This is a genomic window from Pseudomonas sp. GW821-FHT03C07 (assembly GCF_059420925.1).
This window is the reverse complement of record NZ_JBWKUQ010000024.1, coordinates 1-43027: the sequence shown is the minus strand read 5'-3', so window position 1 is coordinate 43027 and position 43027 is coordinate 1. Positions and strand designations below refer to the sequence as shown.

The 43027-nt window shown below is 62.4% G+C and carries 37 protein-coding genes and 1 pseudogene; 14 read left to right on the top strand and 24 right to left on the bottom strand.

Annotation, left to right across the window (positions count from 1 at the left end):
* Positions 1-106: 106 nt before the first annotated feature.
* Positions 107-1057: a homoserine kinase gene (locus AC07VG_RS29695; protein WP_495004649.1), complete on the bottom strand. Its 951-nt coding sequence runs from the start codon at positions 1055-1057 to the stop codon at positions 107-109.
* Between the two features lie 56 nt (positions 1058-1113).
* Positions 1114-1404, bottom strand: coding sequence for a DUF2782 domain-containing protein (locus AC07VG_RS29690; protein ID WP_495004648.1), 291 nt, complete (start codon positions 1402-1404; stop codon positions 1114-1116).
* A gap of 74 nt (positions 1405-1478) precedes the next feature.
* Here AC07VG_RS29690 and polA point away from each other — a divergent pair, with 74 nt between their 5' ends.
* A complete protein-coding gene (gene polA, locus AC07VG_RS29685; RefSeq protein WP_495004647.1) occupies positions 1479-4298 on the top strand; it encodes a DNA polymerase I in 2820 nt (939 codons plus the stop codon).
* Between the two features lie 447 nt (positions 4299-4745).
* On the opposite strand, the gene yihA is transcribed toward polA, so the two are convergent.
* Positions 4746-5390, bottom strand: a complete 645-nt coding sequence (gene yihA / locus AC07VG_RS29680) for a ribosome biogenesis GTP-binding protein YihA/YsxC (protein WP_495004646.1) — start codon at positions 5388-5390, stop codon at positions 4746-4748.
* A 189-nt stretch (positions 5391-5579) separates the two neighbouring features.
* Here yihA and AC07VG_RS29675 point away from each other — a divergent pair, with 189 nt between their 5' ends.
* From AC07VG_RS29675 to AC07VG_RS29645, 7 genes are all read left to right on the top strand, one after another.
* Positions 5580-5870 carry a c-type cytochrome gene (locus AC07VG_RS29675; RefSeq protein ID WP_495004645.1) on the top strand — a complete coding sequence of 97 codons (291 nt, stop codon included), beginning with the start codon at positions 5580-5582 and terminating at the stop codon, positions 5868-5870.
* Positions 5871-5915: 45 nt separating this feature from the next.
* Complete coding sequence (locus AC07VG_RS29670) at positions 5916-6521, top strand: c-type cytochrome (RefSeq protein WP_495004644.1); 606 nt, start codon at positions 5916-5918, stop codon at positions 6519-6521.
* A gap of 207 nt (positions 6522-6728) precedes the next feature.
* Positions 6729-7373 carry a thiol:disulfide interchange protein DsbA/DsbL gene (locus tag AC07VG_RS29665; protein WP_495004643.1) on the top strand — a complete coding sequence of 215 codons (645 nt, stop codon included), beginning with the start codon at positions 6729-6731 and terminating at the stop codon, positions 7371-7373.
* 10 nt (positions 7374-7383) lie between these two features.
* Positions 7384-8244, top strand: a complete 861-nt coding sequence (locus AC07VG_RS29660; protein ID WP_495004642.1) for an endonuclease/exonuclease/phosphatase family protein — start codon at positions 7384-7386, stop codon at positions 8242-8244.
* A 17-nt stretch (positions 8245-8261) separates the two neighbouring features.
* Complete coding sequence (locus tag AC07VG_RS29655; protein WP_495004641.1) at positions 8262-10454, top strand: GGDEF domain-containing protein; 2193 nt, start codon at positions 8262-8264, stop codon at positions 10452-10454.
* Positions 10455-10694: 240 nt separating this feature from the next.
* Complete coding sequence (locus AC07VG_RS29650; RefSeq protein ID WP_495004640.1) at positions 10695-11474, top strand: N-acetylmuramoyl-L-alanine amidase; 780 nt, start codon at positions 10695-10697, stop codon at positions 11472-11474.
* A gap of 76 nt (positions 11475-11550) precedes the next feature.
* Positions 11551-13164, top strand: coding sequence for an EAL domain-containing protein (locus tag AC07VG_RS29645; protein WP_495004639.1), 1614 nt, complete (start codon positions 11551-11553; stop codon positions 13162-13164).
* Between the two features lie 12 nt (positions 13165-13176).
* Here the strand turns inward: AC07VG_RS29645 and AC07VG_RS29640 are convergent, their stop codons facing one another.
* Both AC07VG_RS29640 and algB read right to left on the bottom strand, forming a co-directional pair.
* Entirely contained in the window at positions 13177-14955 is a 1779-nt protein-coding gene (locus AC07VG_RS29640) for an ATP-binding protein (RefSeq protein ID WP_495004638.1), read from the bottom strand.
* Between the two features lie 10 nt (positions 14956-14965).
* Positions 14966-16312, bottom strand: a complete 1347-nt coding sequence (gene algB / locus AC07VG_RS29635; RefSeq protein ID WP_495004637.1) for a sigma-54-dependent response regulator transcription factor AlgB — start codon at positions 16310-16312, stop codon at positions 14966-14968.
* A 449-nt stretch (positions 16313-16761) separates the two neighbouring features.
* Here algB and AC07VG_RS29630 point away from each other — a divergent pair, with 449 nt between their 5' ends.
* From AC07VG_RS29630 to AC07VG_RS29615, 4 genes are all read left to right on the top strand, one after another.
* Positions 16762-17043, top strand: coding sequence for a hypothetical protein (locus tag AC07VG_RS29630; protein WP_495022359.1), 282 nt, complete (start codon positions 16762-16764; stop codon positions 17041-17043).
* A gap of 89 nt (positions 17044-17132) precedes the next feature.
* Positions 17133-17297, top strand: coding sequence for a DUF1328 domain-containing protein (locus AC07VG_RS29625; RefSeq protein WP_100940022.1), 165 nt, complete (start codon positions 17133-17135; stop codon positions 17295-17297).
* 529 nt (positions 17298-17826) lie between these two features.
* The gene (gene gltP, locus AC07VG_RS29620; protein ID WP_495004635.1) at positions 17827-19158 is read left to right on the top strand and encodes a glutamate/aspartate:proton symporter GltP; all 1332 of its coding nucleotides are present in this window, start codon (positions 17827-17829) and stop codon (positions 19156-19158) included.
* 214 nt (positions 19159-19372) lie between these two features.
* Positions 19373-20602, top strand: a complete 1230-nt coding sequence (locus AC07VG_RS29615; RefSeq protein WP_495004634.1) for a nucleoside recognition domain-containing protein — start codon at positions 19373-19375, stop codon at positions 20600-20602.
* Between the two features lie 139 nt (positions 20603-20741).
* On the opposite strand, the gene AC07VG_RS29610 is transcribed toward AC07VG_RS29615, so the two are convergent.
* The 19 genes and pseudogenes from AC07VG_RS29610 to AC07VG_RS29520 all read right to left on the bottom strand — a co-directional run bounded on the left by AC07VG_RS29610 (position 20742) and on the right by AC07VG_RS29520 (position 40278).
* Positions 20742-21374 (bottom strand): ABC-type transport auxiliary lipoprotein family protein, encoded by a 633-nt coding sequence (locus AC07VG_RS29610; protein ID WP_495022358.1) that lies wholly within the window; start codon positions 21372-21374, stop codon positions 20742-20744.
* Entirely contained in the window at positions 21371-22309 is a 939-nt protein-coding gene (locus AC07VG_RS29605) for an MlaD family protein (protein ID WP_495022357.1), read from the bottom strand. The genes AC07VG_RS29610 and AC07VG_RS29605 overlap by 4 nt, the downstream gene beginning before the upstream one ends.
* Before the next feature lies 1 nt (position 22310).
* Positions 22311-23114 (bottom strand): ABC transporter ATP-binding protein, encoded by an 804-nt coding sequence (locus tag AC07VG_RS29600; RefSeq protein WP_495004631.1) that lies wholly within the window; start codon positions 23112-23114, stop codon positions 22311-22313.
* Complete coding sequence (locus AC07VG_RS29595) at positions 23111-24244, bottom strand: ABC transporter permease (RefSeq protein ID WP_495004630.1); 1134 nt, start codon at positions 24242-24244, stop codon at positions 23111-23113. The genes AC07VG_RS29600 and AC07VG_RS29595 overlap by 4 nt, the downstream gene beginning before the upstream one ends.
* Before the next feature lie 78 nt (positions 24245-24322).
* Positions 24323-25339: a DUF5924 family protein gene (locus tag AC07VG_RS29590; RefSeq protein WP_495022356.1), complete on the bottom strand. Its 1017-nt coding sequence runs from the start codon at positions 25337-25339 to the stop codon at positions 24323-24325.
* A gap of 89 nt (positions 25340-25428) precedes the next feature.
* Positions 25429-26808, bottom strand: coding sequence for a M16 family metallopeptidase (locus tag AC07VG_RS29585; RefSeq protein WP_495004628.1), 1380 nt, complete (start codon positions 26806-26808; stop codon positions 25429-25431).
* 56 nt (positions 26809-26864) lie between these two features.
* Entirely contained in the window at positions 26865-28523 is a 1659-nt protein-coding gene (locus tag AC07VG_RS29580; protein ID WP_495004627.1) for a Na/Pi cotransporter family protein, read from the bottom strand.
* 357 nt (positions 28524-28880) lie between these two features.
* Positions 28881-29648, bottom strand: a complete 768-nt coding sequence (locus tag AC07VG_RS29575; protein WP_495004626.1) for a TerC family protein — start codon at positions 29646-29648, stop codon at positions 28881-28883.
* 90 nt (positions 29649-29738) lie between these two features.
* Positions 29739-29984 (bottom strand): annotated as a pseudogene (locus AC07VG_RS29570) (citrate transporter); the annotation flags it as partial.
* 483 nt (positions 29985-30467) lie between these two features.
* Complete coding sequence (locus AC07VG_RS29565) at positions 30468-32435, bottom strand: DUF7844 domain-containing protein (RefSeq protein WP_495004625.1); 1968 nt, start codon at positions 32433-32435, stop codon at positions 30468-30470.
* Positions 32432-32752: a DUF2388 domain-containing protein gene (locus AC07VG_RS29560; protein ID WP_495004624.1), complete on the bottom strand. Its 321-nt coding sequence runs from the start codon at positions 32750-32752 to the stop codon at positions 32432-32434. Before AC07VG_RS29560 ends, AC07VG_RS29565 begins: the two co-directional genes overlap by 4 nt.
* Positions 32753-32778: 26 nt before the next feature.
* Complete coding sequence (locus AC07VG_RS29555) at positions 32779-33072, bottom strand: DUF2388 domain-containing protein (protein WP_495004623.1); 294 nt, start codon at positions 33070-33072, stop codon at positions 32779-32781.
* A gap of 65 nt (positions 33073-33137) precedes the next feature.
* The gene (locus tag AC07VG_RS29550) at positions 33138-33455 is read right to left on the bottom strand and encodes a DUF2388 domain-containing protein (protein ID WP_103496299.1); all 318 of its coding nucleotides are present in this window, start codon (positions 33453-33455) and stop codon (positions 33138-33140) included.
* Positions 33456-33835: 380 nt separating this feature from the next.
* Positions 33836-34051 (bottom strand): DUF1127 domain-containing protein, encoded by a 216-nt coding sequence (locus tag AC07VG_RS29545; protein ID WP_100940038.1) that lies wholly within the window; start codon positions 34049-34051, stop codon positions 33836-33838.
* Positions 34052-34370: 319 nt separating this feature from the next.
* Positions 34371-35864 (bottom strand): succinyl-CoA:acetate CoA-transferase ScpC, encoded by a 1494-nt coding sequence (gene scpC, locus AC07VG_RS29540; RefSeq protein ID WP_495004620.1) that lies wholly within the window; start codon positions 35862-35864, stop codon positions 34371-34373.
* Between the two features lie 182 nt (positions 35865-36046).
* Positions 36047-37483, bottom strand: coding sequence for an NAD(P)(+) transhydrogenase (Re/Si-specific) subunit beta (locus AC07VG_RS29535; protein ID WP_495004619.1), 1437 nt, complete (start codon positions 37481-37483; stop codon positions 36047-36049).
* Entirely contained in the window at positions 37483-37803 is a 321-nt protein-coding gene (locus AC07VG_RS29530; protein WP_057432530.1) for an NAD(P) transhydrogenase subunit alpha part 2, read from the bottom strand. Before AC07VG_RS29530 ends, AC07VG_RS29535 begins: the two co-directional genes overlap by 1 nt.
* A 15-nt stretch (positions 37804-37818) precedes the next feature.
* Positions 37819-38940, bottom strand: coding sequence for a Re/Si-specific NAD(P)(+) transhydrogenase subunit alpha (locus tag AC07VG_RS29525; protein ID WP_495004618.1), 1122 nt, complete (start codon positions 38938-38940; stop codon positions 37819-37821).
* A 438-nt stretch (positions 38941-39378) separates the two neighbouring features.
* Positions 39379-40278, bottom strand: coding sequence for a LysR family transcriptional regulator (locus AC07VG_RS29520; RefSeq protein ID WP_495004617.1), 900 nt, complete (start codon positions 40276-40278; stop codon positions 39379-39381).
* 157 nt (positions 40279-40435) lie between these two features.
* Here AC07VG_RS29520 and AC07VG_RS29515 point away from each other — a divergent pair, with 157 nt between their 5' ends.
* Positions 40436-41617: an acyl-CoA dehydrogenase gene (locus tag AC07VG_RS29515; protein ID WP_495004616.1), complete on the top strand. Its 1182-nt coding sequence runs from the start codon at positions 40436-40438 to the stop codon at positions 41615-41617.
* Between the two features lie 17 nt (positions 41618-41634).
* Positions 41635-42855, top strand: coding sequence for a CaiB/BaiF CoA transferase family protein (locus tag AC07VG_RS29510; protein WP_495022355.1), 1221 nt, complete (start codon positions 41635-41637; stop codon positions 42853-42855).
* The last annotated feature ends 172 nt before the right edge of the window (positions 42856-43027 follow it).

The following is a 43027-nucleotide window of genomic DNA, read 5'->3' as shown; positions in this document are numbered from 1 at the left end:
CTCCCCCCCCCGCCCCCCCCCCCCCCCCCCCCCCCCCCCCCCCCCCCCCCCCCCCCCCGCTCCCACACAAGCACCGCCCCCACAAGGTTATCTTGCGCTCTTCAGGTCAGAGGGCGAACGGCAACGAGGTGTTGACCTGCTGGCGCTGCGCCAGGCGCAGCTGGAACTCCATCGGGTCGTGAATCAGCACGTCCTGCCCGGCAAAGGATTCGGCGGCAATCAGGCGCGACAGCCAGAAACGTACGCAGCCCACCCGCAACATGGTCGGCCACAACTCGGCCTCGCCAGCGGTGAACGGCCGCAAGCCGGCATACGCACCCAACAGGGCCCGGGCCCGTTGCCCGTCGAGCACCCCGGCGTCATCCGAACACCAGTCGTTCAAGGCGATCGCCACGTCGTACAGCATCGGTCCGGAACAGGCATTGTAGAAGTCGATCAACCCGGTCAGGTGGGTGCCTTCGAACATCGCGTTGTCGCGGAACAGGTCGGCGTGCAGGTTGGCCCGTGGCAGCGCGAGGATCTGCGCCTTGTACTGGCCAATCTCCTCCAGCGCCGCTTGCAGCAGGCCGCGTGCCTCGTCGTCCAGGTGCGACTGCAACTTCTCGCCCTCTTCGAGCATCCAGTCCAGGCCACGATCGGTCTTGCGCTCGAGAATATGGTTGCGGGTCGCCAGGTGCAGGTGGCCGAGCAACTCGCCGACCTGGGCGCAGTGCTGGGCATTGGCTACCTTGATGTGCTTGCCGGCCAGCCGCGGTTGCAGCAACGCCGGCTTGCCGGCCAGCTCGCGCAGGGCCTGGCCGTCGGTGGTGCGCAAGGCATAGGGCACCGGCAGGTCGGCGTCATGCAGCACGTCGAGCAGTTCGATGAAGAACGGCATTTCCTGCACCGGTCCGCGCTCAACCAGGGTCAGGACGTATTCACCCTTCTCCAGGCTGATGAAGAAATTGGTGTTTTCACTGCCGGCGGCAATTCCCTGGAAGTCGAGCAGACGACCGAGCCCGTAAGGGGCGAGAAAGGTTTCCAGCTCAGGCCGAGCCAGGGGGGTGAACACAGACATGGTTAAAACTGCCAGTACGGGCGCCGCCCAAGGCGGCGCCGATTAAAGTTAGGGGCTTACTTCCACTCGAAGATCTTCCACGCGGGAATCAGCATATCCGGTTGGTCCGAGCGGATATAGTTTGCATCAGTACCATCGGCACGGACCAGAAAGTAGGGTTTGCCACCCTTGGGGGTGACCTTGATGGCGTACAGAAAGCCATTTACCCGGTATTCCTGGATCGTTTTGTCACCTTCCGTGTGAATCGTCACTTCTGGTTCGGCCGAAGGCGCATCCGACGCGGCCATGGCGGCCAACGGCGTGAGCGCGAGCAGGCCGCCCAATAACAGGCGATTGAGTTTACGCATGATAACCTTGTCCCTTTGTCGTCAACGGTCCGGCTATTCTAGCGCCGCACCCGCCGAAAAGGTTGATCGTACTCATGAGCCAAGCTCCTCTCGTCCTGGTGGACGGTTCTTCCTACCTGTATCGCGCCTTCCACGCGATGCCGCCGCTCACCACGTCCAAGGGCTTGCCCACCGGAGCGGTCAAGGGCGTGCTGAACATGCTCAGAAGCCTGCGCAAACAGTATCCGCAAAGCCCGTTCGCAGTGGTCTTCGACGCCAAGGGCGGAACCTTTCGCGATGAAATGTATGCCCACTACAAGGCCAATCGCCCGAGCATGCCCGATGATATGCGCGTGCAGATCGAGCCGCTGCATGCCAGCGTGCGTGCCCTGGGGTTCCCGTTGCTGTGCGTGGAAGGCGTGGAAGCCGACGATGTAATCGGTACCCTGGCCCGCAGCAGTGCGGCGGCCGACCGCCCGGTGGTGATTTCCACCGGTGACAAGGACATGGCGCAGTTGGTCGACGGGCACATTACCCTGGTCAATACCATGAACGAAACCTCGATGGACGTGGAAGGCGTGAAGGCTAAGTTTGGCGTCGCTCCCGAGCAGATCATCGATCTGCTGGCGCTGATGGGCGACTCTTCCGACAACATTCCCGGGGTCAAGGGCGTTGGTGAGAAAACCGCCGTGGCCCTGCTGGTGGGGGTCAACGGCGGCTTGAAAGAGCTCTACGAGCAGCTCGACCAGGTGCCGAACCTGCCGATTCGCGGAGCCAAGACCTTGCCGGCCAAGTTGCTCGAGCACAAGGACATGGCGTTCCTGTCCTACCAGTTGGCGACCATCAAGGTCGATGTGCCGCTGGAGATCGGCCTCGACGACCTGCACCTGGGCGAGCCGGATCGGGAAAAACTCGCCGAGCTGTACGCCGAGCTGGAGTTCAAGAGCTGGATCGACGAGTTGCAGCGCGAAGCCAAGCGCATCGAGCTGGCGGTGGTTGCGGCACCCGTGGCGGACAGCGCCGGGCTCTTCGACGCCGAATCGGCGCCCGCGACCCTGCCGGTGGTCGAGGCTCCCAGCGAGCCACAGTACGAAACTATCCTCGACCAGGCCCGCTTCGATGTCTGGCTGAAGAAGCTCAAGGAGGCGAAACTCTTCGCCTTCGACACCGAAACCACCGGGATCGATGCGCAACAGGCGCAACTGGTCGGTGTTTCCTTTGCCGTGCAGGCCAATGAAGCCGCCTATGTGCCGCTGACCCACTGCTATCTCGATGTGCCGCAGCAACTGGATCGCGACAGCGTGCTGCGGGCCTTGCAGCCGCTGTTGGAAGACCCGGAAAAGCTCAAGGTCGGCCAGCACGCCAAGTTCGACATGAATATCCTCGCCAACTGCGCCATCGGCGGCGATCCGGCGTGCGGCATCAGCGTGCGCGGCATTGCCTTCGACACCATGCTCGAGTCCTATGTGCTCAATGCCACGGCAACGCGGCACGATATGGACAGCCTGGCGAAGAAGTACCTCGACTACGACACCGTCAGCTTCCAGGACATCGCCGGCAAGGGCGCCAAGCAACTGACCTTCGACCAGATCGCCCTGGAGCAGGCCGGGCCTTATGCCGCCGAAGACGCCGACGTAACCTTGCGCCTGCACCTGGCCTTGCACGAGCAACTGGCCGCTGTGCCGAGCCTGCTCAGCGTGCTGACCGATATCGAAATGCCGCTGGTGCCGGTGCTGGCGCGGATCGAACGCCAGGGCGCGCTGGTGGATGCCGCGTTGCTCGGGGTGCAGAGCCTCGAGCTGGGCAAGAAGATGGTGGAGCTGGAGCGCGAAGCGTTCGCGATCGCCGGCGAGGAGTTCAATCTCGGTTCACCCAAGCAATTGGGGGCGATCCTCTACGAAAAACTTGGCCTGCCGGTGCTGAAGAAAACCGGCAAGGGGCAGGCGTCCACGGCCGAAGAAGTGCTGACCAAGCTGGCCGAGGACGATTATCCGTTGCCCAAGGTGTTGATGCAGTACCGCTCCATGAGCAAGTTGAAAAGTACCTACACCGATCGCCTGCCGGAGCAGATCAACCCGCGTACCGGGCGTATCCACACCTCCTACCACCAGGCGGTGGCGGCCACCGGGCGGCTCTCCTCCAGCGATCCGAACCTGCAGAACATCCCGGTGCGCACCGCTGAAGGGCGGCGGATTCGCCAGGCGTTCGTCGCGCCCAAGGGCTACAAGTTGCTGTCGGCGGACTACTCGCAGATCGAGCTGCGGATCATGGCCCATTTGTCCAAGGACGAAGGCTTGCTCAATGCCTTCCGCCACAACCTCGACGTGCACACGGCGACGGCGGCGGAAGTGTTCAAGGTCGAGCTGGGTGAGGTCACGTCCGACCAGCGCCGTAGCGCCAAGGCCATCAACTTCGGCCTGATCTATGGCATGGGCGCGCAGAAGCTGGGCAAGGACATCGGTGTCGACACCAAGACCGCCAAGGCTTACATCGACGTGTATTTCGCCCGCTACCCGGGAGTGCGCGAATACATGGAGCGTACCCGTGCCCAGGCCTCGGAGCAGGGTTATGTCGAGACCCTGTTCGGACGTCGGTTGTACCTGCCGGAGATCCACTCCAACAGACCCCAGGAGCGTGCTGGCGCCGAGCGTACGGCGATCAATGCGCCGATGCAGGGCACGGCGGCGGACATCATCAAGAAAGCCATGGTGGCGGTGGATAACTGGCTCTGCGAATCCGCTCTGGATGCCCGGGTCATCCTCCAGGTGCACGATGAACTGGTGCTGGAGGTGCGTGAGGACCTGGTGGCGGAAGTCAGCGAGAAGATTCGCCTCCATATGAGCGGCGCGGTGCAGCTGGATGTGCCGTTGCTGGTGGACGTGGGCGTGGGCAACAACTGGGATGAGGCGCATTAAGCGCAGAACCTGAAAGCACCACAACAGAGGGTTTTTGCCGCGATATGACGTCGCGGCAAAACACCATCGAAGGGCAATTGGTTTCGGAATCGGTGCCACTTATGCCAAATAGTTTTTGAAAATGTTCGGAACTAAATCGGCGAAACGGCACTCAGAGTTACTGAATGGCTGGTGAAGCCCTTCGATGCTCCTATGTTGTGTTAAGTGTTGGCAGATATTCCGGACCCCGCCCTAGCGGTTCGGAACTTGGACCCCGAACTTCCCCTCCCCATACGAAGTCCGGGGTTTTTTTTGCCCCCAAACTGGCTGTGGCACGCTCATGCTGCGTTAAAAGCGCGGTGTGAAAGACTCATTTACAGCCAGTAAACTTCGCCTTTCACACCGCGCTTTTGTCTTGCCTGAGCGCACCACAGACAGTTTGGTGTACGTCTGTCGGGCCTCAAAAGCTTATTCCGCTACGGCTTCGCTACCCTTGTCCGCCAGTTCCATCCAGTCCGCCAACACCGTGTAGGCCTCTTCCAGGCCCTGGCGCTTGGGTGCCGAGAACAGTTGGATGCTGATGGTGTCACCCCAGCCCTTGCGGATTTCCGCCTGGACCTTGAGCAAGGTGTTCTTCGCCGCGCCGTAGGTCAGCTTGTCGGCCTTGGTCAGCAGGATGTGCATCGGCATGCCGCTGGCCACCGCCCAATCGAGCATCAACAGGTCGAAGTCGGTCATCGGATGGCGGATATCCATCATCAGGATCAGGCCCTTCAGACTCTCGCGGCCACCCAGGTACGCTTCCAGGTGACGCTGCCAATGCAGCTTGAGCGGAATCGGAACTTTTGCATAACCGTAGCCCGGCAGGTCGACCAGACGCCGATCATCGTCTAGCTTGAAGAAGTTCAACAACTGTGTGCGACCCGGGGTTTTCGAGGTGCGCGCCAGGCTCGCATGGGTCAGGGTGTTGAGGGCGCTGGATTTGCCAGCGTTGGAACGGCCGGCAAAGGCCACTTCAAATCCTTCGTCGTCCGGGCACTGGTCGACTTTGGCGGCGCTGAGCATGAAGGTGGACTGTTGGCACAGGCCGAGAATGGGGTTCTTGAGTTGCATGGGATTTCCGATGTGGGCGGTGCCGGGGATGGACGCGGCAGCAGTGTCGTTTCCGTTTCAGTAGCGCCAGTATATAATGCCGCAGATTTTGTGTGTGCTTTGTCCCTACACAGGATAAAGCCCACGGGGGCGATAGACCTAGGCCGTGCAGTAGAACGCGGTACGTCCCCAACCCTGAGAAGGTCATTTATGACCCAATGGCTGCTGGCCGCCGGACTCTTGATGCCGCTTTGCAGCGCGCAGGCTACACAGGATCCGGAGGCCGTGTACAACCGTGTTTGTGGTGCCTGCCATGCCGGACAGCTGCCGATGGCCCCTCGAAAGGGTGACCAGGTGGCCTGGAAGCCAAGATTGGCGCAAGGTATGGAGACGCTGGTGCAACACGTGACCCAGGGTTTCAAGGCGATGCCGCCGCGTGGTTTGTGCATGGACTGCAGTACCGAGGATTACCGAAGCATCATCCAGTGGATGAGCGAGTAAGCCCGGTCCATAACTCTTAACCCTTAGCCGTAGTTGGATTAGCTGATGAACAAACTGATCGTGAGTCTGCTGTTGACCCTGGGGATCACAGGCCTGGCACAGGCCGCTGGCGATGCCAAGGCCGGTCAGGCCAAGGCCGCTGTCTGCGGAGCCTGCCACGGGCCCGATGGCAACAGCATGGCCCCCAACTTTCCGAAACTGGCCGGCCAGGGCGAACGCTACCTGACCAAGCAGATGCAGGACATCAAGTCGGGCAAGCGCACCGTGCTGGAAATGACCGGACTGCTAACCAACCTGAGCGATCAGGACCTGTCCGATATCGCCGCCTACTTTTCCAGCCAGCAAGGCAGCGTCGGCGCCGCCGATCCCAAGGTCGTGGCCCACGGTGAAGAGTTGTTCCGCGGCGGCAAGCTGGACCAGGGCATGCCGTCCTGCATCGGTTGCCACTCGCCCAATGGCGCGGGCAACGCCGCCGCCGGCTTCCCACACCTGGGCGGCCAGCATGCGCAATACGTTGCCAAGCAGCTGAACGATTTCCGTGAAGGCAACCGCACCAACGACGGCGATACCAAGATCATGCAGAGCATCGCCGCGAAGATGAGCAACAAGGATATCGAAGCCGTCTCCAGCTACGTACAGGGCCTGCACTGAGGTTCTGACGCTCAGGCGCGCGGCGGATTGTCATCTTTGGCAACGTTAATGATCGATTAATCCGCTGTTGCGACGATAAAAGGGTGGCCTTGGCCGCCCTTTTTTGTGGCCGCTGCCGTTACACTCATTATCGAACTAGAGCCCGCCCCGGTCTGTCTGAGTCACAGGTCGCGTCTGAGGCCACTTATCCATGTCCAGGAGCAAAGCATGCGTAATCTGATTCTCAGCGCCGCCCTCGTCACCGCCAGCTTGTTTGGCATGACGGCCCAGGCCGCCGATGTACCACTTGAGGCCGGCAAGACCTATGTCGAGCTGGAAAAACCGGTGCAGGTTGCCGTCCCAGGCAAGATTGAGGTGATCGAGTTCTTCTGGTACGGCTGCCCGCATTGCTATGCCTTTGAACCGACCATCAATCCTTGGGCCGAGAAACTGCCCAGCGATGTCAACTTCGTGCGTATCCCGGCCATTTTCGGCGGCCCCTGGAACGCTCACGGCCAGATGTTCCTGACCCTCGAAGCCATGGGTGTGGAAAACCGTGTGCACAAGGCGGTGTTCGAAGAAGTGCAGAAAACCCACAAGCTGACCCAGCCTGAAGAGATGGCCGATTTCCTCGCCACCCAGGGCGTCGACAAGCAGAAGTTCCTCGATACCTTCAAATCGTTCGCGATCACGGGCCAGATGAAAAAGGCCAAGGACCTGGCTGAACAGTACGGTATCTCCGGCGTACCGACCATGATCGTCAACGGCAAATACCGCTTCGACCTCGGCACCACCGGTGGTCCCGAGGCCGCGCTGAATGTCGCCGATCAGTTGATCGCCAAGGAGCGGGCAGCCATGACGGCGGCCAAGTAAGGCCGCCGCCGTGATCGGGCGCTGGGGGACGGAGCGTCTTGTTGGCCTGCATGAACCCAAGGTCAACGAGCGTCACCTGGAGAGCACTGGGCTGCCGGTGGACAACCGCCTGCGCCTGCTCAGTTTCAATATCCAGGTGGGCATCAGCACCCAGCGTTATCGACATTACCTGACCCGTGGCTGGCAGCACCTGTTGCCAGCCACGGGGCGGGCGGACAACCTGCAGAAAATCGGCGGCCTGCTCGCCGATTTCGACCTGGTGGCCCTTCAGGAGGCCGATGGTGGCAGCCTGCGTTCTGGCTACATCAATCAGGTCGAGCACCTGGCCCAGCTCGGTGCCTTTCCCTACTGGTACCAGCAACTCAATCGCAACCTCGGGCGCCTGGCCCAGCACAGCAATGGGGTGCTGAGCCGTTTGCGGCCCTCGGCGATCGAGGATCATCCGTTGCCGGGGCCCGCCGGCCGCGGGGCCATTCTCGTGCGCTTTGGCGAGGGCCCGGAGGCCTTGGTGGTGGTGATGATGCACCTGGCCCTGGGGGCGCGGGCCCGTACCCGGCAACTGGCTTATGTCCGCGAGTTGATTGGCGGCTTTCGGCACCTGGTGCTGATGGGCGACATGAACACCCATGCCAGCGACCTGCTACTACACTCGCCTTTACGTGACCTCGGCTTGCTCGCACCGCAGGTGGAAGCCACTTTCCCCAGCTGGCGTCCGCAACGTTGCCTGGACCACATTCTGCTCAGCCCCAGTCTGACGCTGGAGCGAGTTGAGGTGCTGGCCCAACCTATTTCCGACCATTTGCCGGTGGCGGTCGAAATTCGTCTGCCAGGTTCCATCGGTTCTGATACGTTGCCGGCCTTGAGTAGCTAAATCTCGCGGACACCGGCATGAGCAGCGAAGAAGTCGAACGCTGGAAAGAGAAATACCTTAAAAGCATCGAACAACAGGAAAAGCTCGAGCGTCGCTGGGACGCCCGTCTGGACCTGCTTCGCCGTGGGCTGGTGCGCAGCACGCTGGCGGCGGAAGGGACCGACCGCGCGGTTGACCTGTGCATGAAGGAAATGCGCGATATCGTGCGTAGCGACGATATGGACGCAGCGCTCGCGGCCTTGTTGCCCCGGCTGGAAAAGGCCGTGCTCGACTCCGAACAGCGTCGTGAGACTCGCGCCGAGCAGGTGAGCAGCGCGTTGACCTCACTGGTGACCCAGCTGCAATCCCTGCCGCTGTCCCGTGAAGTCAGGCGGCCGCTGAAGAACTTCGCCAAGCAGCTTGAGGGGCGTGTTGGTCAGGCGCGGGAAATCCCCTTGCTGCTCAGCGAGCTCAGTGGTCTGCAAGGCAAGGCATTGACCCAGCTTGAGCAGCCGGTCGAGCCGGGTCGCCCGGGTCTGTTGCAACGGCTGTTCGGCGGCAAGGAGGCGACGCAAGAAACCCGCCCGGGCCAGCCGTCGGTTCCGCCCTCCGCTGTCGAAGAGGTTCCAGCCCACGCGGCCGAACCCATGGCGCGCGAGCCCGGGGTTCAGGTATCGGAGCCTGTTCATACACCCGCACCCGCACCCACAGCACCTGTACCGGTAGTGGCACCTGCCATCGCGACAGCGGCTCCGCCCGCCGCCCCGGTTGAGGCCACCGCGTCAGCCGAGCCCGAAGCGCCTCGGCCAGTACCGACACCGGCTATCGAGCCCGAGCCGCTGGCCGCCGCCAAGCCTGTCGAAGCGGTGGCCTATGCGCCACCGGTGGTGCAGCTGGAGCCGTCGGCTGTTGTCGCCGAGGCGGTTTGCGCAGCGCCGTCCGTGGTCCCGGCGAGCGAAGATGAACACCCCTCGGTACTGGCTGCCGGGCCCAGCCTGGTGCCCGCGCCGGTCGTCGAGGCGGCCGCCGCGCCAGAAGCGCCGGCCCCGACGGTGCATCCCGTGCCTACGGTGTTTATCGACAGCCTGCCATTACCCGCAGTGATGGCTGAAGCGCTGGCGGCCGTCGACCCGGAGTATCCGGAGCCGGATGTGCTGTTTGCCTTACCCGAATCCCCAGAGCCGTCCTACAGCTCGGTGGCCGAGCATATCGAGTCGACGTTGCTGGGCCTGCTGAATGACCTGACCCTGCCCGAGCGTCACCAGGCGCATGCCGAGGCCATGCGCCACCGGCTAGAACATGGGCTGAACTGGTACGAGTTGCTGCCGATCCTCGACGATCTGGCGGTGTTGATGCTGGCGATCAACGACAGCGGTCAACACGACTTCCAGATCTACCTCAAGCAGCTCAACGAACGCCTGGAGTCGTTCCAGAGCAACCTGCAAGCGGCGAGTGCCGGGCATGCCGAAGGGCGTACGGCGGCGAACGAGTTGCACAGCCAACTGCGCGAGCATGTCGATAGCCTGCAAAGCAGCGTGCAGGATGCCGCGGACCTGGACAGCCTCAAGCACATCCTGGAAAACCGCCTTGAAGGTTTGCTCGGCACCATGGACCAGCACCAGCAGCAACGAGCGATCCGCGAGCAGGAAGTCGCCGTGCGCTTGCAGAGCCTGGCCGAGCGCGTGGCGCACATGGAGCAGGAGGCCCAGGGCTATCGTGATCACCTCGAGGAGCAGCGTCAGAAAGCCCTGGTCGACCCGCTGACCGGCCTGCCCAATCGGGCGGCCTGGAGCGAGCGCCTGGAGCATGAGATGGCGCAGTGGCAGCAGCATGGCAACACCCTGCTGATCGCCATGCTCGATCTCGACCACTTCAAGCGGATCAACGACAACTACGGTCACCTGGCCGGCGACAAAGTGTTGAAGATCATTGCCGGCGAGTTGCGCAAGCGTCTGCGTCCCAGTGACTTCATTGCCCGTTTCGGCGGCGAGGAGTTCGTCCTGTTGGTGCCCAATACCTCGATCAGCGCCGGGCTCAAGCTGACCGACGCCTTGCGCGCGGCGATCGAGGCGTGTCCGTTCCACTTCAAGGGCGAGCGCGTGACGATCACCGTGTCGGTCGGGTTGTCGGCGCTCAAGACCGGTGAGCGCAGCGATCATGCGCTGAAAAGAGCCGATGAGGCGCTTTACCGGGCCAAGAATGCCGGGCGCAATCGTGTCGAGCAGGGCTGAGTACAAGACGCACGTGCTTGTAGGAGCCGGCTTGCTGGCGATGGCGTCCGCAAGGCCAATGCTAGGCTTGCGGGCCTCATCGCCAGCAAGCTGGCTCCTACAGTGATCGCGTTGACTGAAGGGGTAGGTCCAGGGTCAGGAGGGTACTCCAGGTTGCATCAGGTAACAGTGTATTGGCCGCTGCTGGGCCGGCCAGTACGTTATGCTGTCAAATTACTGTCTTCGTTTGTTGCCACCGCCATGAAACTGCTCCCTCTCCTTCTTTCGATCCTGTTGCTGGCGGGCTGCGCCAGCGCTCCGCGACTGGACACCAGTCACCCTTCGGTCAACTACGACAACCGCGTGCAGTTCGTGATCCTCCATTACACCTCGGCGAATATGGAAAACTCGCTGAGATTGCTGACCCATGGCCAGGTCAGCAGCCATTACCTGATCGGCGACGACCCCCGCGCCACCCTCTACAAGCTGGTGGACGAGAGTCAGCGCGCCTGGCACGCCGGGGAAAGCGAATGGCTGGGGCGTACCTGGCTGAACTCCAGCTCCATTGGCATTGAAATCGTCAACCCGGGTTTCCGCGACACACCCGCCGGGCGTGTCTGGTACCCCTACAGCGAAGCCCAGATCCAGGCCCTGGTGGTGCTGCTCAAGGACATCGTCAAACGCAACCATATCGAGCCGCGCAACGTGATCGGCCATAGCGATATCGCGCCGCTGCGCAAGCAGGACCCGGGCCCGCTGATGCCCTGGAAGCGCCTGGCAGCGGAGGGTCTCGGCGTATGGCCTGACGAACAGGCGGTCGCCGGGTTGCAAGGTGCCTACGTCGCGCAACTGCCGAGCATCACCTGGTTCCAGCAGCAGCTCATGCGCCTGGGCTATGCCACGCCGCAGACCGGCGAACTGGATGTTGCCACGCGCCATGTGCTGGCGGCTTTCCAGATGCACTTCCGCCCGACACGCTTCGACGGCCTGCCGGATGCGCAAAGTGCCGCGATCCTCCAGGTACTGAACCAGTCAAAATAGCGTCACCGCCGGACGGTCAGCGCCAACTCGCCAATCTGTTGCTATAACTCATTGGTAAGTCTTCGGAAATTCGCTGATGCCGGCTCGTGAGACGTTGCGTACCTGGTTCCATCGTCCCTGGTCGCTGGCATTGCTGGCGGCCCTGCTCAGTATCGCCCTGTTGTTGGCCGGTAGCCTGGGGGTGGCGATGCACCAGGTCAGGCAGCACGAAAGCGAGCAGATGAATGCCCAGGGACAACGTTTCCTGGCGCGCCTGGAGCAGCTTTTCGGGCAGCTACGCGAGGGGCTCGACCAATTGGAGGCCCAGCCCTTGCGGGACTGCAGCCCGGAGATGATCGACACCTTGCAGCAACTGAGCTTCAACTACCGGTTTATCTCCGAAGCCTTCTATGTCGACGCCGTCCAGTCCTGCTCCAACTGGCCGAACCGAGAGGCCCACATGCCCTTGCGGGGGCCGGATATGCGCGGGCCGACCTACAGCTATTGGCTCAATACCTCGACCCAACCCAATGACAACCTGGCCACCCTGATGCTCGGACGCGGTCACTTCCGGGTGTCCACCTCCCGTGGGCATCTGAGCGATGTGGTGGAACTGCCGCCGGGGGCCAGCCTGCTGGTGGTGGTCGACCGTGGTCGGCGGGCGATTCCGGTGCTGGGGCCGGCGCAAACCTGGCCACCCCTTGGCTGGCCGCCGAAGGGGCGCGACCCGCTGGTGATCACGCCGAATGAATTGATCTATCGCATGCCCACCCGTACCCCGGAATACCAGTTGGTGATGGTGGCCCCGCGCGGGGCCAGGCCGCTGCCGATCGACCCGCTGTGGTGGTGGCTGCTCTCGGTGAGCCTGCTGATTGCCTTCTGCATCGGTGGCCTGACCTTGCAACTGGCCCGCCAGCGCCAGTCGCTCAACGGCGAACTGCAAGGGGCGTTGCGGCGGGGTGAGTTCCAGGTGCTGTATCAACCGATCTTCGAGCTCGGCAGCCGCCATTGCGTGGGCGCCGAAGCCTTGATCCGCTGGCGCCGGCCGGATGGCACGCTGACCAGCCCCGACCTGTTCATCCCCCTGGCGGAAAATACCGGGCAGATCCGCCAGATCACCGATTTCGTCCTGCAACGCTTGCTCGAGCAGCTGGGGCACCTGTTGCGGGCCAATCCGCAGCTGTATATCTCGGTGAACCTGGCAGCCTGCGATGTCATGGTGCCACGTATCGGTGAGGTGATTGCCGATCTGTTGCGGGCGCACCGGGTCAGCGCTCGGCAGATCGCTTTCGAAGTGACTGAGCGCGGGCTGATCGACGTGGTGGTGGCCCGGGACAATTTGCAGGCCCTGCGCAATGTCGGTCATCAGGTGTTGATCGACGACTTCGGTACCGGCTATTGCAGCCTGGCTTATCTGCAAACCCTGCCGGTGGACTGCCTGAAGATCGACAAGGCCTTTATCGATGCTCTGGGTCATGACGCCGCCAGCAGTGGCGTGGCGCCGCATATCATCCGTATGGCCCATGCGCTGCATTTGCGGGTGATCGCCGAGGGCATCGAGTACGAGCACCAGGCCTTGCTGCTGAGCAGCGAAGGGGTCAATTACGGCCAGGGTTGGTTGTTCGCCCAGGCGCTGACGGCGGTGCAGTTCGTCGAACTGATCACGCGCGGTCGACGCCTGGCCTCGCGCCGGCTGGACAATGAAGCCTAGGCCGTGGGAGCGCTAGAGCGGCAATGCCATGTAGAACTGCGTGCCCTGTCCCGGCCTTGAATACACGCCCATGCGCCCGCTGTGCAATTGCACGATCTCCTTGCACAGGGCCAGGCCCAGGCCGGCGCCGCCTTTCTTGCGGCCGACTTGGACGAAGGGTTCGAAGATGCGGCCCTGTTGCCCATAGGCAATGCCCTCGCCGTTGTCCTCGACGCTGATGATGACCCGCTCGCCATGGCGCCGGGCCTGCAAGCGAATCTGCCCGCCTCGGGGGGTATGGCGCAGGGCATTGTCCAGCAGGTTATCGAGCACGCGCTCCAGTTGCGGTTGGTCGGCCGGCAGGCGCGGCAAGGGCGGCTGCAGTTCGACCTGCAGGTCGATGCCCTGGGTCAGGGCCCGTTCGGCAAAGCGCAGGCGGCAGGCTTCGAGCAGTGTCTCGATGTCGCAGGGCAGCAGGGTCAGCTTCTGCAGGCCATTCTGGTAACGGGAGAAATTCAGCAGGTCGTTGATCAATTGCATCAGCCGCAGCATTTCTTCGTTGACTGTGTTCAACAGGTCCGCTTCCCGCGATTCGCTGTCGAAATGCACGCGCTCCTGCAACAGGCCGAAGGCCATGTGCATGCCGGTAACCGGCGTGCGCAGCTCGTGGGAGGCGCGCAGGACGAACTCGCTGCGCACCCGCTCGAAGGCGCGCTGTTCGGTGACGTCGTGGAGCACCATCACCGCGCCGAGAATATGGCCTTGGGTATGACTGACCGGGGTCAAGCTGTAGGTCAGCAGGCGCGACTCGCCTTCGACCTCGACCTCAAGGTCTTCCGGCGCCCGTTCCAGACTGGCCCCGCGCAGGATCAAGTGCAGTTGCGCGTCCAGCTCGGGCCGTTGCAGGGCCGCGCCCAGGCCCTGGCCCAGACGGTCGCCGTCCCAGCCCAGTTGCCGTTGGGCTACCGGATTGAGGTGTTCCAGGCGGCCTTCGCGGTCAATCATCAGCAGCCCGTCGTCGATGCTGTCGAGCACGGCCTGCAAGCGTTGCTGGCCAGCCAGTAATTCGTCGATGTTGGTTGCCTGATGCTGGCGCAGGGCCTCGGCCATGATGCCGAAACGTCGGGTCAGCAGGTTCATCTCGACGGCCGAGGAAGTCGGCAGGGTCACTTCGAAGTTGCCCTGGCCGATGTGGTCCGCCGCCTCGGCCAGGGCCTCGATCGGCGCACCGAAACGCCGGGCAATGCCGTGGGCGGTGATAAAACCGATGATCAGCACCGCCAGCCCGACAAACCCCAGCAGCCCGGCCACCAGCAGCGCCCGCTCGCGGGCGTTGGTTTCCGTCGAGCTGATGTTGTCCAGCGCCTGCTTGTGCTCGGCGATCAGGCCGTTGCGCAGGACGTTGAAGCGATTGGTGAGCTCCTCGGTGCTGCCGCTGCCGTCGCGCGAGTGGGCGAAGGCCTGGAGGAACAGTTCGTAGTCGATCCGTGCCTGGGCAAAGCCACTGCGTACGTCGCTGCTCTGCTCATGCTCGATGCCTTCGTGGAGCAGTTGCAGGTAGTGCTCGCGCGAGGCCTCGAGCGCGGTCTGGTCGGGTTTGTCACCGAGCATCAGGAGCAACTGGTCGCCCAGGCTTTGGCGCAGCTTGAGGCCCAGGTCCAGGGTGATGAAGTTGTCGCTGACCAGTGACTCCTGGGTATTGGCCATCTGCATCACGCTGACCAGGCCGAGCATCAGCCCGAGCAAGGCGACGGTGATCAGCGCCGAAATACTCAGGAAGAGCCGGGTGCGCAGCTTCATCGTGAGTTTCATGGTGTGTGACTCACAGGTTGTACTGTTTGCGTTTGCGGTACAGCGTCGAAGCGTCGATGCCCAGTGTCTTGGCCGCCTGGTCGAGGGTATCGCTGGTGGCCAGTACGGCGCCGATATGGGCTTTTTCCAGTTCGTCCAGGCTCAGGGCGGCGCCGATACGCGGAGCGCTGTTGGTCGGTTGCTCGGCCATGCCCAGGTGGCTGATCTCCACGCGCTCCTGGGGACAGATGATGCTGGCGCGTTCGACCACGTTGCGCAACTCGCGGATATTGCCCGGCCAGCGGTAGTTGAGCAGAGCTTCGCGGGCTTCGTCGCCGAAGCCGCGGGCCGGCCGCGCGTACTCCTTGACGAAGCGCGCGAGGAAACGATCGGCGAGCATCAGGATGTCTTCGCTGCGCTCGCGCAGGGGGGGCAGGTGCAGGGTGATGACGTTCAGACGGTAGAGCAGGTCCTCGCGAAAACGTCCGTCGCGGACCATGTCTTCGAGGTTGAGGTTGGTGGCGGCGAGGATCCGCACATCGGCCCGTCGGGTCACCGGATCGCCCACTCGCTCGTATTCCTTATCCTGGATAAAGCGCAGCAACTTGGGTTGCAGGGTCAGGGGGAAGTCGCCGATCTCGTCGAGAAACAGGGTGCCGCCATCGGCCTGGTTGACCCGGCCCAGGGTGCTTTCGCTGGCGCCGGTGAAGGCCCCTCGGCTGTGGCCGAACAGCTCGCTTTCCATAAGCTCGGCGGTCAGCGACGGACAGTTGATGGTCACGCAGGACTTCTTCGCCCGTTTGCTCCAGCCGTGGATGGCGCGGGCCAGTTCGCCCTTGCCGGTACCGGACTCGCCGAGGATCAGAATGTTCGCATCGGTGCTGGCCACCTGCCGAGCGGTTTCCAGCACGGCCATCATCGATGGGCTGTGGGAGTCCAGGCCGTCCTTGGGCTGGCGCACTTCACCTTCGAGGGCTTCGAGGCGGGCGGACAGTTGCCGCACTTCCAGTTGCTTGGCCGTGGCCAGGCGCAGTTGGTCGGGGCTGCACGGCTTGACCAGATAGTCGGCGGCACCGGCCTGGATGGCATCGACCGCGGTGTCCACGGCGGAGTGGGCGGTGACGATCACCACACGCATCCAGGGCGCCTGGATACGCATCTGGGCGAGCACATCGAGGCCGTTGTCCTCGCCGAGGCGCAAGTCGAGGAAGCACAGGTCGAAGACCTGGCGCTGTAACAGGCTGTCGGCCTGGGCCGCACTGTTCGCCGTGGCGACGGTGTAGCCCTCGTCTTCCAGGCAATAGCGAAAGGTGCGAAGGATGGCGGACTCATCATCCACCAGCAGAATACGGCCTTGATGTTCCGTGGCAGATTCCATATCCCATGCTCCTTTAGTAAAAGTTTCCAGGCTGTCCCGGAAAAATCCGGCACGTTATAGAGCTGCTTCTGATTGACCCGATAACAAGCAGGGTAACGGTCTCTGCGCCTGATTACTAACCCGCTGATTTGGGGAATTTTTTAAGCTCTTTGCTTCCGACAGCTGGGCTCCCAGCTAATTCCTACTGATTTTCTTACTCTTTATTCGTGAGTTTAGGTTCTTTCCTACGGATTCATCGTGCAATACGCACGATCGTAGGATGGGCGTCGTGCAGGATGCGCGCTCATCAATGCGATAATTTTTTCAACTTATTGATTTTATTAATATTTTTATAATAAAAAAGCTGGCATGCAGGCTGCAACACTCCTCCCAAGAGCGTTCACAGTGGTCGGGCCGGTTCATCTCCCCCTGCCCTGGAACAATCACCCTTGTGTCGGAGGAGTTTCAGGATGAATCGCCCACGTGCCGCCCATCGCCATCTTTCGCCACTGCACCTGCAGCAAGGATTGTTTGCCGTACTGGCGCTGCTGGTCACGCTGATTGCCGGCCAGCAGCTGCAACGCTGGAACCAGGCCAGCGTCCAGGCCCCGCGCCTGCCCGAGCATACCCTGCAACAAACCCATTTCAGTGCTGTTGGCGCCAGCATCGGCGACCCTGCCGCCTACCGTCTGACATCGGTCGATCAAGCCCAGGTGCCTGACGAATCGCTGCAGCAGCGCTGGGTGTTCTAGGCAATAGCCGGGCGCTCGGACGACAGACCGACTATTGCCCTGAGCAGTAAAGGCGGCATCCAAAAACTCGTAAGTTGAGGAGAATCACCATGTTGAGCTGGGCAGTCACATTCCTGATCATTGCCATTGTCGCCGCGGTATTGGGCTTTGGTGGCATCGCCGGTACGGCTACGGGTATCGCCAAGATCCTGTTTGTCGTATTCCTGGTGATGTTCGTGGTTTCCTTCCTGTTCGGACGCCGCGGTCGAGGTTGACCATGAGCCGTAGCCGCCCTGCCGTGGGGCGGCGGTTCCTGCCGCGACAAGACAACCGTTTGCCGCTTTAATCCTATGTCGTTCTGACATTAAGTGGCACTTTCACGGGCTCGCTTGTTTGGACGTGACCGTACGTCTAGAAATACCCTGCTGATTCCCTCATTGTTTCCGATTGAATTCGTAGGACTTTTCTACTTATTTGGCCTGGATTCACTCTTGGGGCGCAGAGGAAAAAATGCTTTGAAATGGCCGGTTTACGGCACTTTTTTCGGCTGAAATGTCCTGCTGTCGGAAGGCAAAACAGTCGTATTTTTGAACAAAGCTCATGCCGATTCGGCATAGGGTAGGCGTTTACGGCATTAGACGTCCCCCCCTTGCATGGGAATAGTTGCGCCTTTTTTCGCCTGCCAAAAAGCCATCAGGCTGGTGGGCGATGACCTTCCATGGGGGGCAGCTGCCGCCACCTGACCTGCGTAAATGCAACGGTGAGGGGCTTCTGTCCGACTCCACTTGAAGCAAGGGTAACGACATGAAGAAGGCAAAGCTCAGCCTCGCCTGGCAGATCCTCATCGGTCTGGTACTGGGGATCGCAGTGGGCGCGCTGCTCAACCATTTCAGTGCCGAGAAGGCCTGGTGGATCAGCAACGTGCTGCAACCGGCAGGCGATATTTTTATCCGCCTGATCAAGATGATCGTCATCCCGATTGTCATTTCCTCGCTGGTGGTCGGCATTGCCGGGGTCGGCGATGCCAAGAAGCTGGGGCGCATTGGCCTCAAGACCATCATCTACTTCGAGATCGTCACCACCATCGCCATTGTGGTCGGCCTGCTGCTGGCCAACGTGTTCCACCCGGGTTCCGGCATCGACATGAGCACCCTGGGCACCGTGGATATCTCCAAGTACAAGGCCACCGCCGCCGAAGTGCAGCATGAGCATGCGTTTATCGAGACCATCCTCAACCTGATTCCATCGAATATCTTTGCCGCCATGGCCCGCGGCGAAATGCTGCCGATCATCTTCTTCTCGGTCCTCTTCGGCCTCGGTCTGTCGAGCCTGCAGGCCGAGTTGCGCGACCCGCTGGTGAAGATGTTCCAGGGCGTCTCGGAAAGCATGTTCAAGGTCACCCACATGATCATGAACTACGCGCCGATCGGTGTGTTCGCCCTGATCGCGGTGACCGTCGCCAGCTTCGGCTTCGCCTCGCTGCTGCCGCTGGCCAAGCTGGTGCTGCTGGTCTACGCGGCCATCCTGTTCTTCGCCTTTGCCGTGCTCGGCCTGGTGGCCCGGCTGTTCGGCTTCTCGGTGATCAAGCTGATGCGCATCTTCAAGGATGAGTTGGTGCTGGCCTATTCCACCGCCAGTTCCGAAACCGTGTTGCCACGGGTGATCGAGAAGATGGAAGCCTACGGCGCGCCGAAAGCCATTTGCAGCTTTGTGGTGCCGACCGGCTACTCCTTCAACCTCGACGGTTCGACCCTGTACCAGAGCATCGCGGCGATCTTCATTGCCCAGCTCTATGGCATTGACCTGTCCATCGGCCAGCAATTGCTGCTGGTGCTGACCCTGATGGTCACCTCCAAGGGGATTGCCGGGGTACCGGGCGTGTCCTTCGTGGTGTTGCTGGCGACCCTGGGCAGTGTCGGTATTCCGCTGGAAGGCCTGGCCTTTATCGCCGGTGTCGACCGGGTGATGGATATGGCGCGGACCGCGTTGAACGTGATCGGCAATGCCCTGGCCGTCCTGGTGGTTTCCCGTTGGGAAGGCATGTACGACGATGCCAAGGGCGAGCGCTACTGGAACTCCCTGCCGCACTGGCGCAGCAAGGAGCCGCTGCCGGTGGGTGAGGCTTCCAGGGGCTGACCGGCTTGCCTTTGGTGTGGAAGCGGCGCTGTTCTTGTGGGAGCAGCGCTTGCTCGCGAAGAAGCCTGTGAGAACGCTAAAAAGCTTCGCGGGCAAGCACCGCTCCCACAGGTTCGGCGTATTTCCAGCCCGCTAGACAAACCCCGGACTTTCCGGGGTTTGTTGTTTCTGGCCCGACCGCTATCATTCGCCGCATCTTCAAGGAGTTTTCCCGATGCTCAATGGCCTGTGGCTTGGCTTTTTCGTGGTGGCGACCGTCTCGGCGCTGGCGCAATGGATAGTGGGCGGAAACCACGCGATCTTCGCCGCGATGGTGGAAAGCATCTTCGCCATGGCCAAGCTCTCGGTGGAGGTCATGGTCTTGCTGTTCGGCACTCTGACCCTCTGGCTCGGCTTTCTGCGCATCGCCGAAAAGGCCGGGATCGTCGACTGGCTGGCCAAGGCCCTGGGGCCGCTGTTCAGCCGCCTGATGCCGGAGGTGCCACGGGATCACCCGGCCATCGGCCTGATCACCCTCAACTTGGCCGCCAACGCCCTGGGTCTGGACAACGCCGCCACGCCCATCGGCCTCAAGGCCATGCGTTCCCTGCAGGAGCTCAACCCCAGCCAGACCGTGGCGAGCAACGCACAGATCCTGTTCCTGGTGCTCAACGCCTCGGCCGTGACCCTGTTGCCGGTGACCATCTTCATGTACCGCGCCCAGCAAGGCGCGGCGGACCCGACCCTGGTGTTCCTGCCGATCCTGCTGGCCACCTGCGCCTCGAGCCTGGTCGGCCTGCTGTCGGTGGCGGTGATGCAGCGCCTGCGCCTGTGGGACCCGGTGGTGCTGGCCTACCTGGTGCCCGGCGCGTTGATCCTCGGCGGTTTCATGGCGCTGTTGGCCGGGCTGTCGGCCACGGCGCTGGCCAGTCTGTCGTCGATCCTCGGCAACCTGACGCTGTTCGGCCTGATCATGCTGTTCCTGGTCGTCGGCGCGTTGCGTAAGGTGAAGGTCTACGAGGCGTTCGTCGAAGGGGCGAAAGAGGGTTTCGATGTTGCGAAGAACCTGTTGCCGTACCTGGTGGCGATGCTCTGCGCGATCGGCGTGTTGCGGGCGTCCGGGGCGCTGGATTTCGGCCTCGACGGCATTCGCCACCTGGTGCAGTGGCTCGGTTGGGACAGCCGTTTCGTCGATGCGCTGCCCACGGCGATAGTCAAGCCGTTTTCCGGCAGCGCTGCCCGGGCCGTGTTGATCGAAACCATGAAGACCCAGGGTGTGGACAGCTTCCCGGCGCTGGCGGCGGCGACCATTCAGGGCAGCACCGAAACCACCTTCTACGTGCTGGCGGTGTATTTCGGCGCGGTGAATATCCAGCGCGCGCGACACGCGGTGGGCTGCGCCTTGCTGGCGGAGCTGGCCGGGGTGCTGGCGGCGATCGGGGTGTGCTACTGGTTCTTTGGCTGAAACCTGCGCTTGCCTGTGGTTGCGTGGCAAGACTCACCGCCGCCATCGCCGGCAGCCGGCTCCCACGGTACGGTGTCTGGCCGCAATCTATCGGCAAGCCCGGATCCTTGTAGGAGCTGGCTTGCCGGCGATGGCGGCCTCAGCGTTTAGCCGAATCCTCGCCCTGCCGCACCGCCCAGTCGATCAACTGCACCATCAGCTTGTCACCCGCCCGGCCGAAGCCCTCGACCACGCCAGGCACCTGCTTGTCGCTGATCGGCTGGCGCACTTCAAAGCGCCGGCTGGCAAGGATCCGTTGATCAATCCCACGGACCAGCCGCGCATCGAAGCGGATCACCACCTCGGCCCCCTGCCCCCGGTACTCGCTCTGGAACGCCTGCAACTCGCCGCCCAGCTCGAAATCCGCCTGCAGGTTGCTGTCGTCGGTACTCAGCAGGCGCACCCGGCCGTCGCGCTGGAAGGCATCGAGGATCCGGTTGCGCAGCAGCACCGGCGCCGGATCGCTCCAGCGCGAGGCCTTGTAGTGGCTGATCAGGTCGCCCTGGGGGACCACGGCGATATTCGGGTTGTTCAGGGCGTCACTGGCAATCGGCTTGGCAATCCGCAGCGACCAATTGACCGGCAGGCTGTTGGGCGCCGGAACGCTGTTCTGCGCGGTCGGCAGGCGATAGACATCCGCCGGGTCCGCCTGCGGCAGGATCGAGCAGGCGCCGCTCAAGGCCAGGCCGACGACCAGGGTAAGCTGGCTCAATACACGAGGGGCACGCCTCATGGGCTGAATTCCTTGTTCTTGTCACGGCCCAGCAAGTAGCCGCTGGGGTTGGCTTCCAGACGCTTGGAGATCGCGCGCAGGGAACTGAGGGTGTCACGCAGCTCACGGATCGCTGGGGCCAGTTCATTCAAGCCCTGCAAGCCACTGTTGACCGAGTCCTGGTTGTTGCTCAGCAATGTGTTGAGGGTGGCGCTGCTCTGCTCCAGGGACTGCATGGCCCGCTCGGCGTTGCCGAAGGCCTGCTTGCCCTGGTTGTCGAGCAGGCCATTGGCATTGCGCATCAGCGCGCTGGTCTGTTCCAGGGTGGCGCTGACCTGCTTGCTGACCTGGGTCATCTGTTTCAGGGTCTGGCGGATATCGTCGCGTTGGCCGGCGATGGCCCCGGTGGCCTGCTGGAGGTTTTCCAGGGTCTGGCTGACCTGGCTGACGTTTTTCTGCGAGAACATCTCGTTGGCATTGTGCAGCAGCAGATTGATCCCGCTCATCAGGTCGTTGCTGTCATTGAGCAGGCGCGAGATCGGCGATGGCGAGGCGATGATCTGCGGCAGATTGCCGTCTTTGCCCCTGAGCTCGGGACTCTGCGGCGTGCCTTCGCTGAGCTGGATCAGCGAGGTGCCGGTGATACCGGTCAGGGCCAGCTTGGCGCGGGTGTCTTCCTTGATCGGTGTGTCGCCGGCCAGACGGATACGCGCCAGCACCCGGCGCGGGTCCTTCGGGTCGAGGCTCAGTTGCAGCACGTCACCGACCTTGATCCCGCTGTACTGCACCGGGCTGCCCTTGGACAGGCCGCTGACCGCCTCGTTGAACACCACTTCATAGTCCTTGAACGCGGTGTCGACGCTGGACTTGGCCAGCCACAGGCCGAACAGCAACGCGGCCACGACCACCAGCACGCTGAACAGGCCGATCATCACATGATGGGCGCGGGTTTCCATTTCATCCCTCCTTGTGCGGGGTTACCGCGTCAAATGCGGCGCGGCCACGCGGGCCATGGAAGTATTCGTGAATCCACGGATCGTCGGTGTCGGCGACCCGGTCGATGGCATCGGCCACCAGCACCTGTTTCTGCGCCAGCACCGCGACCCGGTCGGTGATGGTGTAGAGCGTGTCGAGGTCGTGGGTGACCAGGAACACGCTCAGGCCGAGGGCATCGCGCAGGGTCAGGATCAGTTGGTCGAAGGCTGCCGCGCCGATGGGGTCGAGGCCGGCGGTGGGTTCGTCGAGAAACAGGATATCCGGGTCCAGCGCCAGGGCCCGGGCCAGGGCGGCGCGTTTGATCATGCCGCCGGACAGCGAGGCCGGGTATTTGTTGGCGGCGGACAGTGGCAGGCCGGCCAGGGCCAGCTTGACCGCCGCCAGGTGCTCGGCATCGCGACGACTGAGGCCGGCGTGCTCGATCAGCGGCAGGGCGACGTTCTCGGTGACGGTCAGCGAGGAAAACAGTGCGCCCTTCTGGAACAGCACGCCGAAGCGCCGTTCGACCTGGGAGCGCGCCTGTTCCGAGAGGCTGCGCAGGTCCTGGCCGAACACCCGCACGCTGCCCTCGCTGGGTTTGCGCAGACCGACGATGCTACGCAGCAGCACCGACTTGCCGCTGCCGGAACCGCCGACCACGGCGAGAATCTCACCTCGGTAGAGGTCCAGGTCGAGGTTTTCGTGGACGCTCTGGCTGCCGAAACGATTGCCCAGCCCGCGCACCTCGATCACCGCCTCGCTGGGCGCGCGTGGCGGCCGGCTCACCAGCCCATCTCCATGAAGAACAGCGCGGCGACGGCATCCAGCACGATCACGATAAAGATCGACTGGACCACGCTGGAGGTGGTGTGGGCGCCGACCGACTCGGCGCTGCCGCTGACCTTGAAGCCTTCCAGGCAACCGACGGCGGCGATCAGGAAGGCGAAGATCGGTGCCTTGACCATGCCGACGAGGAAATGCTGGACGCCGATATCGGCCTGCAACAGCGACAGGAACATCGCCGGCGAGATCCCCAGCGACAAGGCGCAGACCACGCCGCCGCCGACAATCCCGCAGAGCATCGCCAGGAAGGTCAGCATCGGCAGGGCGATCAGCAGGGCCAGGACCCGCGGCAGCACCAGCAACTCCATGGGGTCGAGGCCCAGGGTACGAATGGCGTCGATTTCCTCGTTGGCCTTCATCGAGCCGATCTGCGCGGTGAAGGCGCTGGCGGTGCGGCCGGCCATGAGGATGGCGGTGAGTAGCACGCCGAATTCACGCAGGAAAGAGAAGGCCACCAGGTCGACGGTGAAGATACTGGCACCGAAGCTTTTCAGCACCGTGGCCCCGAGAAAGGCCACCACGGCGCCCACCAGGAAGGTCAGCAGGGCAACGATCGGGGCGGCATCCAGGCCGGTCTGCTCGATATGCGCAACGGTCGCGGTCATGCGCCAGCGCCGCGGGTTGAAAATCCCCCGGGCCAGGGTCTCAAGGATCAGGCCGATAAAACCGAGCAATTGCAGGGTGTCTTGCCAGACGGCATCGACGGCCCGGCCGATGCGCTCAAGCAGCTGGATACCTGCCGCTTCTTCAGGCTCGCGCAGCGGTTCGCAGAAATCCGCCAGCGAGCAAAACACGGTGTGCAGCAGGGCCCGGTCGGCGGCACTGATGTGGCAGTCCGGGTGCTCGGCCGAACGGCCGAGGCGTTCGGCGCCGAGCAGCTCCACCAGCAAGGATGCGCCGGCGGTGTCGAGGGCGCCGAGGTCATTGAGGTCGATGTCGGTGCTGGCGTCGTACTGCCCGATCAGGTAGGCGGCACGTTGTTTCAGGTCGGCATAATGGGCCAGCGTCCAGTCACCACTGATCCGCAGGCGCGCGGGACTGCTCGAGGTATCCAGGTGGGCGGTGCCGGCCATTGCGCTGATGATTGAAAGCTCCGTGCTTAACAGACATTGATACTGGCCTCTGTAATAGCACGATCTTGCCCCTGATCTCTAGTGAGGCGCGTCCTTCACCTCGAAGCGCAGCACGCCGAGCATCTGGCCGTCCTCGGTGAGTACCCGAACCTGCCAGTCGCCGGTGGGATCGGCCGGGAAGTTCTGTTTGTGCGACCAGGCGCGATAACCTTCCTTGCGCCCGCCATGGATCTCCAGGGCGATGCGGTCGACCTCGCGGCCGTTGAACTGCCAGACATGGTAGATCCGCTCGTCCAACCCGCGCGGTGCGTTGATTGCGGTGTAGGCGTAGAGCCCGTCCTTGCGCACCTGACTGGTAGTGACCTCGTCGAGGCCCTCGCCCGGGGTGCGGTCCTGCAACTCGGTGGTCACCGCGACTTCGCTCATCCACAAGGTGGCCGGCGGCACCCACGAGCGCAGGAACCAGCCGGCGCTGCCAATCGCCAGGGTTACGCCGATCAGCATCAACCAGCCGCGCAAGCTGCGCAGTGGCAGGCTCACCGCCAGGCTGGGGATCGACAACAACAGGGCGGCGCCCAGGGCCAGTTGGTAACTCTGGGCGGTGGTCAGGTGCAGGATGATCGGCAGGGCAGTGAGCAACGCGGCGAACAGGGTCAGGGTGTGCAGCCCCAGCAGCAGCCAGCGTTTCGGCGAGAGCCAACCGTAGTACAGCGGGTCGATGATCGAGACCAGCGCCGCCGCGCCGAGCAGGCCGGTAAACACCAGTTGGCCGCTGTTCCAGGTGGTGGTGATGAAAAAGAACGGCAGGACGAAGGACAGGCTTTCCTGGTGGATCAGCTGTGTTGCATAACGCAGCAGCGGCTCGGGGATATCACGGTTGAACACCCGGCTGAAAAACTGCGTGAAGACGTTCTCCAGCATCAGCCAGAGCCAGCTCACCAGCAGGATCACCGCGACCCAACTGGCCATGCCCTGCTGGCGATCGACCAGGATGAAACTGGCGATGCCCGAGCAGAACCCGTAGGCGGCAATGACCCCTGGATAACGCTTCATCAGTGCGAGGAGGCGTTGGATATGCAGGGTCCAGTTCGGCATTCGGCGGTTCACAGTCGGGCGATTGAAAGATCGCGACACAATACCGTCTCAGGCCGGATTAGTCGTGTCAGTGATGGCCTTCTTATGGCCTAGCGTTGTCGATAAGCCCGCCAGCCCAGCAGCCCCATCAGCAACAAGCCCGCCAGGGCAGCCCCCAGGCCAATCAGTTGCTCATCGCTGAGCAATGGCTTTTCGACCCGCAGGTAACCCGGCTGCTTGAACAGTTGGCGCAGTGCCTGGTTGGCATCGGCCAGTGTCACCGCGCGCAGGGCCTGGGCCGGGTCGGCAAAACGGCCGTCCTCATAATCGCCCAGCGCCCCCCAGTAATAATCGGCCAGGGCGCTGTTGCCCTGCACCGCCCAGGCCTGGCGGGCGATGGCGGCCTGTTGCAGGCGGGCGAAGGTGTCCGGATCGAGCCCGTCCTTGAGCAGGCGTGCCCTGAGTTGCTCGAGCACCTGCCGGGCGCCGTCCAGGTTATCGCGTTCGACATCGGCGTTGACGCTGAAGAAGCCGACGTCGCCGAGTACTTCGCGTTCGCTCCACGGCCCATAGGACAGGGCGTGGTCCAGGCGCAAGTGGCGATACAGCGCCCAATCCAGATAATCCTTGAGCAGGTCGAGGGTTTCGTCGGGCAAGCCGTCCAAGGCCGGCTCCGGGAACAACCAGTGGATTTTCGCCCCGTTGCCGACCCAGCCGCGTGGCAGGTCGCGTTGCGCGGCGGCGGCCCGGTCATGGATTTCCGGTAGTGGCGGGTGGTCATTCGGTTCAATCGGCTCCAGCGCGCCGAAGGCCCGGTCCAGGTACGCCGGGAGCAGGCGATCGAGTTCGCCGACCATGATCAGGGTCATGTTGTTCGGCGCGTACCAGTTCTTGCGCACGGCCTCCAACTGTTCGCGGGTCAGGTGCTGGACATCGGCGCGCTCGGCGCATTTGAGTCCCAGCTCCACGGCCAACTGGTTGCTGGCGCTGTGACCGAGGTCCTGGCGGTCCAGCCAGCGCTGCAAATGCGAGTAATGGCCGCCCTCCTCGCGCTCCACCACCTGCTTGGCGGCGGCGATGGCGCTGTCGCTGAGCTCGGTGCGGGTGAGTAGCTCCAGCAGCAGGTCGAGAATTTTGCGCTGGTTCGCGGCGGGGGCCTCGATCACGAAGGTGGTGTCGGCGTTGCTGGTGTAGGCGTTCCATTCGCCGCCCAGGGCCTGCATGCGCTCCTCCAGCCCGCCTTCGCCGCTGGCATCGACGCCGCTGAACAACAAGTGTTCAAGCAGGTGCGGCAGTTCCTTGTCGGCGCAGGAGAAATCGTCGAAACCGACGCCCACCACCAAGCGAATCGCCACGTGGCCGCGTTCGCTGCCGGGTTTGAGCAGCAGTTGCAGACCGTTGGGCAATTGATAACCCTCGACCTGGAAGCGATCGAGGGCGGCGGCGTGCAGGGTATTGAGCAACAGGCAGGCGAACAGCAGGCAACGCATAACCATTTTTCCGAAGGCGGGTTCCTACACGCAGACAACGCTCGAACCCAGGACGTTCAAGACGATTGGCTGATGTCGTCGAGATCTTCCAGGGCCAGGGCACCAGTCTCGGCGGTTTCCAGCACCGCATAGGCGCTGCCGCAGAATAGCGAATTCAGGCGTTTCATGTCGGCAATCAGCTCCAGGTGCAGCGAGCTGGTTTCCAGGCTTTGCACGACCCCACGCTGCAAGCGGCTGACGTGAGCGTGGGCCAGGCGCCGTTCCTGGGCACGGAAGCGACGTTTTTCCCGCAGCAGTTGCCGGGCGTTGTGGGGATCGGCACCAAGAAACACCGTGAGGCCCAGGCGCAGGTTGTCGATCAGTTGCCGGTGTAGCCCGGTCAGTTCCTCCAGGCCGTCCTCGGAAAATCCGCGGCGCTGCGAGGTCTTCTGCCGTTGCACCTTGCGCAGCATCTGTTCGATCAGGTCGGCGGCCAGCTTCAGGTTGATCGCCAGTTCGATGATTTCCGCCCAGCGCCGGCTGTCTTGGTCGCCGAGGTCTTCCCGGGGCATCTGCGCCAGGTAGAGTTTGATCGCGCTACAGAGCACCTCGACGTCTTCACATAGACGGCGTATCTCGATGGCGACAGCGGTCTGCTTGCCGTTGAGCACATTGAGCATGGCGTCGAGCATGCTGTCGACCAGGTCGCCGATGCGCAGGGTTTCCCGCACGGCATTGGACAGGGCCAGACTCGGGGTGGCGAGGGCGGCGGGGTCGAGGTGGCGGGGCTTGGCCTTGCCGTTGATTTCGGGGCGTTCCGGTAGCAGCCAGGCACAGAGCCGCGCCATCGGGCCGACGCTGGGCAGCAGCACCAGGCAGCGCGCCGTGTTGTAGAGCAGGTGGAAGCCGATGACAATTTCCTGGGGTCTGAAGTCGAGGTGGTTGAGCCAGTGCGCCAGCGGACTCAGCGCCGGGATGATCAGCAGCAGGCCGATCAGCTTGTACAGCAGGCTGCCGAGTGCCACCTGACGGCCTGCGGCGTTCTGCATGCTGGTGCCAAGGAAGGCCAGCACGCCGCTGCCGATGTTCGCGCCGATCACCAGGCCGATGGCCACCGGCAGGCCGATCACGTTGGCGCCGGCCAGGGTCGCGGTGAGCAGCACGGCGGCCAGGCTGGAGTAGGAGACCATGGCGAACAGCGCGCCGACCAGCGCATCGAGGAGGATATCGCCGGTCAGGGAGGCGAACATTACCTTCACCCCCTGAGCGTGGGTGATGGGTGCGGCGGCTTCGACGATCAGTTGCAGGGCGAGGATGATCAGCCCCAGGCCGATGCCGACGCGGCCGAGCTGGCCGGCACGGGTCTGCTTGCGCGAGAGGAAGAAGATCACCCCGAGGAAGATCAGCAGTGGTGACAGCCAGGACAGGTCGAAGGTCAGGACCCGGGCCATCAGCGCGGTACCGACGTCGGCGCCGAGCATGATGGCCAGGGCCGGAGTCAGCGCCATCAGGCCCTGGCCGACGAAGGAGGTCACCAGCATGGCGGTGGCGTTGCTGCTCTGGACCATGGCGGTGACCAGGATCCCGGCGAGAAACGCCAGTGGGCGCCTGGACATGTTGCGACCGATGACGTGGCGCAGGTGCGAGCCGTAGACCCGCAGGATGCCGGTACGGACGATGTGCGTGCCCCAGATCAGCAAGGTCACGGCGGAAAGCAGATTGAGCAGGGTCAGCATGAAGGGCCCCCTGGGATGACCGGTGCCCCATGGGGCAAGTTTGGATTGGCGTGTGCCTTATCTACGACTTGTCCTTAAGCTGTAGTTGGCTATTTGGCCGAACGCCAGCATCGCATGCTCGGCGCCGGGCTTGAAACAAAAATGTCATATTTTTCACGCTGCTGGCGGGGTGTGCGGGGTTGAGGTGTAACCAGGGTCGACGCGGTCTTTGTAGGAGCCGGCTTGCTGGCGATGAGGCCCGTAAGCCTTGTATCGCCCGATCGGCCGCCATCGCCAGCAAGCCGGCTCCTACGGGACGGTGTTTTACCGCGCAATATCGTTAGGCCCATAGTCCGGGGTCGGGCGGTGTGCTCTGGGTTATTGACCCGCCACATCCTTTTGCCGTTCCCCGGCTTCGTGTTCTTGCTTCTTTTTCTGCATCGCCGCGCGCATCTTGATGTTGATCGCTTCCACCGCCAGGGAGAACGCCATGGCGAAGTAGACGTAGCCCTTGGGCACGTGCACATCGAAGGCTTCGGCGATCAGCACGGTGCCGACCACGATCAGGAACGACAGCGCGAGCATCTTCAGCGACGGGTGCTTGTCGATAAAGTCGCCGATGGTCTTCGAGGCCAGCATCATCACCAGCACCGCGACGACGATCGCGGCGATCATCACCGGTACATGAGAGACCATGCCCACGGCGGTAATCACCGAGTCGAGGGAGAACACGATGTCGATAATGGCGATCTGGATGATGGTGTAGAGAAAGTTGCCGCCCTTGCCTTTCGGCCCGTCGCCCGCCTCTTCCGCGCCTTCCATGCCGTGGTAGATCTCCTGGGAGCTTTTCCACAGCAGGAACAGGCCACCGAAGAACAGGATCAGGTCACGCCCGGAGATACCCTGGTCGAAGACCACGAACAGGTCGTCGGTCAGGCGCATGACCCAGGTGATCGACAGCAGCAGGAGGATCCGCGTGATCATCGCCAGGGCCAGGCCGAAAATCCGCGTGCGTTGCTGCATGTGCCGGGGCATGCGGCTGACCAGGATCGAGATCATGATGATGTTGTCGATGCCCAGGACAATCTCCAGGGCGGTCAGGGTGAAAAAGGCCACCCAGAGTTCCGGGTTGGTCAGCCAATCCATATCTATTCCTTTGAACGAGTGTTTGAGCCGTATCGGCGCCAGGCTCCAGGTTCTGAAGGCCGCGCGCCGATACGACAGTGAATCATTGCCTTATAGACTACTGAACAACGGAAAGGTCCCGAGCAACAAGGCGGCCAACAGTATGCACAGGCACACCAACACCGCCCACTTGAGGGTGAAGCGTTGGTGATCGCCGAACTCGATACCGGCCAGAGCCACCAGCAGGTAGGTCGAGGGCACCAGTGGGCTCAACAAGTGGACGGGCTGGCCGACGATCGAGGCACGGGTCATTTCCACGGCGCTGATGCCGTAGTGGCTGGCGGCTTCATACAGGATGGCAAACATCAGCATCACGCCGGTGGGCGCGAGCTTGGTGATGCCGTCGATCATCATCTTGCCGATCCCTGCGGCAAAGCCGCCGAACAGGGCGAAGACAATGGGTACGATGATCAGGGCGATCGGCGCGGACAGGCGCTTGGTCATGATCAGGTACATGAAGGTAATGACCATGGCAAAGCCAAGGAAAGTCAGCATGGGGATACTCCGGGCGTAACGCGGCTGGGGTAAGGCGAAGCGACTGGGCTCAGTGCTGGGCGGGCGGCGCGAAAGGAACGAACGGAGTTGCAGCGAACAGGCGGGTCGTAGCGAATATCGGTATCACCATCTTATTGTTGTGAAATGGCCGTCGAGCGTCTTCAGGACGCGCCACGGCCGACCGGTCTGGTGCCGGCGGTGAGGTGATGCTAAAGGGGCAAGCTTTCAGCCGGGCGCTTTGACGGAGATAGATTGCTGGAAGCGGCGTCGACGCGAGGGGGGCGGCTAAGGCAGCTCCAACCCACCCGCCGCCTTGTGCAGCGCTCGCAGGTGTTCGCCGACCATCTTCAGGTTGGCTTCGCTGGCCTCGATCTGCGCTTCTCGGGCCGGGTCCAGCAGCTTGCGGATTTCCTTGTCGAGGTCGCCGGTCAGGCGCTGCAATTGCTGCTGGCGCTGGCTGCTTTCGGCTTCCAGGCGCTTCCATTCGGAGGGTTGCGGCAAGCCATAGCCACCGCTGCCGAGCAATTCCGCCGGACGACTGAGGTAGCCGCTGTTGGCAAGAATCTCCTGCAAGGTGCGGTTGGCCTTATCCATTTCGTTGTCCTTGAGCTTGATGTCGCGGGCACCGAGGTACTTCTGTTTCACCTCGTCCTGGGCCAGCAGCAACTGTCGACGAAAGCTCGCCTGCTCCAACAACAGCATGGCCGCACTGGCGCGCAGGTTGGCCTGGGCAAACCACGGACGACGGGCCTCGGCGGGTTGCGACAACCAGTCCTCGACGGTTTCCTGCTTGATCGGCAACTGTTTCCTCAGGACCTCGAACATGGCCTGGTAGCGATCACGGTAGGAGTCGAAGCGGTAACCCAGGCGCAAGGCTTCACGGGGGTCGTCGAGCACGCGGGTATCGGCCAGGCCACGACCTTTGAGTACTTCCAGCAAACCATTGGGGACAATGCTGTCCAGACCCTTGAGCTGGGCGTTGTCGCTGCCGCTGCGCAACAGCTTCAAGGTCTCCACTGCGCAGTTGTTGCTGATGAAGTAGTAGTTGCCGTCATAGCTCCAGTGCATTTCAGCGGCGTGCTCGACCACTTCCTCGATTTCCTTGCGCGACAGCTTCAGCGGCACCGAGGCCAGGCTGCGCAATTCGGTCTTGGTGTATTCGTCGATCACCTGGGACAGCGGCAAGACGAACAGTCGCGACGGATAGGCCCCGGTCAGCCCACCCCAGGTCGAGAGCTGGACGTCGTTGACGAAGGCACGATAGGACAGCACCAGATGCTGGTCGAGGTCCAGCCGGCAATCCGGCCCCCGTGGCCGACCGGGGGCGCAGATCACCAGGCGCAGCATGCTGTGGCCCCAACGGCTGACCCAGTTCTGGTTGGCTTCGGCCAGCAGGTAGTCGACTTCGTAGACGCGCTCGGGGTCGATCTTGCCCAGGGGCGTCTTGCCGAAGTCATTGCCGGCGTTGAGGAACGGGAAGGCCTGGTCACAGCTGTCCTTGGCCGCTGGCGCCCAGCCGAAGCGTTCCTGGTAGTAGCGATACAGCGCCGGGCGGCGACAGGCGTACGCCGGGTCGAGGAGGAAGTACTCCATGTTGACCGCGACGAACTCCTTGGGATTGGTGGTCTCGTAGATATCCGGGCTGCGCACGACCTGGCCGTTACGCTGCTCCCGTTGGCCACGGCTGCCGACCGATTGTTGCCAGCCAGCGAGGTCGAGCAGGCGCGGGTCGTCGCTGAGGGTGAAGCGCCGACCGGTCTGGCCCCGGCATTGATCGGGCAGGCCGACCAGGCCGGTATTGCTGTCGCGCCGGGTGCAACGCTGGATCAGCATCCGCTCGGCGTCGGGCCACAGACGGGCGCGGTCATAAATATGGGTCAGTTCGTGGAGGACGGTGGCGAGCATCTCCTCGCGCACGGTGCCGTGGGGGCGGTTGGTTTTTTTTGTCGCGGCGGACCCGTCCACCAGGCCGGGCAGCAGCGCGCGATTGAGGTCCACTTCGGAGACCAGCGAGGCTTCGCCATAGGCGTTGTCCGGCATCTGGGTCGACCAGACGACATCGATGCGGCGGTCCAGTTGCTCGATAAAGCGCGGCGGCAGATGGGCCATGGCTTCATCGATCAGTACCTGGCTGGCCTGTTGTTCGGCCGGGCTCAGGCCTTCGCTCTTGAGCTGCAATTGCAGGCTGGCCTGGGCCGCGTTGCCGAACAGCAACAGGACGCAGACCAGCAGTCCGCCGAGAAGTGGCTTCACAGGGCGAGAATGGCTTCGGCGAGGTCTTGATCGCTGGCGTCACGGGCGCCTGGCACTTCGGTACGCAGGGCAGCAAAGGCGGCTTCCAGGTGCGCGCCGCGGATATCGCCCTGGCTGGCGACGAAACTGGCGGCGTCGTCGTGGGCTTCACGGACTACTTTCGAGTCGCGGATCGAGGTGGTGGTGTCCGAGGTGAAGTCGAGAGTGCGGCCCGTAGCGCGTACGAGCATATTGCTGGTAGCCACCAGGGTGTGCGCCGCAGCCATGTCGCTCAGCAACAGCAGGCCGAGGGCGGCGGCGATCAGGGGGTTACGCATGGAAGGTCTCCGGAAATGCAAAGTGACTATTGGACGAGAATTGCCTGGGCCAGTTCAAGGTCGCCGGCATGAAGTTTTGGCTGGGTTTGGCGCAGGTAGGCCAGGGCCGACTCCAGTTGCGCGCCGCGCAGTCGGCCATTAGTGGCGACGAAAGCGGCAGCGTCATCCCGCGCGGCCAGTATCAGTTTACGGTCGAAGGGCGCGCTGGTCACTTGGCTGGTGACATAACCGCTGCCGACCAGGGTCTGGGTGGTCAGGTCGAAGGCCTGGGCCTGGTTGATCCAGGCCAGCGCTATGAGCAATAAGGTGAGTGAACGCATGGGTCTCGGTGTCTTATTGAGCGAGCGCCAAGGCTAGCGGAATCCACGACCCATGCGCCAGGGTTTCAGATGGCCAGGATCGCCTGGGCCAACTGCGCGTCGCTGGCCTGCAACTGTGGGGCTTGGCGGCGGATGGTGTCGAAGGCGCTTTCCAGTTTCACGCTGCGGATCTGACCATTGCTGGCGACGAAGCTGGCGGCGTCATCCTGGGCGGCGCGCACGATCTTGTTGTCGCGCAATGACGAGGTGGCATCGGACGAGGCGTCGGAGGTGGCCTTGAGGGCGCCGACCAGCGAATCGGTGGTGACGATGAAGCTGCTGGCGTGGGCGGCGCTGGCCAGGGTCAACAGGGCGGCGGCACTGAGCAGGCGAAGGCGGGACATGATGAATCTCCAGGGGCATGAAAAGGAACAGTGGCAGCGGACAAGGACCGCCACTCGAACACAATGAACGATGAACCTCAGACGCACATTCCGCGCCGCAGGCTACCTATGACCACGATATTAGGCAGAGTTCCCGAGCCGCCGAAAGCGAGTTTCGTCGGCTGATCCGCGGTTTAGAGGCTTGCGAGTGGTTCGGGCAAAAGTGTACTGGCTTTATTGTAAAAATATAAAACTGTACCTATCTGGCGATGTCGCACACCTGGTCTCGAAATCCTCTCGCCGAAAACGACAAAGCCCGTCGCGGTTTCCCGCGACGGGCTCTGTTTTTTCAATTCGGGTGCTGGCGGTGGACCCGGTGGGTCAGGGCCAGCGAGCGCTGCTTAGCGCCAGAACGGCTTGCTCAACTCTTCGTAACGCTGTGCTTCGCTGATCCCGGCATCGGCCAGCAGACGCGAATCCAGGCGAGCCAGTTGATGGCGGCTGGCAATGCGGCGCTGCCACAACATCAGGTTGGCGAGAACGCGCAGAGGCATCGAAGCTTGAGCGTCAGTAGCGGTGTTTTCGTAGAACATGTCGGAACTGAGTGTACGTTCCATGATTAGCATCCTTCCGCTTGTGGCGGGATTAGGTAGTGGTTTAACTGATGCCAATGATCCTCCTCTTTGCCTAGTCTCTGTAGATACAGTTCATCTGTATTGTGAGGGCTCAGTTAACTGTTTAAGGGTGCTGTACTGCTCGAAATTGAGGCAACTGTACCTGTCTGCCTTTAAATGGTGCATTTTTGTCTGTGGTGGGGAGATTCGAGGTGATTCGAGGTGAGAAATGACCGGTACAGCAGTACAGTTTTTATCAGATTGCCGAGGAATCCAGGGCCGCTGACGAAACTGTGTTTACGTCAGCGGCGAACTGTATCAATCAGCTCGGCAGCATCTTCCCGGTTTCGTCCAGGTTGATGTGCCAACTCAGTGCTTCGCGCAGGATGTGCGGGGTATGACCGCCCAGGGCACAGGCGCGTTCGAAGTAACTGTTCAGGGCTTCGCGGTAGTCCGGGTGCACGCAGTTGTCGATCACCGCCCTCGCCCGTTCCCGTGGTGCCAGGCCCCGTAGGTCGGCCAAGCCGATTTCGGTGACGAGGATATCCACGTCATGCTCGGTGTGGTCGACGTGGCTGACCATAGGCACCACGCTGGAAATCGCCCCGCCCTTGGCGATGGACTTGGTGACGAAGATCGCCAGGTGCGCGTTGCGGGCGAAGTCGCCGGAGCCGCCGATGCCGTTCATCATCCGTGTGCCGCAGATGTGGGTGGAGTTGACGTTGCCGTACAGGTCGAACTCCAGGGCGGTGTTGATGGCGATGATGCCCAGGCGCCGCACCACTTCCGGGTGGTTGGAAATTTCCTGCGGACGCAGTACCAGCTTCTCTTTGTAGCGCTCCAGATTGCCGAACACATCGCTGTTACGTCGGCTCGACAAGGTGATCGAGCTGCCGGAGGCGAAGGACAGCTTGCCGGCATCGATCAGGTCGAAGGTCGAGTCCTGCAGCACTTCGGAGTACATGGTCAGGTCTTCGAACGGCGAGTCGATCAGGCCGCACATCACCGCGTTGGCAATGTTGCCGATACCGGCCTGCAGCGGGCCGAGCTTGTTGGTCATGCGCCCGTCGGTCACTTCTTCCTTGAGGAAGTCAATCAAGTGGTTGGCGATGGCCTGGGTGTCGCTGTCCGGTGGGGTCACGGTGGACGGCGAGTCGGACTGGTTGGTGATGACGATGGCGACGATCTTGGCCGGGTCGATCGGGATCGCGGTGCTGCCGATGCGATCGTCGACCTTCACCAGCGGAATTGGCGTGCGGGTTGGCCGATAGCTGGGGATATAGATGTCGTGCAGGCCTTCCAGGTTCGGATTGTGCGCCAGGTTGATCTCGACGATCACCTGCTTGGCGAAAATCGCGAAGCTGGCCGAGTTGCCCACCGAGGTGGTCGGCACGATATGCCCTTCTTCGGTGATCGCCACGGCTTCGATCACCGCCAGGTCCGGCAGCTTGAGCTGCTTGTTACGCAATTGCTCGACGGTTTCCGACAAGTGCTGGTCGATAAACATCACCTCGCCGGCGTTGATCGCCTTGCGCAGGGTGCTGTCGACCTGGAACGGCATGCGCCGCGACAGCACGCCGGCTTCGGTGAGCTGTTTGTCGAGGTCGTTGCCCAGGCTGGCGCCGGTCATCAGGGTGATTTTCAGCGGCGACGTCTTGGCGCGCTCGGCCAGTGCATGGGGCACGGCCTTGGCTTCACCGGCGCGGGTGAAGCCGCTCATGCCGACGGTCATGCCGTCCTGAATCAGAGCGGCAGCCTCGGCTGCGCCCATGACCTTGTCCAACAACGAAGGCAAGCGAATACGATCACGATACATAGCGTGTTATCTCAGGCAACGAAAGCAAGATGCGCAGTCTAGAGGTTTGAAAAAGTTTCGCCGCACGACAAAGGTCGAATGCCGGCCAACGATCCGGGGCCTTTGGTCGGTTTTTTCGCGAGCAAAGAAAAACCCCAACCTAGCAAGGGTTGGGGTTCTCGATATTGCGTTAACGCAAGCTTCTACTCGACAGCCTTGACCATGTCCTCAATGACTTTCTTCGCGTCGCCGAAGACCATCATGGTCTTGTCGAGGTAGAACAGCTCGTTGTCCAGACCGGCATAGCCGCTGGCCATGGAGCGCTTGTTGACGATGATGGTCTTGGCCTTGAAAGCCTCGAGAATCGGCATGCCGGCAATCGGCGACTTTGGATCGTTCTTCGCCGCCGGGTTGACCACGTCGTTGGCGCCCAGCACCAGCACCACGTCGGCCTGGCCGAACTCGGAGTTGATGTCTTCCATCTCGAACACCTGGTCGTAAGGCACTTCAGCCTCGGCCAGCAAGACGTTCATGTGCCCGGGCATGCGGCCGGCCACCGGGTGGATCGCGTACTTCACGGTCACGCCACGGTGGGTCAGCTTCTCGGTCAGTTCCTTCAGCGCGTGCTGCGCCCGGGCCACCGCCAGGCCGTAGCCGGGGACGATGATCACGGTGTCGGCGTTGGTCAGCAGGAAGGTGGCGTCATCCGCCGAACCGGATTTCACCGGCCGGGCTTCCTTCGAACCGGCCGGGCCAGCTGCGTCAGCCGTGTTGCCGAAGCCGCCGAGCAGCACGTTGAAGAACGAGCGGTTCATTGCCTTGCACATGATGTACGAGAGGATCGCACCGCTTGAGCCCACCAGCGAGCCGGCGATGATCAGCATCGAGTTGTTCAGCGAGAAGCCGATCCCCGCCGCCGCCCAGCCCGAGTAGCTATTGAGCATCGACACTACCACCGGCATGTCGGCGCCGCCGATCGGGATGATGATCAGTACACCCATCACGAAAGCCAGGGCCAGCATCAGGGCGAAGGCGTTGAGGTTGCCGGTGAGCATAAAGGTCAGGCCGAGACCCAGGGTGGCCAGGCCCAGCAGCAGGTTCAGTTTATGCTGCCCGGCAAACTGTACGGGTGCGCCCTGGAACAGGCGGAACTTGTACTTGCCCGAGAGCTTGCCGAAGGCGATCACCGAACCGGAGAAGGTAATCGCACCGATTGCGGCGCCGAGGAACAGCTCCAGGCGATTGCCCGGCGGAATCGAATCCCCCAGCTGTTTGACGATGCCCAGGGATTGCGGCTCGACCACCGCCGCAATGGCGATAAACACCGCAGCGAGGCCGATCATGCTGTGCATGAAGGCAACCAACTCCGGCATCTTGGTCATCTCGACCCGTTTGGCCATGATCGAACCGGCGGTGCCACCGATCAGCAGGCCGACGATGACGTAGCCGATGCCGGCGGTGGCCAGTTCCGCGCCCAGCTTATAGATGAGGCCGATGGTGGTGAGGATCGCCAGGGCCATGCCGAGCATGCCGAACAGATTGCCGCGCCGCGAGGTGGTCGGGTGCGACAAGCCCTTGAGGGCCTGGATAAAGCAGATCGACGCGATCAGGTAGAGCGTCGTGACCAGATTCATGCTCATTACTTCTGCACCTCTTTCACAGCCTTGGGCGCTTTCTTCTTGAACATCTCAAGCATGCGGCGGGTCACCAGGAAGCCACCGAACACGTTCACGGCGGCCAGGGCCACCGCGAGGGTGCCCATGGTCTTGCCCAGTGGGGTCACGGTCAGCGCGGCGGCCAGCATGGCGCCGACGATAACGATTGCCGAGATCGCGTTGGTCACCGCCATCAAGGGCGTGTGCAGTGCAGGCGTCACGTTCCAGACCACGTGGTAACCGACATAGATCGCCAGCACGAAGATGATCAGGTTGTAGATACCGGGGGAGATAAGCTCTTCCATCGTCTGAATCCCTGCTTAGGCGTTTTTGCGGAGGACTTGGCCGTCGCGGCACATCAGGCACGCGGCGACGATGTCGTCTTCTAGGTTCACTTCGAATTGGCCTTCCTTGTTGAAGACCAGCTTCAGGAAGTCCAGCAGGTTGCGCGCATACAGCGCCGAGGCGTCTGCCGCGACTGCGCCGGCCAGATTGGTCGGGCCGCAAATGATCACGCCATTTTCGACCACCACCTGATCCGCCACGGTCAACGGGCAGTTGCCGCCTTGCGCTGCCGCGAGGTCGATGACCACCGAGCCGGGCTTCATCTGCGCGACGGTCTCGGCGCTGAGCAGCACCGGTGCCTTGCGACCCGGAATCAGCGCCGTGGTGATAACGATATCGGCCTGCTTGGCGCGCTCGTGCACCGCCAGGGCCTGACGTTGCATCCAGCTGGCGGGCATCGGCCGGGCATAACCGCCGACACCGACCGCGCATTCGCGCTCCTCGTCGGTCTCATAGGGTACGTCGACGAACTTGGCGCCGAGGGATTCGATCTGTTCCTTCACTGCGGGCCGCACATCCGAGGCTTCGATCACCGCCCCCAGGCGCTTGGCGGTGGCGATGGCCTGCAGACCGGCTACACCGGCCCCGAGGATCAGCACGCGCGCGGCTTTTACGGTACCCGCGGCGGTCATCAGCATCGGCATGAAGCGCGGGTAGTGATGGGCCGCCAGCAGCACCGCCTTGTAGCCGGCGATGTTGGCCTGGGACGACAGCACATCCAGGCTTTGGGCGCGGGAGGTGCGTGGCGCGGCCTCCAGGGCGAAGGCGGTGATGCCGTGTTCGGCCAGCTTGGCGAGGGTGTCGTTGTTGAACGGATTGAGCATGCCCACCAGGACGGTGCCGCGCTTGATCAGCGTCAGTTCGCTGTCGCTGGGCGCCACCACCTTGAGGATCAGCTCGGTGCCAAAGGCGTCGCTGGCGCTGCCGATAGCGGCACCTGCCGCTTCATAGGCACTGTCGACAACACTGGCGCTAAGGCCGGCGCCGCTTTGCACAGTGACCTTATGACCCTGGCCGATCAGCTTCTTGATGGTTTCCGGGGTTGCAGCAACCCGCGTTTCACCCGTCTGGGTTTCGAGAGGAACACCAATGTGCACGTCAAATCTCCTGCGTGATCTTTTTTATAAGAGGCCAGCGCACTGCGGATGGTGCGTCTGGAGCGGCCGATCAGCACGATCCCGCCGGATTTGTCGGCGGGGCGCGGCATTTTGCAGGTGAAAACCATACCCTTCAAGATATTCTGAAAGGTGACGTAAAATTAACTACAAGTCACGCTGTGACCAAATGTCGCATGGAAACGCCGTGAGCCCATAATACAGGGGGCTAACAAGGATTCTGGCTGGAATTGAAGAAAATTCGAATCGGTGGCGTGAATGAGTCGGTATTGGACGGAAATAGGGGTTGAAAGCCTTGCTAACAGGCACTTTAGTGCCAAATTTCCTGGTATCGGTACAGTCTGTCAAAAAGCGACATATTGTTATATCTGTAGGTATTAAGTGATATTGACTACAGAGTCAGCTAATGGCCTGAGGTCTTTAAGACAGCAGGCTGTAGCTCTGCGCCTGGTTTACCAGCCAGTCACGGAAAGCGCGCAAGGACGCCGATTCGACCTTTCGCTCGGGAATCATCAGGTAATACGCCTTGATGCTGGACAGCGCATTGGGGTTGGCGATCACCAGGCGCTGCTCTTCCAGCTCCCGTTGGATCAGGAAGGGTGGAATCAGCGCGATGCCCATCTCGTGCATGGCCGCTTGGGCCAGCATGGAGAATAGCTCGTAGCGCGGACCTGTCATGTCGCGGGGCACATTCAGTTCCTGGGCATTGAACCACTGGCGCCAGGCATAGGGTCGCGTGGTCTGTTGCAGTAGCGGCAGTTCGGCGATCTGTGCCGCGTTGAGGTTCCGCTGGTTGCCCAGCAGGCTGGGGCTGCACACCGGCATGGGGTTCTCGCCCATCAGCCGATGAGACTCGGTACCCGACCAGTCGGCATCGCCGAAGTAGATCGCGGCATCGAAGTCGGTGTCGGCGAAAAGAAACGGCCGGGTGCGGTTGGTCAGGTTGACCGTGACTTCCGGGTGCTGCTGCTGGAAGTCCTTGAGTCTGGGCAGCAGCCATTGGGTGCCGAAGGTCGGGACCACGGCCAGCTCGATGACGTTGGCGCCCTGCTGGCCCATCACCGATAGCGTGTCGCGCTCCACCGCGTCCAGTTGCGTGGCGACCCGCCGACTGTAGGAAAGCCCCGCTTCGGTCAGTTTTACCCCGCGCCGGGAGCGTCGGAACAGTTCAACGCTGAGAAACTCCTCCAGGCTGGCGATCTGTCGGCAAATGGCACCTTGAGTGAGGGAAAGCTCCTGGGCGGCCTTGGTAAAGCTCTCGTGGCGGGCTGCGGCTTCGAAGCTGATCAGCGCGGTGGTGCTGGGAATTTTGCGGCGCATGTACGGCAACCTCACTAAAGGTGGTGCTAGATAGCGGTTAAAAGCTTTTCGGAGTGAGAAATTAGCACAACAGTATGCGAAATCCTCGTTTGCCGGATGGCTGGGTGGCGCCTAGGATCAGTCCAGACCCTTTCACTGACTTCACGAGGACTCACCCATGGGTGCCAAGGCAAGCTTCAACTGGATCGATCCCCTGCTGCTGGATCAACAGCTCACCGAGGAAGAGCGCATGATCCGCGACACGGCTGAGCAGTTCGCCCAGGACAAGTTGGCGCCACGGGTGCTCGAAGCCTTCCGCCATGAAAAGACCGACCCGGCGATCTTCCGTGAAATGGGCGAAATCGGCCTGTTGGGCGCAACCATTCCGGTGGAGTACGGCGGCAGCGGGTTGAACTATGTCAGCTACGGCCTGATTGCCCGGGAGGTCGAGCGTGTCGACTCCGGTTATCGCTCGATGATGAGCGTGCAGTCGTCCCTGGTGATGGTGCCGATCAACGAGTTCGGGACCGAGGCGCAAAAGCAGAAGTACTTGCCGAAGCTGGCCTCTGGCGAATGGATCGGCTGCTTTGGCCTGACCGAACCCAACCATGGTTCCGACCCGGGTGCGATGATCTGTCGTGCCCGCAAGGTCGACGGTGGCTACAGCCTGACGGGCAGCAAGATGTGGATCACCAACAGCCCGATCGCCGATGTGTTCGTGGTCTGGGCCAAAGACGACGCCGGTGATATCCGTGGCTTCGTGCTCGAGAAAGGCTGGAAGGGCCTGAGTGCGCCGGCGATTCACGGCAAGGTCGGCCTGCGCGCATCGATCACCGGCGAGATCGTCATGGACAACGTGTTTGTCCCTGAAGAGAACATCTTCCCTGAAGTGCGTGGTTTGAAAGGTCCGTTCACCTGCCTCAACTCCGCGCGTTATGGCATTTCCTGGGGGGCGTTGGGTGCTGCCGAGTTCTGCTGGCACACCGCTCGCCAGTACACCCTGGATCGCCAGCAGTTCGGCCGGCCATTGGCGGCGACCCAACTGATCCAGAAGAAGCTGGCGGATATGCAGACCGAGATCACCCTCGCCTTGCAAGGCTGCCTGCGTCTGGGGCGGATGAAGGATGAAGGTACGGCGGCGGTGGAAATCACTTCGATCATGAAGCGCAACTCCTGCGGCAAGTCCCTGGACATCGCCCGTATGGCTCGCGACATGCTCGGCGGTAACGGGATCTCCGATGAGTTCGGGATTGCCCGTCACCTGGTGAACCTGGAAGTGGTGAATACCTATGAAGGTACCCACGATGTCCATGCGCTGATCCTCGGGCGTGCCCAGACTGGCCTCCAGGCGTTCTATTAATAGAAGGAGCTTGGCTTATGGGCGCGCTATCGCATCTGCGAGTGCTGGATTTGTCGCGAGTGCTGGCCGGGCCCTGGTCCGGCCAGATCCTCGCCGACCTTGGGGCGGAGGTTATCAAGGTCGAACGGCCGGGCAATGGCGACGATACCCGCGCCTGGGGCCCGCCCTTCCTGAAGGACGCCTACGGCGAAAACACCACGGAAGCGGCTTACTACCTGTCGGCCAACCGTAACAAGCAGTCGGTGACCATCGATTTCACCCGGCCCGAGGGGCAGCGTCTGGTTCGGGAGCTGGCGGCCAAGTCCGACATCCTGATCGAGAACTTCAAGGTTGGTGGGTTGGCGGCGTATGGGTTGGACTATGCGTCGCTCAAGGTGCTCAACCCGAAGTTGATCTATTGCTCGATCACCGGCTTCGGTCAGACCGGGCCCTATGCCAAGCGTGCCGGCTATGACTTCATGATCCAGGGGCTGGGTGGGCTGATGAGCCTCACCGGTCGGCCAGAAGGTGATGAGGGTGCCGGGCCGGTGAAGGTCGGTGTGGCCCTGACCGATATTCTGACCGGGTTGTATTCGACGGTGGCCATTCTGGCGGCCCTGGCTCATCGCGATCAGGGCGGCGGCGGTCAGCATATCGATATGGCGCTGCTGGATGTCCAGGTGGCATGCCTGGCGAACCAGGCCATGAACTACCTGACCACCGGAGTGGCACCGAAGCGTTTGGGCAATGCCCATCCGAACATCGTGCCGTACCAGGACTTTCCCACGGCTGATGGTGACTTCATCCTGACGGTGGGCAATGACGGGCAGTTCCGCAAGTTTGCCGAGGTGGCGGGTCAGCCGCAGTGGGCGGACGATCCACGGTTTGTGACCAATACGTTGCGGGTGGCCAACCGGGCGGTGCTGATTCCGTTGATTCGCCAGGCGACGGTGTTCAAGACCACGGCTGAGTGGGTGATGCAGTTGGAGCAGGCCGGTGTGCCGTGTGGGCCGATCAACGATCTGTCGCAGGTGTTCGCCGATCCCCAGGTGCAGGCCCGTGGCCTGGCGGTGGAGTTGCCGCATCCACTGGCCGGCCTGGTGCCACAGGTGGCGAGTCCGATCCGCTTGTCTGTGACGCCGGTGGAGTATCGCAATGCCCCTCCTCTATTGGGTGAGCACACGCTTGAGGTATTGCAGCGGGTGTTGGGCCTGACACCGGAGGCGGTTGCGGCATTGCGTGAAGCGGGCGTCCTTTAGGCACCCTGCTCTCTTCTATATAGAGGTAATTTAAGGCTTGAGGCATGCATCGTCCCTGTAGGAGCTCGGCGTGCCGGCGATGGCGTCCTTGAGGCCGCTAAAAGCTTCGCGGGCAAGCTCCGCTCCCACAGGACCGAGTCGCACTGCAGGCTCTCGGTCAGCCTCGGACCTT

Bases quoted from the DNA above. Each gene is read 5' to 3' on its own strand.
- AC07VG_RS29695 (WP_495004649.1), bottom strand. From the start codon at position 1,057: ATGTCTGTGTTCACCCCCCTGGCTCGGCCTGAGCTGGAAACCTTTCTC.
- AC07VG_RS29690 (WP_495004648.1), bottom strand. From the start codon at position 1,404: ATGCGTAAACTCAATCGCCTGTTATTGGGCGGCCTGCTCGCGCTCACG.
- polA (WP_495004647.1), top strand. From the start codon at position 1,479: ATGAGCCAAGCTCCTCTCGTCCTGGTGGACGGTTCTTCCTACCTGTAT.
- yihA (WP_495004646.1), bottom strand. From the start codon at position 5,390: ATGCAACTCAAGAACCCCATTCTCGGCCTGTGCCAACAGTCCACCTTC.
- AC07VG_RS29675 (WP_495004645.1), top strand. From the start codon at position 5,580: ATGACCCAATGGCTGCTGGCCGCCGGACTCTTGATGCCGCTTTGCAGC.
- AC07VG_RS29670 (WP_495004644.1), top strand. From the start codon at position 5,916: ATGAACAAACTGATCGTGAGTCTGCTGTTGACCCTGGGGATCACAGGC.
- AC07VG_RS29665 (WP_495004643.1), top strand. From the start codon at position 6,729: ATGCGTAATCTGATTCTCAGCGCCGCCCTCGTCACCGCCAGCTTGTTT.
- AC07VG_RS29655 (WP_495004641.1), top strand. From the start codon at position 8,262: ATGAGCAGCGAAGAAGTCGAACGCTGGAAAGAGAAATACCTTAAAAGC.
- AC07VG_RS29650 (WP_495004640.1), top strand. From the start codon at position 10,695: ATGAAACTGCTCCCTCTCCTTCTTTCGATCCTGTTGCTGGCGGGCTGC.
- AC07VG_RS29645 (WP_495004639.1), top strand. From the start codon at position 11,551: ATGCCGGCTCGTGAGACGTTGCGTACCTGGTTCCATCGTCCCTGGTCG.
- AC07VG_RS29640 (WP_495004638.1), bottom strand. From the start codon at position 14,955: ATGAAACTCACGATGAAGCTGCGCACCCGGCTCTTCCTGAGTATTTCG.
- algB (WP_495004637.1), bottom strand. From the start codon at position 16,312: ATGGAATCTGCCACGGAACATCAAGGCCGTATTCTGCTGGTGGATGAT.
- AC07VG_RS29630 (WP_495022359.1), top strand. From the start codon at position 16,762: ATGAATCGCCCACGTGCCGCCCATCGCCATCTTTCGCCACTGCACCTG.
- AC07VG_RS29625 (WP_100940022.1), top strand. From the start codon at position 17,133: ATGTTGAGCTGGGCAGTCACATTCCTGATCATTGCCATTGTCGCCGCG.
- gltP (WP_495004635.1), top strand. From the start codon at position 17,827: ATGAAGAAGGCAAAGCTCAGCCTCGCCTGGCAGATCCTCATCGGTCTG.
- AC07VG_RS29615 (WP_495004634.1), top strand. From the start codon at position 19,373: ATGCTCAATGGCCTGTGGCTTGGCTTTTTCGTGGTGGCGACCGTCTCG.
- AC07VG_RS29610 (WP_495022358.1), bottom strand. From the start codon at position 21,374: ATGAGGCGTGCCCCTCGTGTATTGAGCCAGCTTACCCTGGTCGTCGGC.
- AC07VG_RS29605 (WP_495022357.1), bottom strand. From the start codon at position 22,309: ATGGAAACCCGCGCCCATCATGTGATGATCGGCCTGTTCAGCGTGCTG.
- AC07VG_RS29595 (WP_495004630.1), bottom strand. From the start codon at position 24,244: ATGGCCGGCACCGCCCACCTGGATACCTCGAGCAGTCCCGCGCGCCTG.
- AC07VG_RS29590 (WP_495022356.1), bottom strand. From the start codon at position 25,339: ATGCCGAACTGGACCCTGCATATCCAACGCCTCCTCGCACTGATGAAG.
- AC07VG_RS29585 (WP_495004628.1), bottom strand. From the start codon at position 26,808: ATGCGTTGCCTGCTGTTCGCCTGCCTGTTGCTCAATACCCTGCACGCC.
- AC07VG_RS29580 (WP_495004627.1), bottom strand. From the start codon at position 28,523: ATGCTGACCCTGCTCAATCTGCTTTCCGCCGTGACCTTGCTGATCTGG.
- AC07VG_RS29575 (WP_495004626.1), bottom strand. From the start codon at position 29,648: ATGGATTGGCTGACCAACCCGGAACTCTGGGTGGCCTTTTTCACCCTG.
- AC07VG_RS29560 (WP_495004624.1), bottom strand. From the start codon at position 32,752: ATGCGTAACCCCCTGATCGCCGCCGCCCTCGGCCTGCTGTTGCTGAGC.
- AC07VG_RS29555 (WP_495004623.1), bottom strand. From the start codon at position 33,072: ATGCGTTCACTCACCTTATTGCTCATAGCGCTGGCCTGGATCAACCAG.
- AC07VG_RS29550 (WP_103496299.1), bottom strand. From the start codon at position 33,455: ATGTCCCGCCTTCGCCTGCTCAGTGCCGCCGCCCTGTTGACCCTGGCC.
- AC07VG_RS29545 (WP_100940038.1), bottom strand. From the start codon at position 34,051: ATGGAACGTACACTCAGTTCCGACATGTTCTACGAAAACACCGCTACT.
- scpC (WP_495004620.1), bottom strand. From the start codon at position 35,864: ATGTATCGTGATCGTATTCGCTTGCCTTCGTTGTTGGACAAGGTCATG.
- AC07VG_RS29535 (WP_495004619.1), bottom strand. From the start codon at position 37,483: ATGAGCATGAATCTGGTCACGACGCTCTACCTGATCGCGTCGATCTGC.
- AC07VG_RS29530 (WP_057432530.1), bottom strand. From the start codon at position 37,803: ATGGAAGAGCTTATCTCCCCCGGTATCTACAACCTGATCATCTTCGTG.
- AC07VG_RS29520 (WP_495004617.1), bottom strand. From the start codon at position 40,278: ATGCGCCGCAAAATTCCCAGCACCACCGCGCTGATCAGCTTCGAAGCC.
- AC07VG_RS29515 (WP_495004616.1), top strand. From the start codon at position 40,436: ATGGGTGCCAAGGCAAGCTTCAACTGGATCGATCCCCTGCTGCTGGAT.
- AC07VG_RS29510 (WP_495022355.1), top strand. From the start codon at position 41,635: ATGGGCGCGCTATCGCATCTGCGAGTGCTGGATTTGTCGCGAGTGCTG.